We start from the raw sequence: 55149 nt of genomic DNA, 5'->3' as shown, positions 1-55149 counted from the left end.
TAAGGCGCCGCGACCGCTGCAATGGCTCGGCGTACTCCTGGTGCTGGGGTTGTTAAGTATGCCGTTTCTGGCGCTGCTGCCGCAGTCGCATCCGCTGGCGGTCTCGAGCTGGCTGTTGACCCTCACCGGAAAAATCCTCTGCTATGCCATCGTGGCGGTGGCGCTGGACCTGGTCTGGGGCTACGCCGGGATGCTGTCGCTGGGCCACGGAATTTTCTTCGCCCTCGGCGGCTATGCGATGGGGATGTATCTGATGCGCCAGGCGGCGGGGGACGGCCTGCCGGCGTTTATGTCTTTTCTGTCATGGGATGCGCTGCCGTGGTTCTGGTGGGGGACGCAACATTTTGCCTGGGCGATGCTGCTGGTGGTGCTGGTGCCGGGGCTGCTGGCGCTGGTGTTCGGCTGGTTTGCCTTTCGCTCGAAAATCAAAGGGGTCTATTTCTCCATCATGACCCAGGCATTGACCTATGCCGGGATGCTGCTCTTCTTCCGTAACGAAACCGGCTTTGGCGGTAACAACGGTTTTACCGGATTCACCACGCTGCTCGGCTTTTCCATCACCGCCACCAGCACCCGCGCGGCGCTGTTTATGGCGACGGTGCTGCTGCTGTTGCTGACGTTATGGATCGGCTATCTGCTGGCGAAGAGTAAATTTGGCCGTATTTTAACCGCGGTGCGCGACGCGGAGAACCGTCTGATGTTCTGCGGTTACGACCCGCGCGGGTTCAAGCTGCTGGTGTGGACGCTGTCGGCGGTGCTGTGCGGGCTGGCGGGGGCGCTGTACGTCCCGCAGGTCGGGATCATCAACCCCAGCGAGATGTCGCCGACTAACTCGATCGAAGCGGCAATCTGGGTGGCGCTCGGCGGTCGCGGCACCTTAATCGGCCCGGTGCTGGGCGCCGGTCTGGTCAACGGCGCGAAGAGCCTGTTTACCGTCGCCATGCCGGAGTACTGGCAACTGTTCCTCGGGCTGATTTTTATCATCGTCACGCTATTTTTACCGCGCGGGGTGATCGGCCTGCTGCGCAAAGGAGACCGCTGATGCAACCGGATGAAGGTTTGTTTACCCGCCAGCAGCCGACGGACCGCTTTCGCGAGCAGACCGACCCGGTGCTGCAACTGGAGAAGATCAACGTTAATTTCGACGGTTTTCAGGCGCTGACGGACCTCTCGCTGGAGATTGGCGTTGGCGAACTGCGGTGCGTGATCGGGCCGAACGGCGCCGGGAAAACCACCCTGATGGATGTGATCACCGGCAAAACTCGCCCGCAGAGCGGCCGGGCGTTGTACGACCAGTCGATAGATTTAATCGCGCTGGACCCCATCGCCATCTCCCGCCAGGGGATCGGGCGTAAATTTCAGAAGCCGACGGTGTTTGAAGCGCTCAGCGTGGCGGAAAACCTCGAACTGGCGCTGAAAGGCGATAAATCGGTCTGGGCCAGCCTGCGGGCGCGGCTGAACGGCGAGCAGGAGGATCGCATCAGCGAAATCCTGCGCCTGCTGCGGCTGGATGCCGAACGCGCCCGGCCGGCGGGGCTGCTTTCGCACGGGCAAAAGCAGTTTCTCGAGATCGGCATGCTGCTGGTGCAGGAGCCGCATCTGCTGCTGCTGGACGAACCTGCCGCCGGGATGACCGATGCCGAAACCGAGTACACCGCCGAGCTGTTTCGTACCCTTGCCGGACAGCACTCCCTGATGGTGGTGGAACACGATATGGGCTTTGTTGAAACCATCGCCGACCGGGTGACGGTGCTGCATCAGGGGCAGGTGCTGGCGGAGGGTTCGCTGCGCGAGGTGCAGGCCAACGAGCAGGTGATTGAAGTTTATCTCGGGCGTTAAGGAGCGCGGATGCTACAGGTTAATGAGTTACATCAATATTATGGCGGCAGCCATATTCTGCGCGGGGTGAACTTTGCGGCTCGGCAGGGGGAAATTACCTGCCTGCTGGGGCGCAACGGAGTGGGGAAAACCACTTTACTGAAGTGCCTGATGGGGCTGCTGCCGGCGCGCAGCGGCGAGGTCATCTGGCAGGATAAACCGATCACCCAGCGTAAACCCCACCAGCGCGTCCAGGCCGGGATCGCCTACGTCCCGCAAGGGCGTGAGATCTTTCCCCGTCTGACGGTGGAAGAGAACCTGCTGATGGGCCTGTCGCGTTTTCCGGCCAAAGAGGCCAGCCAGGTACCGGAGGAGATTTACCAGCTATTTCCGGTACTGAAAACTATGAAGCAGCGCCGCGGCGGCGATCTCTCCGGCGGCCAGCAGCAGCAGCTGGCTATTGGCCGCGCGCTGGCCAGCCGCCCGCAGTTGCTGATTCTTGATGAGCCCACGGAAGGTATTCAGCCCTCGGTGATCAAAGAGATTGGCGAGGTGATTCGTCAGCTGGCGAACCGTGGCGATATGGCGATTCTGCTGGTCGAGCAGTTCTACGATTTTGCCGCCGAGCTGGCGGACCGCTATCTGGTGATGTCGCGCGGGGCGATTATTCAGCAGGGAAAGGGCGCGGATATGGAAGCGGAAGGGGTGCGCGGCATGGTGACAATCTAAAACGCCGGAAAGCTACGGGCTTTGCCGCTTGCGGCACAGCCCGTGTGCCGCTGAGATGCCTCATGATGAACCGGTATCTGTTCGCCATTTATTCTGTAATAAGAGCAAAGTCCAGAATATTTCATTTTCCGTCGTGCAATCTGCTTATCTATCTGCTTTCTCTAAGATGACTCCGCTGATGACGGCGCTGTTTTTGCGCCACCGTTACCTCGCGCGCCTCCGGAATAAACCAGGTTTCTATCCTGTCTTTTAGTTCTCTTATATTATTTTACCCTGCCTGATATCGTTCTTTCGGTTAATTAAAGAAGGCGGGTGGGCAGTTATTGTGAGTTATTTTAGGAATTTTCAGTGTTTTAATGATTTGTTGTTTATATGTGTGCTGGGTATCGATATTCGCCATATATTGTAAGAGATAAACCACTTCGCTGTTGTGAGAAAAGATAGTTAAGCTGCGAATTTAACAGCGAAACCAGCGCTAAATACTGAATGTTGATTTTTATCGAATAAAATGGTTGTTGAGTTGTTTATTTATTATGAAAGCACGCGGTGAGAATAATACTTCGCTGTGGCAACGTTACGCTGAAAAGCACTGCCACGAATGCCTGATTTATAAACGATTAGTACTCCTTTTATCTTCTTTTCTTGTCATTAATGATCGGTCATAACGATCGTTAATTGTTAAGTGATAGTTTTTGGCTATTAACTAAGATGAAATCGATCGATTATAAATATTAGCTGCCGACAGAATTATCAGGCTATTCTTCTGTCGCCCGGAGAATATCAATGAGCGAAAGATTAATTCTTTCTGTGAATATATTTTGGGCGACATATAAATTTAAATATTGAATGATGGTTAAATAAGGAAACTGGTAATGCTAAATCGTGTTTATGACAAGTATCTGGCTGCTTATACCTGTGTCGCTGGATGCATTCATGATTTCAAACGTAATGAAAAAGGCGTCACCGCCGTTGAGTACGCGATTGTCATCGCTGGCGTGGCCGCCGTTGTCGCCACTATCTTCGGTGCGGATGGAACCGTAGAAAAATTGTTGGATGGGATTTTTGATAATATCGAAACTAAGGTTAATAGCTCTATGCAACTTGGCGGTGGCGGTACCCCTGCGCCATAAGTCTTTGCACGCTCATTAATGGTTTTAATACGGGCATAGCAGGACGCGATGTCCGTATTTGTGAATTCCGGATACATGGTTACTGTCAACGCAAAGTGGAAAACAATGAATATGAAAAGAGGCGGTCTGCTGGTTTATGTGGTGATGATCGTTGTCGGTATTCTGGGGCTGTTTTTCTATTTTAACCAATCCCACCCGGCGGCCCTTCCGCAGGCCAGCCAGCCAGAAAAAAAACCGCAGCAGACCATCAGCGTGGCGGTGGCCGCCCGAGATTTAGACGCCAGCACGGTATTACGGGCCGGGGACTTTCAGATTAAAACTGTCACGGTTGAGGTCGGTAGTAGCGACGTCCAGTTTAATCTCGTCGGTAAAAGCCTCGATAACTGGGCGTTAAAAAGCGCGGTGTCGGCGAATTCATGGATTTTGCCGGGGTTACTGGCGGAACCGGGCAGCAATGAATACCTGACCCTGTTTTTACAGCCGGGAAATATTCTCTACACCTTCGAGCTGAATAAATCAGACAACTATTTATTAAACAACGTCAAGGCCGGGCAGGGCGTGGATATTTATCTCTCCTATCGCCGGATATACCCCAAACATGAAGATACCCTGGAAGTGGGCGCCGACCAGTCCCGGGAAAAAAATCAGCTTTATAACCGTCTGAAACCGCTGATGGGCAATAAGCGGGTGCTGGCGATTCGCCCGGCCAAAACGGTGGTCAATAACGGCGTCAGCGTGGTGGAAAAGGGTAGCCAGCTGGTCGTGGAGTTGCAGGACCGCGAGGTCAAGATGCTGAAAGGGCTGGGTGGCGAGCTGGCGAATGTTCTCCTGTTCCCGGCGGCAACCTCCCCGGAGGGGAAATCGACCATTGCGCTCCCATCGCTGGAGGCGACATGGCCGGTCAGTGACGATGTGATTTTTAATCTACCTCCCGTTCCTGCAAAGCTCGCCAGCGAAATTAACGAGCTGCGAGGTTAAACCGTCGCCTGACCTCGGGCGGCTTATATGCACCATGGAACCCCGGATACAGGGATATTTTAAAACATGACTCAACGTTTGTTCTGCATTAAAAGGCTGTTTGTGCTGCTGGTGTTTTGCGCGTTTTCCCTGGGGGTGAAGGCTGAGGTGGTCAATCTCAAACCCGGGCAATCGAAAACGCTGCGCTTTGGCAGCGCCGTTAATACGGTGTTTGTGTCAGACCCGACCGTTGCCGATTACAAAATCGTCAACGATAAAAATATCGTGCTGTATGCCCGCAAGCTGGGCAGCACCGAACTGGTGGTCTATGGCGCGCAGGCGAAAATCCTGATGAATCTCAGCGTGGATGTTGACCCTTTTCTGAGCGACATTCGCCAGCGCGTGGCGCGTGAATACCCCGGCAATACGGTGGAGGTGAAACGCTTCCAGAATGCCGATAAAGCCACGTGGATCCTGAGCGGCACGGTGCCCGATGAAGAGACCCGCGACGGGGTCTATCAGCTGGTCGGCAGCCTGGTGGGATCCGGAGATGGCGGCGGGAAAAGCAACGGCGGCAGCGACAGCAGTGAAAACACCCGTTTTGCGGTCGCCAAAGTCTATGACAACGTGATTAACCGCTTACAACTCCCGTCCTCGAACCAGGTCAACGTCAAGCTGACCGTGGTGGAGGTCAGCAAAGAGTTTACCGATAACCTGGGCATCGAGTGGAGCAGCCTGACGCTGGACAGCATTATCAGCAGCGGCAGCAGCGTGAACAGCCCCGGGATGTTCAATTTGCTCGGCTTCCGCCGCGGTTTTGACGCCGGAAATATCAGCACCCTGATTAACGCCGTCAAAAATGACGCTATCGCCCGGGTGCTGGCGCAGCCGAACCTCACCGTGCTTTCCGGAGAGTCCGCCAGCTTCCTGGTGGGCGGCGAAATTCCGATTATGGTGAAAGATCAGGACTCGGTCACCGTGCAGTATAAAGAGTACGGTATTCGCCTGAATATCACCGCTAAGGTCGAAAAACGGCAGAAGATACGCCTGTATGTCTCCAATGAGTTAAGCAGCGTCACCGGCTCATACGCCTATAACGACTATCAGATCCCCACCATGCGCACCCGACGTTCCAGCTCAACCATCGAGCTGGCGGATGGCGACAGCTTCGTCATCGGCGGCTTATTAAGCGAGGCGGATAAAGAGTCGCTCACCAAAGTGCCGTTTATCGGCGATATCCCGGTTCTGGGGGCGCTGGCCCGCAGCTCGATGACCGAAAGAAGCAAAAGCGAACTGGTGGTCTTCGCCACGGTGAATCTGGTGAAGCCGCAGCCAGAAGCGGCGGCCCGCAAGATGTCGTTGCCGTCCTTTCACCGCAGCTCGGTGGAAAAACTGTTCTTCAACGTCGGTGTCGACCAGAAAATGCGCGAAGAGCGTTTAAATAGTGATGCCGGACGCTTTCTGGAACAGGGCGGCTTTGCCCGCTAACCGCCTCGCGTCATTAAAATATTCTGGAGTGAAAGATGAAGTTGTTTTCGGATGCCAAAAAGAAAAGCGAGCCAGAAGTCGCGCATAAAGCGAAAAAGGGGGCCGGGCAGTCAATTATGGTCATCTCCCCCGATAAAGAGATGCTCTCTGATATTAGCAGTTTGTTATTAATCAATAACTTTAATAACATTATTAGCCACCCGTTGGATTTTTTTGCGCTGCAGGACGACAGCATTTTACGCGGCGCCGCGACGGTGATTATTGATATCGGCAACTGCAATGACGTCACGCTGATATGTGAAACGGCTACGCTGCTGATTCCTGCCAGCGCACGTCAGGTCTTTTTAGGCCACAACGATTCCATCGCTTTCGCTCAGGCGCTGATGAGCGCCGGCGTCTGCTACCTGCATATCCAGTCCCAGCTGGCGCAGCTGGCCGGGCAGCTTCAGCAGCCTGACAGCGTGCTGGCGCCGCGTAGCATGATGAAAATCAGCCTGCTGGGCTGTAAAGGCGGCGCGGGCACCACTACCGTAGCCTGGCAGCTGTTTCAGGCCATCGGTATGCAGACATCGATCCCGTCTCTGCTGGTGCAGGGCGCCAGCGGCAGCCGGGATCTTGATTTAATGACCTCCCGCACGTTGCCCAGAGACGGGGCGATCACGGCGATGGGGCCCCATCAATCCGCGCGAATTGAACCGCTGGATGCTGCCTGGACCTATGAGGATAGTCACTTTAATCCTTTCAATCTGGTGATGTTCGATCACGGCGTCTACGCCCAACCCTATGAGCATCTTGAGACGGTCTTTACGCACTCCAGCACCTTGATTCTGGTGGTCAACCGCGATCTAAGCGCGCTGCGGGTGGCGAAGTATCTGCTGGATGAGAAACAGCGCGTTGACCTGTCGCGCGGCGGCAAAGAGCTGCGGGTCTTCATCTGTCTCAATGAGAATCACCCCGCGCACGGCGATGAGCTGCACAATGACGATATTGAGCAGTATCTGGGGTGCCCGCTGGCGGTGATCAATCCGTGGAACGTTAAGAAAAACCAGCCGCTGTCGGCCACCCCGCTCTGGCGTTTTGCCGCGCAGAGCCTGCTGGGTAAAGCCGAAGCTGAGGCGGCAAAGAGGAGGTTATTTTCATCGTTATTCACATTACGTCCCGACCGTAAATCATAGCGGATGGCGGACTTCGCCGCACGGCGGGGACATAACTTTTAAGGATAACGAAAGCGATGGATACGGAGAGCTTTGAATCACTGCTCTATTTTCGCGAGCAGGTGCTGAAGAGCGTCGATTTAGAACGGGTTGACGCGCTGCGTCACGACCGCGAGGCGTTGTTTCGTGAAATCAGTGAGGTGATTACGCGGCAGGTAAATAGCAGCGGCAGGTATTTATCCACCCGCGCCAGCCACGATCTGTGTGAGCTGGTTACCGATGAGATCACCGGCTACGGCCCGCTGCGGGAATTAATGGAAGACGACACCATCAGCGATATTTTGGTTAATGGTCCGGATCGCATTTTTGTCGAGCGCTTCGGCAAACTTGAACAGGTTGATAAACATTTTCTCAATAACGATCAGCTCACCGATATCGCCCGGCGGCTGGTGTCCAGAGTGGGGCGTCGGGTGGATGATTCCCAGCCGCTGGTGGACGCAAGGATGCCGGACGGCAGCCGTCTGAACGTGGTGATTGCGCCGGTGGCGCTGGACGGCGCGTCGATCTCCATTCGTAAGTTTGGCAAGGGAAAGAAATCGCTGGCGGACCTGGTGGAGTACGGCAGCATGAACGAAATGATGGCTAATTTTTTGGTCATCGCCAGCCGCTGCCGGGTCAACATTATCGTCTCCGGGGGGACGGGGTCGGGGAAGACCACGCTGCTTAACGCGATGTCGCAATACATCAATGAAGACGAACGGGTGCTAACCCTGGAGGATGCCGCGGAGCTGCGTTTGCAGCAGCCGCACGTGGTTCGTCTTGAGACGCGGATGGCCGGTTCAGAAAACCAGGGCGTGGTGAATATGCGCCATCTGGTGGTGAACGCGCTGCGTATGCGCCCGGACCGGATCATCGTCGGCGAATGCCGCGGCGAGGAGGCGTTTGAGATGCTGCAGGCCATGAACACCGGTCACGACGGTTCAATGTCCACCCTGCACGCCAACTCGCCGCGCGACGCGCTGGCGCGTCTGGAAAGCATGATCATGATGTCCAGCGCCTCGCTGCCGCTGGCGGCTATACGCCGCAATATCGCCTCGGCGGTCAACATCATCGTCCAGGTATCGCGCCTGCCGGATGGTTCGCGCAAGGTTATCAATATCGCCGAGGTGATGGGCATGGAAGGGGACAATATTATCCTGCAGGACATCTTCAGCTTCGGCGCCGAAGCGGATCGCAACGAGTACGGGAAGATTCAGGGAACGTTCACCTGTTTTGGGCTGCTGCAGCGTTCGGCGGTTTACCGCCAGGCGCTGGTGCATGGCCTGCTTGAACCTTTAAAACAACTGTTCGGGAACCGGATGCCATGATGATGATCATTTTTAGCTTTCTGCTGCTGGCAGGGGTTATCCAGCTGGGGCTGTGGTATCGCCAGCAGAAGCGCATGCAGCGTTTGCAGCAGGCAGATGCTGCCCGCAATCGGGTGGAGATGACGAGGCGACTGCTGCGTCACCCGCTGGGCGGCTGGTTATCGCGCGTTATGGGCGATATGTGTCTTCATTTGCTGGGCAAACAGCGCAGTATCGCCTTGCGCCACGGGCTGATTCTGCTGCTGGTCCAGGCCGCCAGCCTGTACGTTAACCAGAATTACCTGAACCTGAGTCCGGTCATTATCCATCCGGCATGCTTTGCGCTGACCCTGTATGGTCTGTATCTCAACAGCAAGAAAAAAATGCGCCTGCAATTTGATGCTCAGTTTTCGGAGGCGTTGAATATTATTAACAGCTCCATCCGCGCCGGCAACTCCGTTATTCAGGGGATAGAGCAGTGCGGGCAAAAGATTGACGGCGCGCTCGGCGATGAATTCCGACAGATAGCGCAGCGTCTGGAAATTGGTGAAGATGCGGAAAACGTTTTTATGGCCTCGTGGCGGCGCCTGCCGTTTAGTGAATACTACTTTTTCATCATTACCGTACAGCTGAACATGAAAGGCGGGGGGCAGGTCAAAGAGGTGATGTCGCGTCTTGGTTCGCTGATCTCGAACGCCCGGGTGCTGGAGAAGAAAAAGTATGCCATGACGTCGGAAGTCCGCATGTCGATTAAGATCCTGACGGCTATTCCCATTTTTTTCTTTTTCTTCCTGAAATATCAGTCGCCGGCTAATTTCGACATTTTACTGCACCACCCGACGGGCCAGCTGATGCTCTATTACGCCATTTGCAGCATTCTGCTGGGTCTGCTGATTGTCTGGATGATGATGAATAAAATATAGGTGGCATATGTTTTATATTATTGCGCTGACGCTGCTGGTTTTGGGCGCCGGAGGGTTAACGCGGGTCTGGCTGTTGAAACGGCGCCGGGAGCGTCTTTATCACCTGCTGGAGCAGAGTAGCCAGCAGTACGCTTTTACCCCGCAGGATAATACGACGCCGGTTGAGCGGATAATGAGGAAAACCAGTCGGCTGGTCTCCTGGACCGCGATGCTGGATAAAAATATTGTCGCTAAAACGTTAACCGTCGTCGGCGCGACGCTACTGCTGGTGTTAATTGATACGTCCGGGATATATATATTTTCCCGCGAGGTTCTATTTCTCTGCATTTTAGCCTGTGTGGTGGTGGTTATTTTGTTACCGAATCTGGTAAAGGAAATGACTATTAAAAAGCATATGAAAAGGATTTCTGACGACCTGCCGTTTGTTATCGATATGCTGGCGGTTTGCGTACAGTCCGGAATGACCATTGAAAAAGCCTTACGCTATATCGCCGATAATACCTATGCCATTAATCCCAATATCGCCACCCTGTTCGACAGGGCGATGCTCAAAACGGAGGTGAACGGTATTAACGCCGCCCTCGAGCAGCTCTATGAGGAGGTGCCGGGGACCGAAGTCAGAATGCTGTGCTCGACCTTACAGCAGAGTATTAAATACGGCTCTTCGATATATCAGGTACTGATCGATCTCTCTAAAGAGATGCGCGAGCTGCAGCTGCTGAATACGGAGGAGAAGGTGGCCAGCCTGTCGGCAAAAATGACGTTGCCGATGATCGCTTTCATCATGTTTCCACTGTTGGTCATCGTTGCGGGACCGGGGTTTATAGGGATGGTGTCAATGTGGTCAAATTAATCTATCGTGCGGCGTTTCTGGCGCTCTTTGTGCTGAGCGGCTGCCAGAATCAAACCGGCAGCGGCGAACTGAATGATAGTCAGCGTGAATATATTCTCAGTAAGGTCAATAACTATAACGGCTTGATCAAGCTCTACCGTGAAAAGCTCAGCCGCAAGGAAGATCAGGATACCCGTTACCGGCTGGCGGAATACTATTATCTGGCGGAAGATTTCGACTCTTCCCGCCAGTATCTGCAGCCGCTCATCGCTAACAATCCTGATGAGCGGGCGTTATTGCTGGCAAGTAAAAATCTAATGGAGCTCGGGAGTTATAGCGAAGCGCAGGCGGTGGTCTCCCGTGTGATCGGGCAGAACCCTAAAAGCGGTGAAGCCTGGAATATGCAGGGTATCCTGTTGGCGCAGGATGGCGATTTTACCGGCGCCGCCCGGGCGTTTAATCAAGCGCGGCAGCGCTTTGTTGATGACGATATCGTGATTAACAATCTGGCGATGCTGGCCATCATGCAAAACGATTACGCCACTGCCCGAGATTATCTTTTTTCTCTCTATGGCAGGGGGCATGCGAGCCAGAAAGTTCTGCATAACCTCGTCTACGTGCTGGTGAAGCTCCAGGATTTCAATGCTGCCGAAAGTATCCTGCAGCAGGAAAAGATGGCCGACCGTAGCGAAGGGCTGATGGAAGCCCTGGCGAAAGTGAATCCGCGTCCGCAGGTGCGGTCCGCTGCGCCCTCGGCTCCGGCTCCGCTGTCGATAGCGAAAAGCGCTGCGCTGCCGATGAAGACTGCCGCGCAGGCCGGCGTAGCGCTGCCGTTGGTGCGCACGACTGTCGCCCAAGCTACGCCGGTCCCCGCTGAGGATGAGATCGCCCGGCTGCTGGATAATCAGCCGACGGCGAAGCCGGCAGGGCTGCCGGAAAAGGCCTCCCTGTCGTTAACCCGCGGTCTGAAAGACGTTTCTGCGGTTCGCTCCGGGCGTCATCCCGGCTATTTCCGCATGACCCTGGAGTCGCGGCAGGCGATTAATTTCCGCGAGCTGCCCAGCGCGGATAAAAATAAGCGTATTTTTGAATTACACAATGTCAGACTGGGGCCCGCGTTGCTGCGGGCGGCTAATGATATTCCCAGAGAATACCCTAACATCAGCAAATTGACGTTTTATCAGAATCAGACGGATGCTGTTTTAATCGAGTTTGAATTCACCCATTCGCTGGCAAAAACGAAAGTATTCCGCCTGGCCGCCAACAGGGTCCCCGGGGAACGACTGATATTTGATATTTATTATGGCTGAACCGCGTAGCCTGTTTTTATACGGAAATCATTATTATGAAAATTTATGAATACCAGAATCTGCTGGTGCAGGTACCGGCGGGCGTTTCGCATCTGATGATTGGCGCGGACGGCGTGCTGCGCGGCTACCGCACCAGGCCGGATACGTCGCTATCCCGGCCGTGGGAGAGCGGTGAAAGTATTATTCCGGCCGTGCTTAACTGGGAGAAATCACTCTCTGAGATTGCCGCGCTGCGGGAATATTCGCCGATTATTATCCATGAGTTTGCGCCGCCCGGTACCGAACGTTTCCGCGCCGGCGATAAATATACGCTGCATGCGGCCATCAATGAAGAACTCTGTTTAACCTCAGAGGTTCATGCGGTGGTCAGCTGCTATACGCCGGGCATGAAGCCGTGGTGCCAGATATTAAAACTGAAAGTCGAAGGGCTCTCTATCGACAATATCTTACTGGCAAATGTTAAAGAAGTTCTTCATGACCTGAAAGTCACAGATTAATCATAACGGGATAAAACCACAGGAGAAAATAATGGCTGAAATGGAAAAGTTGCTGGATGGGCTGGTCAACCTCGATGGCGCGCTGGGTGCCGCGCTGGTGGATGCGCGTAATGGCATGCTGTTGCACGGCGTGGGTTCCGCCGGTCTGGATATCGAAATTGCCGCGGCGGCCATTACCGATGTCCTGCGCGCCAATATCAAGATGCTGAAGTTAATGGCCAGCGGGGATGAGGTGGAAGACATCCTGATTACGCTGGGCAAGCAGTATCACATACTGCGGCCGGTGAAGGCGGTGGACGGCGTGTTCGTTTATACCATTCTCGATCGCCGCAATGGCAATCTGGCGCTGGCCAGACGCAAAGTGACGGATGTCGAAGAGGCGATCGTCATTTTATAAGTCGCTCCGCCTGCGCCAAGCGGGCGGAGGAGATAAGGTTCGGGATGATGAAAGACTATAAGGTGATCCTGGTAGGGCGCAGCGGTTCGGGTAAGACCACGGCTATCCGCAGCGTCAGTGAAATCAACGTCGTGTCAACGGACGTGCGGGCAACCGACCGCATCGTCACGGCGAAAGAAACCACCACCGTGGGGTTTGACTACGGCGAGCTGACTATTCCCGGAGGGCAAAACCGGATGCGGCTTTATGGCGCCCCGGGGCAGGAACGCTTCACGTTTATGCGCGAGATCCTCGAACGTGGCAGCGTGGGTATCCTGCTGCTGGCCGATAATCAGCGGCCCGCAGCGCTGGAAGAGACTCGCGGCTGGCTGCGGGCGCTGAAATCCGGCCCGCTGGCGGGGAATGCGACCGTGCTGCTGGGCATTGTGAAGTGTGATTTATCCCCTTTACCCGATATTGAACAATACCAGCGGCTGCTGCGGGAAGAGGGGCTGCGCTTTCCCGTCGCTACGCTGGATGCACGCAGCCCGGAAAGGGTCTTACTCCTGCTGAAGGTGCTGTTTTGCCAGCTTGAGCGTGCCAGAAATAATGAAGAGGTGTATTCCTGATGACAAGCATACTTCCTTTTGCCATTGAAGATGCCGGTACCCTGTCTACTGAACTCAGTCAGCGAATTCAGCAACTGCTGCTGGAGTTTGCCCAGGCCCATCCCATCATGGGGGAGCTGCTGGTGGCGACCGCCGATGGTTACGAAGTCGCGGCGGTTCTCAAAGAAGAGGATCCCGGGCGGCTACATAAAATCGCGGCGATGACCAGCTCTCTGCTGGGGGTTGGCGTCGCCATGCTGAATGAAATTGACGCCGGGGAGCAGAAGGCCATTACCATCGAGGGTGCGCGAGACAATATTCTGCTCTGGCAGCTTGCCACGCAGCATTTTCCCTTGTGTCTGACCGTCGTGGCCTCCGCGCAGGAGCCCCTCGGGCAGCTTTTCTGGCTGCTGCGTCAGCTGGCGGCGGGCATTGCTGACATTTGCCAGACGCAGCCAGATCGCCAGCCGCCACAGGAATATTATTATGAGTGATCCGTTAACGATGTCCCTGGCCGTCAGATTATGTTGTGCGGATATGAGCTGTGGGTTTATTTCCGTTGCGCCGGTGCTGGGTAACCGGGAGGAGTTAATTCAGCTGCGCCTGATCTGGTATCACCAATGGCTGTTTCCTCTGAGTCGCCATTTGCAGCAAGAGACGCAAATCCCCGACGATATTTTTGCCCATCGGCTGATGCAGGCGGTGGAATTAACGGCCGCGGATATTCTCAGCGATGCAATTGCGTTGGCTCCGGTACTTTACGATCGCGACAGCCGAATTATGGACAGCGTAACCCATTATTTTTCCTGGCTACCGGCGTGCGCCGTGTCGGGCTCTGACACTAATGAACTGACGGCACCAGATAAGCGCTCAGCGGAATAAAACGTTTCTCTGTTAAATAGCGTGAGGTGAGCGAGGGATTATCGTGGATATCGTATGGCTATTGACCGCCGGAATCAGCGGAGTGCTTATCTATATCTGCTATATGGATATACGCTGGCGTCGGATACCTAACCGGGCCACGCTGCTGATACTGCTGCTCTCATGTCTCGCAGGATTTGCTCATATGCCTTATCCGGCGTTCATTCTCCCCGGCATACTGCTGGCGCTGGGGTTTATCGCCGCGACGGCGAATCTGGTAGGCGCCGGCGATATTAAGCTGGTCTGTGCGCTGGCGGTGGCGTTGTCAGCCTCGGAGACCGGGGATTTTTTACTGCTGACCGCCGTCGCCGGCATTCCGCTCTCGGTTGCCAGCCTGCTGTACTTTTATTTCTTCGCCCGCGACAAACGCGCGACGGTGCCATATGCGCTGGCCATCAGCTGCGGCTACTGGCTCCAGGTATGGGTATAACGATTGGTGAATGTATGTCAAAGAAGACGAAAAGCAACCTGCGCCATTATTTATGCGGTGAGCAGGGCATTGCCGCGATGGAATTTTCGATGGTGTTTATTCCGTTTATTGTTTCGATCCTTTTTATTGCCGAGATGTGTCGGGTGGTCTTTATCTCCTCGGCGCTGGATCTGATTATCGCCGAGTCGGGGCACATTGCCGCGATTACCCGGGCGCCGGAAAACTATCAGCACTATTTTAATGATGAAATCAATAAACGGATGGCGGACTGGCCGCTGATTTCACGCGATGTCCATGTCGAGCTGTCGGTGGCCTGGTGTGACAATATTTCCGCGGTGATTCACCATACCTGCACCACAGCGGATGCGAGCCATAAGCCGTTAGCCTTTTATCAGCTGACCACCGACTATCAGCCGCTGTTTTTTTTCTTTCCTGTCCAAAGCGTCATTCGTGAATTGAGCCGCAAAATTTTACTGGTGCAGGAATTTCAGCGCGAGACGGAAAATGATGAGTAAAACGATGGGCGATATACAACGCTATCTGCGCGGCGATCGTGGATCCGTCGCGATCGAGGCCGGTCTGTACTTCGTGGTTTTTTTTCTGCTGTGCGCGCTGCTGGTGGATTTCAGCGCCGTCTTTCTGAATAAAAGCTACCTGCAGCGGGTAACCCATTCGCTGGCCAGCGTTGTGCGCGAACGGAGCGCCTTCTACGGTGAAAAAGAGGAGCTAAGCCAGCAGGATGTCAGCGACCTTTACGATCTGGCCGGCGTTTTACTGGAGGAGAGCCGCCTGGCCGGTAGCCCCTATCAGCTGGTGGTGGAGGCCGTCTTTTTTCAACCCAGCGGCAGCAAGGCGCAAAAAAACGTATTGAATACCCAGTCTTTCACCCGCGGAACCGGGAGCTGTCGCAGCAGGCTGGCGATAACCGGTACGCAAATTGCGGCGCTGTCGCCGTGGGATGCGAAAGGGCGCTGGCTACCGGTTTATCAGGTGACGATATGCGTCCCGGGGGGCGAGAGCTGGTTTAAACGCGCGTTGAACCGCGCCGGAATTCAGATCGGCGATATCTCTATCAGCAATGCGGTTATCCCGCGTTAATACCGTTCCTTATGGACGAGGTGAAAATTATGCGAAGCCTGTTTTTACGCTTTATCGTACGTCCTTTACGCCAGGAGTACGGCGCGATAACCGTGATGTTTGCCATTATGTTCCCGCTGCTGATGATGTTTTATTCCGTCGCCTGGGACGGCGCGAATTTACAAAGCAGCCGCGCCAGGCTGGCGGATGGTCTGAATCAGGGCGTGCTGGCGGTGGCCATGGCCGATAACCGCAATACCACCGCGGCGGATAAAGCGGAGAATATTACCCTGTTGCATAATTACCTTAGCTACTATGTGCCAGACGCGACGATCGCCAAAAACGATCTGCTCGTAACAGTGGCGGTGAATTACAGCAAGACGGAAACGAGTAAACTGGATTCCGTGGATTATACCGCCAGCGGTAAGATCAGCGTTAGCCCGATGATCGGCGCTCAGGAAGAGGTGGGTTTTGACTCCGCGGTGGATATCCGCGCCGACGGCGGGGCGGGTGTGGTCAGGCGCACAATCGAAGAGATAAAATACCCGACGGACTACGCGCTGGTACTGGATTTTTCAGGGTCGATGTTAAGTTCGTCATCAGAGCCCGGCCTGACCAGGATCGAGCTGTTACGTAAAGTCGTCACGGAATTTATTGGCGAGGTTTTAAATGATGACGCGGTGACGAATACCGTAGGGATTATTCCCTTTACTGCAGGGGTATCCGTTATTCTTCCTGGTGAGAATATCGCCGGAGGAAAGAGGTTTGGTTGTTCTTATGTAGGGAAATTTCTTCCGAAATATTCAAAAATAGACCTCGATTTTTGGTATAATAAAATGAGATTTACAACCACAATAGATACTCCCACGGAATTAATGCAATCATATTATTATGATTCATTACTCTACGCCTGGTATCAAAATGTCGTTTCTCCGGCGACCGGATATACTATAAACAACATGGTTAGTAGAGGCTGGTGCGTTCAAAACGATCAGTTCGGTAGTGGTGTTGGAAAAGCCAAACATAGTTGTGATGCTGATCCCCGATCTAATCTTTTTAATCATTATTCTGAATTTAAGGAAAACCGCGCAACGGCGCATGAGCTTATGTATTATGCGTATTCACAACGGACAATCTTCAATACTGTAACGACGGATTTTGACGGTTTAGTTGCGGACGGTTATATGTTTTCAGAAGAATCTGTAAAAACTTTTGAATATGTCGTTAATATCATTAATAATCGGCCGTTTCTTTATGATTGTTATTCGACGTTTGGTAGTATTAGTGCCAGTGCAGCCAGCGATATTCTGAAGAGTAAGACGGCGAAGCCAGCCTCTTATCTTATTGAGTTAACCAGCGATCGCCAGATAATCGATAAATTCAGGGAGATGAATGTCACTGATGGCACAACCTATGTCACTTCAGGACTACTGCGCGCGCTTCCCGTTATCGCCAAAGGAAATAACCCAAGGAAAGCAATCATTGTCATATCAGATGGTATTGATATTGATGGCGGCACTCTGACCCGAAAACTATTTGATCAATATGATTTGTGCAAACGCATCAGAGAAGGGCTGCTGCGCTATCCTGAGGGGACGTCTACGCAACTGGCGGATATATTCTTTATTTTCACCGTCAATAGCTCAGAAACGGCCACCGCTCTCGATCTGTGGCGCAACCACTGCGCGGGCGATAACGTGTTTCTCGCCACTAACTACCAGGACATTATTAACGTCCTGACGGGAATCGCTAAGAAATCCTCGGTGAAATTTATCAATAAAAACGAGCCGGAATAACCACCGGGCAGACAGGGAGGTCAGAATGTTGGATTTGGCTGTTTTGGCCGATCGGTGCGCGCCAGACGTCGCGCCCCAGGTACTGGAACGTTTAATGAAAGTGGAGTCGTCGTTTAATCCTTACGCCATTGGCGTAGTGGGCGGACGGCTGGCGCGCCAGCCCCGGCATAAGGAAGAGGCTATCGCTACCGCACAATACCTCGCACAGGCGGGCTGGAATTTTTCGCTGGGGCTGGGCCAGGTGAATCGCCATAACCTCGATAAATACGGACTGGATTATGAAACCGTCTTCGATCCCTGCCATAACGCTCGCGCCGCTGCCGCTATTTTTAATGCATGTCTGCGGCGCGCATCGGTAAAGTTTTCCCCGCAGCAGGCACAGCTGGCGGCCTTTTCCTGTTACTACAGCGGTAACTTCCGGCGGGGATTTCTCCCCGAAGGTCAGGCGCAGACCAGCTACGTTGAGCGGATCATGGCGGTAAAACCGACGCTTACGGCAGGTGGCGCGGTACCGATTGCGGTCATTGCGGACGGTAAACCTCGCCCAACGGCGAAAACCCCCGCGGTTAAAGAAAACCGACAAACGTCTTCCGGGGCGAAGCTATCCCAGGTCGCTGGCGCTTCATCACCCCGGGGCGTGAAAGCTTTGCGGGGCGACTAGCTGCGACACGCCCGCGGCGGGCTACGCGCTACCAGACGGCTGAAACCGTAGCCCCGCTAAGCGTTAGCGCGAGCGGGGGACGGCGACAGGGCAAAACAACTATTTGCGCAATAGCCGCTGCAGCCGCGTCTGGCGCCAGCTGCGGATAACGTTGCCAAAAACAAACAGGCGCAGACCTCTTACCAGCAACAAGGTTCCCCAGATCGCGGCTACCCACGCAGACCAGTAATAGCCCGGGTCGGTGAACCGGTTAAGGAGCGCCAGCAGCAGGCAAATCACCACCGCGGTCGCCAGCGAGCGGAAAAAGCGGCTTTCCTGCTGCACGCGCGCTTTCGCCTCTTCGATGCGCAGATCGAGGGACTCTTCATGACCCGCCGGCGAATCGCCGGTAATATCGGCAACGTTAACGTTAAAAACGGCGGCGAGGGCGCTGAGGGTTTCCAGCCCCGGGCGGTCGCCGTTCTCAATGCGTTGAATGGTGCGTACGCTGACGCCGGCCATCTCGGCTAACTGTTCCTGGGACCAGGCGTGCTGCAGACGTAATTGTTTAACCTGAGTGCTGCTGTTCATCTTGTCTATCTCCGGGTGAAAACCTGAGATGGAGTGTGGCGTACGCCGCCGGCGGGCGCCACGATCCGTACCCGACAGCGACCCGACATTAACCTGACAGCCGCATGCCGCCTGGGCTTGCGCGTTGACGGCGCAACAATCTATTCAGAAATAACATGCCCTCAGACGCTTGTATAGGGATGCCAGGGGTTAGAGTGTGCGCCGTACCCCTGCCAAGAATAATGATCTATCCGGCGGCCGTTTTTTTCGGTACTTTGATTTTGTTCACAAAAATTCGCATAACTACAGAGGCAGGGTATGACACGTAAAGACGGGCTGCTGGCGCTGCTGGTGGTCGTGGTATGGGGGCTTAATTTTGTGGTGATTAAGCTCGGGCTTCATAATATGCCGCCGCTGATGCTGGCGGGGCTGCGTTTTTTACTGGTGGCCTTTCCGGCGCTGCTGTTTGTCGCCCGGCCTAAAATACCGCTGCGTCTGCTGCTCGGCTATGGCCTGACCATCAGTTTTGGTCAGTTTGCCTTTCTGTTCTGCGCCATCAGTCTTGGCATGCCGGCTGGACTGGCCTCGCTGGTGCTCCAGGCGCAGGCGTTCTTCACCATTATTCTCGGCGTTTTTGCCTTCGGCGAACGTTTACAGGGAAAACAGCTGGCGGGGATCGCGCTGGCTATTTTTGGCGTGCTGGTTCTGGTGGAGGCCAGCCTCGGCGGCCAGCACGTGCCGGTGGTTGGCTTTATGCTGACTCTGGCGGCGGCGCTCAGCTGGGCCTGCGGTAATATCTTTAATAAGAAGATCATGTCCCACCAACAGCAGCCGCAGATCATGTCGCTGGTGGTCTGGAGCGCGTTAATTCCCGTGCTGCCGTTTATGCTCGCGTCGTGGCTGATTGACGGCCCGCAGGCGATGGCGGAAAGCCTGCTGCATATTGATACGTTGACCGTGTTTTCGTTGCTGTATCTGGCGTTCATCGCCACCATTGTCGGCTACGGGATCTGGGGAGCGCTGCTCGGACGCTATGAAACCTGGCGGGTGGCGCCGCTGTCGTTACTGGTGCCGGTCGTCGGGATGGCGAGCGCGGCGCTGCTACTCGGCGAAACGCTAAACGGCCTGCAGCTGCTGGGGGCGGTGCTGATTATGGCCGGGCTGTATATCAACGTTTTCGGTCTGCGGATACGGCGGCCAGGGGCGGTAGTGAGATAAAAAAAGCCCCGTAAACGGGGCTAAATGCTCGGGTAGTGCAGTTAATTGTAATACGGTACGCCTAATTCATCCGATTTGTCGCTACCGGCAGCCATATGATTGAAATCAAATGGAGAATCATTATGTTCGGAAGGCATAATCATCGCATCGCGGTGGTTGTGACGAACCGGCGTGGTGGTTTGCTCCGCATAGCTCTGGCTGGAAGCCAGTGCGGCCAGAACAATGGCAGCGGCAGCGAATAGTTTCATGATTTCCTCAATACGTCTTTTTGCAGGCGGTTAACAACAGTTGTTCAGTGGCATCAGGTAGCGGGATTCACCCGGCATATTGGTCATGCGATATTTATGCGGCGGAACGTCAAAATAGTTTTTAAAGGTTCGCGTCAGCGTTTGTTGCGATTCAAACCCGTAGCGCTCGGCGAGGTACAAAATCGGCTCATCGCTCTGCTTGAGTTTTTGCGCGATTTCCGTCAGCTTGCGGCTGCGGATGTACTGGCCTAAAGAGTGACCGGTCTCTTTTTTAAACATTCTTTGCAGGTGCCATTTGGAGTAACCAGAACGCTCGGACACTTTTTCCAGTGACAGGGGCGATTCCAGGTTATCTTCAATCCACGACAAAATACTATGGATAGTGATGGCGTCATTATTGCGTCTGGACATCATCTTACCTCTTCTTATTACGGCAGAACTTTCTTGAGTAGATGCTCAAGGGTGACCACTTCATCCGCCGACAGATTTTTTGTTAATTCCTGGTGCAATTTCTGACCCACAACCTGATGACACTGCTCACAAAGCGCCGCGCCGTCCGGTGTTAATTGCACCAGTACGCCGCGTTTGTCATTGGGGTTGGGTAACCGTTCAATCCAGCCTTTACAGACCAGCCGGTCAAGCATGCGCGTCATTGCGCCTGGATCGACCGAAAGCACGGTTTTCAGCTCAACGGGGGTAATACATACTTCGCAACGAATGGAACAGAGCACCCGGAACTGGGTGGAAGTAATATCCATCGGTGAGAGGTACTCGTTGAGCAGGCGATCTTTTTTCTGGTTAACCATCTGGATCAAGCGACCAAGGGGGATCATTTCGTTAAACAGGTCACTTGTGCTTTTCACAATGGTTGCCCAGGCAATTATTTAATTGCTGAGGATATTATTGCCCAGGCAACAATAAGTCAACCTGATGGATGGAACGATCACACGATTTGCTAAAGCGCGTCTGCGCAGACCCGGCGAGGGACGTGGGGCGCGAATATCGGCGCTGGTACGAGGCGGGCAAGCAACGCTATACTCTGGGGGGGTAAAGTTTTTAATTATTTAATATTAACAGGGGCTTAATTAATCATGATGGAACTTTTTCAAGCGATAGGGCTGGGGCTGGTGGTCATTTTACCGTTGGCAAACCCGCTGACCACCGTCGCGTTGTTCCTTGGGCTGGCTGGCAACATGAACAACGCCGAGCGCAACCGACAATCGCTGATGGCCTCGGTATATGTCTTTATTATTCTGGCGGTGGCGTGGTATGCCGGCCAGGTGGTGATGAATACCTTTGGGATCTCAATCCCCGGTCTGCGTATCGCCGGCGGGCTGATCGTGGCCTTTATTGGTTTCCGGATGCTGTTCCCGCAGCAGAAAGCGCATGACTCGATGGAAGCCAAAATGAAATCGGAAGAGCTGCAGGACGAACCCACGGCCAATATCGCCTTCGTTCCGCTGGCGATGCCGAGTACCGCCGGGCCGGGGACTATCGCGATGATCATCAGTACGGCGTCGACGGTGAAGCACGGCGTTGATTTTCCCGGCTGGGTGGTGCTGGCGGCGCCGCCGATGACTTTTGCGCTGGTTGCGCTGATTCTGTGGGCCTGCCTGCGCAGCTCCGGGGCGATTATGCGCCTGGTCGGTAAGGGCGGTATCGAGGCGATTTCCCGTCTGATGGGCTTCCTGCTGGTTTGTATGGGCGTACAGTTTATTATCAACGGGGTGCTGGAAATTATCACCACCTACCACGTCTGATACCGCCCGCGAGGGGGTAAAAAAAAGCCTGCCGTGAGGACTCCGGCAGGCTTTTTTATCCGCGATTGACGCACGCAGTCAGGAGTGATGCGGCTGATGATCGTCCAGCGATACCGGCCAGCGGCGGAAGATCATCACCGCCCACACCAGCGCCACCAGCGCCGGGATGGCGCCGACGTAGCCGATCGAGGCCATAGAGAGATGAGTGCTGACCTGGCTGCCGACTAACGCGCCGGCGCCAATCCCGATGTTAAAGATCCCCGAGAACAGCGACATCGCCACATCGGTGGCATCCGGCGCCAGCGCCAGGACCTTAACCTGCATCCCCAGGCCGATAATCATAATGGCGACGCCCCAGAAGATGCTCAGCAGCAGCAGATGGTTGGGGTTGTGCGATGCCGGCAGCAGCAGCAACAGGCTCGCCAGCAGCAGGCCAATGGCGATGCTAATCAGCCCGGAAGCGTGCTGGTTACCCAGCTTACCGAACAAAATGCTGCCGATGATCCCCGCGCCGCCCAGCACCAGCAGCAGCACGGTGGCAAAATTACCGCTCATGCCGGCGACCGTCTGGACAAACGGCTCGATGTAGCTGTAGGCGGTGTAGTGTGCGGTCACCACGATGACGGTCAACAGATAGATGCTCAGCAGGGCCGGACGGCGAAACAGCAGCGGCAAACTTTTTAACGAACCCGAATGTTCGCTCGGCAGTTTTGGCAGCAGTTTGTACAGGCACACCAGGGTCACCAGCGCCCCCAGGCCAATCGCCAGGAAGGTGGTCCGCCAGCCGAAATACTGGCCGACAATACGCCCAATCGGAATACCAAAGACCATCGCCAGCGCGGTACCGGTGGCAATCAGACTCAGCGCCTGCGCGCGTTTGCCCGGTGGCGCCATACGGATAGCCAGCGCCGAGGTAATAGACCAGAACACCGCGTGAGCGAAGGCGATACCGATACGGCTAATCACCAGCACGTTAAAGTTCCAGGCAAAGAACGACAGCACGTGGCTGGCAATAAACAGGATGAACAGGCCGATCAGCAGGCGACGGCGCTCCATCTGGCTGGTCAGCAGCATAAACGGCAGCGACATCAGCGCGACCACCCACGCGTAGATAGTCAGCATCATGCCGACCTGGGCCGTTTCCATGTCGAAGCTGTCGGCGATATCGGACAGCAGGCCGACCGGGGCGAATTCGGTGGTATTAAAAATAAAAGCAGCGATCGCAAGCGTGACAACCCGAAGCCACGCGACCTTGCGTGAAACCGTGTTTGTAATCATAGATTCTGAGCTGGCTACTAAAGAGGAAGAAGAGGTAGCGATCTTAAAACGATTACTGATGAAAATACAATCGTTTTGTGATCTGGATCTCATATTGCCGTTCGCGCCGGTTCATAAGCTAAAGGATTAATTTTTATATAGATCGTGTGCATGCCACGCTTTTATGGCATGTTGAAGATAAGGAAAAAAGGAAGGGCCCTATTATGCAGGATATTGATTTTTACCTGGTGGATGCGTTTAGCGACCGCAATTTTGGCGGCAATGCCGCCGCGGTGTGTCCGCTCACCGAATGGTTGCCGGATGAAACGCTGCTTAAAATGGCGCAGCAGCACAACCAGTCCGAAACCGCCTTTTTCGTGCGCACCGATGAGGGGTTTGAACTGCGCTGGTTCACGACCCTGGACGAAATTAACCTCTGCGGCCACGCCACGCTTGCCGCGGCGCACGTGATTTTTGAGTATCTCGATCATCCTTCTGCCACTATCGTTTTCAGCACCCGCTTTGTCGGGGAGCTGAAGGTGACGCGTAACGGCGACTGGCTGACGCTGGATTTCCCGGCGTGGTCCACTGACCCGGTCAGCGCTCCGCCGGCAGAGCTGCTGGCCGGGCTCGGGCTAAGCGAGGCGCTGGAGGTGCGCGCAGGGCGGGACTATCTGGTGATCCTCAACGATCGCCAGCAGGTGCAAGCGGTCCGCCCGGATATGCAACAGCTGCAGCGCCTCGGCAAAATGATTTGCGTCAGCGCGGCGGACGATGAGTATGACTTCGTCAGCCGTTTCTTCTGCCCGGGTGAGGCGGTGGCCGAAGATCCGGTGACCGGCTCGGCGCACAGCATGTTGATTCCCTACTGGGGCGCCAAACTGGGTAAAACCATCATGCAGGCGCGGCAGGTGTCGGCGCGGGGGGGGCGATCTGCGCTGTCAGTGGTTGGGTGAGCGGGTGCTGATTGGTGGCCAGGCGACAACTTATATGATTGGCACCATCACGCTACGTTGAGGTAAAGCGGCGAAAGCGATTCCCATGTAGCGGCTCCCGACCTTCAGCGAACGGTCTTTTGCCGGTAACCTGGCGGCGCTGTGCGCTGTGAACTGCCGGGCGGTGACCTGGCTGCAGGGGAAAGTCTTTCTACGCTGAACGTGTTCCCGCCCGCTAAACACCGCTGGCGGGGAAAACGGCCCGCTTAGCGGCCGAAAGCGCGGACGCTAAGCCGCGATCTTATCCGAGGCGGGCGATATTGGCCTTAATCACCGCCACCGAATGGCGGAATTTCTCGCTTTCCTCCGGCGCTAATTGCAGTTCGATAATTTGCTGCACGCCGTTTTGCGCCAGCACGGCCGGGACGCCGACCGCCGCGCCTTGGACGCCGTACTCACCGTCGAGAATGCAGGAGATGGCGAGAGCGCGATGGCTGCCGGTAAAGATATTGCGGCAAATTTCAGCGATGGTTCCGGCGACGCCATATTCGGTGCAGCCTTTACCGGCGTAGATCTCAAACCCGAGCTTGCGCACCCGGTCGGCGATTTGCTGACGGTCCAGCGCCTTACCGGTATGTTTTTGGTAAACCTCGGCAATCGGTGAGCCGTACACCGACGAGTGGGACCACACCGGAAACTGGGTATCGCCGTGTTCACCGAGAATGAAAGCATCGATACTCTGGGCGCCAATATCCAGCGCCTGCGCCAGCACCCGGCGCAGGCGGGTGGTATCCAGCCAGACGCCGGTACCGATCACCTGGCCGCGCGGCAAGCCGGAAAGCTGCCACACCTGCCAGGTAATAATATCGCAGGGGTTGGTGGCAATCAGGAAGATACCGTTGAAACCGTTGGCCATCATCTGCGGGACGATGCTGTTAACGATTTTCGCCGTACGGGTCAGCTCGTCCAGCCGGCTCTCTCCCTCTTTCAGCGCGCCGCCGGAGACGGTGATCACCGCGATATCCACGTCCGCGCAGTCGCTGGCCTCCAGCACTGAAATGGCCATCATTCCCGGCATATAGGCGGCGGCGTCGCTCAGGTCCTGAGCATGCGCCTGGGCCCGCGTTGCATCGAGATCGACGAGGATCAGCTCTTCGCAGATATTCTGGTTTAATAAGGCATAGGCCGCCGAAGTGCCGACGTTGCCTGCACCGATGATCATCACCTTGCGCGCTTTGTTATTCATAGTCCTTTCCCGCTATCAACCGTCATGGCATAAAATTACTGCGGTTCAATCGCTTAGCGCAAGAGGATGCGGCGGGTATAAGTTAATGCTATGAGAAACGGCCGGATACGCTGCGCTACAGTGGGCGAAAAAAGGAGCTCGCCTATGTACACCATCGCCCCGACATCACTCACCGATCCGCATCTGACGGCGCTGATTGCCCAACTGGATGCTTACCAGCAATCTCTTTATCCCGCCGGGAGTAACCACCTGATCGACCTCAGCCAGCTGGCGGCCGAATCGGTGATTGCGCTGCTGATCAGCGATGAGCAGCAGCGGGCCGTCGGCTGCGGAGCGATTGTGCTGGGTGAAGAGGGGTACGGTGAAATGAAGCGGGTGTTCATCGATCCCACGCATCGTGGGCAGAGGCTTGGTGAGCAGCTGCTGCAGGCGCTGGAAAGCGCAGCCCTGCGCCGGGACTGTCATACGCTGCGCCTGGAGACCGGGATCCATCAGCATGCGGCGATCGGCCTGTATACCCGCAGCGGGTATCAGACCCGCTCTGCCTTTGCGCCTTACCAGCCCGACCCGCTGAGCGTGTTTATGGAGAAACTGCTCGTTGCCGATCTTCGTTCAGCTGTTCTATAAACGCCTCCAGCTGACGGGTTTTCGCCCCGCGCCGCCATACCAGCCAGGTGGTTAGCCAGCGCCACTCTTCGGCCAGCGGCCACGCGGAAACCTGCTGGTGGCCGGGCATGCTCTCCAGCATGCTGCGGGGGATCAGCGCCAGCCCGGCGCCGGCAATCACGCAGGCCAGCATACCGTGGTAGGACTCCATTTCATGGATCCGTCCCGGCGTTGCGCGATCGGCATGGAACCAGCTCTCAAAATGGCGGCGGTAGGAGCAGTTGGCGCGAAATGCATAGACATTGCTGCCGTTGACTTCGCTGGCGCGGGTTATCCGCGGGTGGCCGAATGGCGCAACGATCATCATCTCTTCCGGAAACACCGGTAACCCTTCAAGCCCGGGATGCACCAGCGGCCCGTCAACAAACGCCGCGCTCAGCGTCCCCTCAAGGACCCCGTCAATCATCGTGCCGGAGGGGCCGGTAGAAAGCGCCAGATGAATTTTCGGGTAACGCTGGTTATACAGCGCTAGCGTCGAGGGGATACGTACCGCGGCGGTGCTTTCCAGCGAACCCAGCGAAAACAGACCCTGCGGCTCATCACCGGCCACCACCATCCGCGCCTCATCGACCAGCGCGAGGATCTGCTGGCTATAGCGCAAGAAACTATGGCCCGCGGGCGACAGGCGCAGGCGTTGGTTCTCGCGAATAAACAGCTCGACGCCGAGATCGGCCTCCAGCTGGCGAATCCGCGTCGTCAGGTTTGACGGAACGCGGTGCACCTTTTGCGCGGCCTGGGTAATGCTGCCGGTGCTGGCGACGGCGTTAAACATTTCAAGCTGGGTCAGATCCATGGTTTTCTTCTTTTGTGAATAGGTTGCTTAATATTATTCATTTTCAATGAATGGAAGGGTAAGCCAGAATGAGGTTAATTCGCAATCAACAGAGAGAGCAAAACGATGAATTTATCTGCAACTCACGCGGTTTCCGTCAACCCGGCCACGGGAGAAAAGGTGTCGTCTCTGCCGTGGGCTAGCGAACAACAGGTCGATGCGGCGATTGCCCTTGCTGAACAAGGCTACCGCCAGTGGCGCGCGGTGAGCGTCGCCGCACGCGCTGACGCCTTACGCCAGGTCGGGTGTGCGCTACGCGCCCGTGCGGAAGAGATGGCGCAAATGATCAGCCTTGAAATGGGGAAACCGATCGCTCAGGCGCGCGGTGAAGTCAGCAAATCGGCCAATCTCTGTGACTGGTATGCCGAACACGGTCCGGCCATGCTGGCGAGCGAAGCCACCCTGGTAGAAAACAACAATGCGGTAATTGAGTATCGTCCGCTGGGGCCGATCCTCGCCATTATGCCGTGGAATTTCCCGCTGTGGCAGGTGCTGCGCGGCGCGGTGCCGATTCTGCTGGCGGGGAACAGCTACCTGCTGAAACATGCGCCAAACGTGCTGGGGTGCGCGGCGCTGATTGGCGAGATCTTCGCTCAGGCCGGGCTGCCAGCCGGCGTGTTCGGCTGGGTGAATGCCAGCAACGACGGCGTCTCGCAGACGATTAACGATCCGCGTATTGCCGCGGTGACAGTCACCGGCAGCGTGCGCGCCGGTAAGGCGATTGGCGCGCAGGCCGGGGCCGCGCTGAAAAAATGCGTCCTTGAGCTGGGCGGGTCCGATCCGTTTATCGTTCTTAACGACGCCGATCTTGATGAAGCGGTGAAAGCGGCGGTTATCGGCCGCTATCAGAATACCGGGCAGGTTTGCGCGGCAGCGAAGCGTTTTATCGTCGAGGCCGGGATTGCCGATGCCTTCAGCACCCGGTTTGTCGCCGCGGTTGAAGCGCTGAAGATGGGCGACCCGCGCGATGAGGTCAACTACCTCGGGCCGATGGCGCGCTTCGATCTGCGTGATGAGCTGCATCAGCAGGTGACGGCGACGCTGGCGGAAGGGGCGACTCTGCTGCTCGGAGCGGAGAAAATCGCCGGGGCGGGAAACTACTATGCGCCAACGGTGCTGGGCAACGTCACGCCGGAGATGACCGGATTCCGCCAGGAGCTGTTTGGCCCGGTGGCGACCATTACCGTAGCCCGCGATGCGTCCCACGCCCTGGCGCTGGCTAACGACAGCGAATTCGGCCTGTCGGCGACCGTGTTTACCACCGATGTCGATGAAGCGGAGCGTTTCTCGCGCGAACTCGAGTGCGGTGGCGTGTTTATCAACGGTTATAGCGCCAGCGACGCGCGCGTCGCCTTCGGCGGGGTGAAGAAGAGCGGCTTTGGTCGTGAACTGTCACACTTTGGCCTGCATGAATTCTGTAACGTGCAGACCGTATGGAAAGACCGCCGCTAACTGACGTAGCGCCTGACGACCGTCGCCGCGCTCTGCTATACTCGCAGCCCGAATTTGACTGAGCAAGGATCCGGGTGTGGCGACGGTCATCAATAATACGATGCTGGAGACGATTCTGGCAGACATCAGGCCGCTGATTGGGCGCGGTAAAGTGGCGGATTATATTCCGGCGCTGGCCGGCGTTAGCGGCAATAAACTTGGCGTGGCGATTTGTACGGTAGAGGGGCAGCACTATTGCGCCGGCGACGCCCACGAACGCTTCTCTATTCAATCTATCTCTAAAGTGCTCAGTCTGGTGGTGGCGATGAACCACTATCAGGAAGATGAGATCTGGCAGCGTGTAGGGAAAGATCCCTCCGGACAGCCGTTTAACTCCTTATTGCAGCTGGAAATCGAGCAGGGTAAACCGCGAAATCCGTTTATTAACGCCGGGGCGCTGGTCGTTTGCGACATGTTGCAAAGTCGACTGAGCGCACCGAGGCAGAGAATGCTGGAGATTGTCCGCCGGCTGAGCGGCGTCCCCGATATCGCTTACGATCCGCTGGTGGCGCGTTCGGAGTTTGAGCATTCGGCCCGCAATGCCGCCATCGCCTGGCTGATGAAATCGTTCGGCAACTTTGATAATGACGTGGCGACGGTGCTGCAAAACTATTTCCACTACTGTTCGCTGGAGATGAACTGCGTCGAGCTGGCGCGGACCTTTCTGTTTCTCGCCGACCGCGGGGTCGCTGCGCATCTCGCTAAGCCGGTGATCGCGCCAATGCAGTCGCGGCAGGTCAACGCCCTGATGATGACCAGCGGGATGTACCAGAACGCTGGCGAGTTTGCCTGGCGCGTCGGGCTGCCGGCCAAATCCGGCGTTGGCGGGGGGATCGTCGCGATCGTGCCACAGGAAATGGCCATCGCCGTGTGGAGCCCGGAGTTGGATGAGGCGGGTAACTCGCTGGCGGGAACGGCGGTGCTGGAAAAACTCACCCAGCGGTTGGGGAGGTCGGTGTTCTGATGGTGCCGATGGACAGTTTATTTGCCCGCCTGCAGCGCTCGACCTTTCGTTCCCGTTTCCACCTTGGGACCAAAGAGCGGCAGTACTGTATGGAGAAAGGGCCAGAGATCATTGACCAGCATGCGGCCGATTTTATTGCCCGTCGGCTGGCGCCGGCACAGATTGCCAACGATGGCAAACAGACCCCGATGCGCGGGCATCCGGTGTTTATCGCTCAGCATGCCACCGCCACCTGCTGCCGCGGCTGTCTGGCGAAGTGGCACGCGATTGCGCCAGGGCGCGAGCTGAGCGCCGAAGAGCAGGAGTATGTGGTGCAGGTGATCCACCGCTGGCTGGTCGCGCAGATGAATTCACCGCCTCGTCATTAATGCGCAATTATCAGGCATGGGGATGCCTGATAATTATTCTCATGCTATGATAATCCGCTAACTAATTATTAACATAATAATTGCCTGAAACAATTAGACGGATAATTACTGAATGTCTTCACTGTCGATTCGGTTATTCACGCTGTTTCGTGAGGAACACCCCGTGCGTGATGCACTGGTGTTATTCACCTTAACTTTACTGCTCCATTTCTTCGGCGCCATGCTGCGTCTGGTGCAGGAGCTGTCATTCTTCTGGCCGCTTAACGCCGTGATGGCCGGGATTTTCGCCCGCTATGTCTGGCTTAATCGCAGTTATTTTTATGCCACCTGTTTTGCCGCGATGCTGGTCTATGACGGCTTAACGTCGCGCTGGGGAATGGGCTTCGCCTCGCTGCTGATCAACTTCTCGAATATCGTCTTCATCGTGACTTTGGCGCAGCTGGTGCTGTGGGATAAGCGGCGCACGGATTCGATGCCGGGGCCGATCAATGCGCTGAATTTATTCTGCTACTGCCTGCTGGCGGCGTTGCTGTGCGCTGCCGTGGGGGCGCTGGGCTCGGTGGACGTTGAACGGGCGACCTTTATTCCGCAGCTGGCGGACTGGTTTAGCGAGCAGTTCTCCACCGCCGTGCTGATCCTGCCGTTTATATTAACGCTGACCATTCCCTCGGCGCTTTGCGGCTTTCGTCTCAGCCAGCTTCTGCCGGTTATCGCCCTGGTGCTGTCGATTATTCTTGGGGTGGCCGTTGGCGGGGCCGGGAGTATCACCTTTCCGCTACCGGCGCTTATCTGGTGCGCGATTCGTTATCCGCTGCCGCTGACCTGTCTGCTGACCTTTATGACCGGGATCAGCGAAATTCTGCTGGTGGCAAACTCGCTGATACATCTCTCGCCCGATGCGCGAATGCAGCCATGGCAGCTGTTTTCAACGCGTCTCGGCATTGCCGCCATGTTGATTAGCCCGGTGATTGTCGCCTCCAGCGTCGAAGCGATTAATAATCTGGTGAAACAGCTGGCGCTGCGGGCCGATTTTGATTTCCAGACGCGGGTCTATTCGCGCTCCGGATTGAGCGAGGCGCTGAAACGCCAGCCGGTGTCGCCCGCGCAGCTGTTGACGGTGATGGTGCTGGATATCGACGGCTTTAAACGCGTTAACGATAGCTGGGGCCACGAGTGCGGGGATTGCGTATTGGCCCAGTTCGCGCAGCAGGTGCGGCTGTTGGCCGGCGAGCAGGGAATGGTGGCGCGTATCGGCGGAGAAGAGTTCGCTGTCGCTACCCTCAGCGCTACGCCGCAGGAAGGGCAGCAGCTGGCGGAGAAGATCCGTCAGGGCGTAGAGGCGCAAACCTTTATCTGGGGGCAACAGCAGATTAAGCTGACCGTCAGTATGGGACTGGAGTGTCGTCAGGTAGGGAGCGGACGGATCACCGAACTCTTTAATCAACTGCTGATGGCCGCCGACGATTATCTTATTAGCGCCAAACAGGCGGGGCGCAATCGTATTTGTACGCCGGCTCAGGACGGCGCGCGGTAATAAGAAAATACGATGGCTATTCTGCTTGTGTTAAATATAAGTTAAAAAGATAGTGATGTGGTCAATTTCAGGGAGCGACCCATGACCACATCCATTTCTCTGCGCACGCTGTCGCGTGACGATATTCTCGCAAACCTTTGCCAACTCAGCGATATTCTGACCAGCTGCGTCAACGGCGGCGCGTCGGTCAGCTTTATGCAGCCATTTTCCCCCGGGACGGCGACTGCCTTCTGGCAGCGAACGGCCGCGAGCGTGGCCGCCGGAGAGCGCCTGGTGCTGGTCGCGGAAAATGAGCAGCAGATTGTCGGTACCGTCCAGCTGGTTATCGATCAGCCGGAAAATCAACCGCATCGTGCTGACGTGGCCAAACTTTTGGTTCACCAAAATGCCCGGCGTCAGGGGCTGGCCAATGCCCTGATGAGCTACCTGGAACAGATTGCCCGCGAACAGGGCAAGTCGGTTCTGGTGCTGGACACGGCTACCGGCAGCGGCGCGGAGCGCTTCTATGTCCAGTGCGGCTGGGAGAAAGCCGGAGAAATCCCGCGCTACGCCCTCATGCCGGACGGCACGATGACCGCCACCTCACTGTTCTATAAGTTCCTGCAGTAACCGCAGCAGGTTTGATCAAAACACGGTTTTACTCTTAGAAAAGCTGATAAGTTATTACACCAATTAATCAGGTTGTATGACGACTCTAAGAGGGAACCTATTGTGAACACATTAAATCGTCGTGATTTTCCCGGCGCGCAGTACCCTGAACGTATCATTCAGTTTGGTGAAGGCAACTTTCTTCGGGCGTTTGTCGACTGGCAGCTTGATCTGCTGAATGAGCATACCGACCTGAACGCCGGCGTGGTGATTGTTCGTCCGATTGACAGCGCCTTCCCGCCGTCTCTCAGCACTCAGGATGGGCTATATACCACCATTATTCGTGGCCTTAACGAGCAGGGCGAGGCGGTCAGCGACGCGCGTTTGATTCGCTCCGTTAACCGGGAAATCAGCGTTTATGCGGAGTACGACGAATTTCTGCGGCTGTCCCATAACCCGGACATCCGCTTTGTGTTTTCCAACACCACCGAAGCGGGTATCAGCTACCACGCGGGCGATCGTTTTGACGATGCGCCGGCGGTCAGCTACCCGGCAAAACTGACCCGTTTGTTGTATGAGCGCTACACGTTTTTCGGCGGCGCGCTGGATAAGGGCTGGCTGATTATTCCCTGTGAACTCATCGACTATAATGGCGAGGCGCTGCGCGAGCTGGTGCTGCGCTATGCGCACGAGTGGGCGCTACCGGCGGCGTTTATCCGCTGGCTGGGTGAGGCTAATGCCTTCTGTTCCACGCTGGTGGATCGGATTGTGACCGGTTATCCCCGGGATGAAGCCGGGGCAATCGAAGCCCGGCTGGGTTACAAAGATGCTTTCCTCGCCACCGCTGAGCATTTCTATCTGTTCGTTATTCAGGGGCCGAAATCGCTGGCCGCTGAACTTCGGCTGGATAAATTACCGCTCAACGTCCTGATTGTTGACGATATTAAACCGTATAAAGAGCGCAAGGTCGCCATTCTTAACGGCGCGCATACGGCGCTGGTGCCGGTTGCCTTCCTGGCGGGGCTGGATACCGTGGGTGAAGCCATGAATGACGCGGAGATCTGTTCATTCGTGGAGAAGGCCATCTATCAAGAGATCATTCCGGTACTCGATCTCCCGCACGAGGAGCTGGAATCGTTTGCCCGGGCGGTGACCGGCCGTTTTCGCAATCCGTATATCAAACATCAACTGCTATCCATCGCGCTAAACGGCATGACCAAATACCGGACCCGTATTCTGCCGCAGCTGCTGGCAGGGCAGGAGAAAGGTGGTAAACTACCGCCACGCCTGACCTTTGCGCTGGCGGCGCTGATTGCGTTCTATCGCGCAGAGCGTGACGGGGAGAGCTATCCGGTGCAGGATGATGCCGAATGGATGACGCGTTATCAGGCGCTGTGGGCACAGCATCGTGACGGGCAGCTGAGCACCCGTGAACTGGTGACAGCGGTGCTGGCGGTTGAGTCCCATTGGGGACAGGACCTGACGCAGGTGGCTGGCCTTGTTGAACTGACAGCCCGCGATCTGCAAGCGATCCTGCAAAACGGGATGCGTGCCGCCGTTAAGCCGCTGTGTTGATTGAAATGTAACCCGGCCACTGCCGGGTTATTTATTACCTAATTATAGTTACAACATACATAAGCTTCACCCTACAATAGACCGCGCCGGTCTGCAACGCCAGCGCCAGGTCGTCTGCCAGAGGCAACGCGGCGACGACAGATAAAGACCAATAAGGGTAAATTATGTTCGCATCGCTTGAAGAAATTTTCTGACAGGAAAATAATGGTTTATCTCATGTATCACCATCGACAGAATGGCGAGATCGAAACCCGTGCCGGAGTTCCCTGCAGGATCCGGGGTAAAGAGAGGAAAATCAATGGTCATTGATATTCGTGATATCCATGCGCAGGACAAAGCGCAGTGGCTAACGCTGTGGCAAGGCTACACCTCTTTTTATGACTGCCCGCAGCCGGAAGATGTGACCGAATACACCTGGCAGCGTTTACTGGATAGCGCATCCCCGGTTTTCGCACGGGTGGCCGTTGCTGGGGAGCGGGTGGTGGGGTTTGCCATTTGTGTGCTCCATGAAGGAACGTGGGTCAAGACTCCCGTATGCTATCTGGAAGATCTGTTCGTCGACCCACAGATGCGCGGCCAGGGTATTGCCAGGCGACTGATGCAGGCGCTGCAGACGGAGGCGAAACAACAGGGATGGTCTCGTCTTTACTGGCATACGCGAGCGGGCAACCCGGCCCGGCGCTTATATGACGAATTTACCCCCGCGGATGACTACGTGCGTTATCGCGTGATGTTTTAAACCGTTCACGGCGGACGGTGTTGAGTAGTGCCAGACTATCCGCGGCAAACGACTCAGGAGAAGCAAAATGGAAAAACGTATCGAGACGGCCATTAACCTGATTATGTTTCTTTCGCTGCTGGCCACCGCGTGGGATCTTTCCCTCGTACACTCTCTTTCCTTGTAGAGCCGGTGCCGCAGGTCCCGCTGGCTTTTCGGCTCTCGCCAGCGGGGCGGGCAATCCCCGCATCTATGCGGGGATGACCTGTTTCGCGCGGCCGGAGATCAGGATGCGTAATCGGCAAGATACTCCTCAATCATCCCGGTAAAGTCTTCATTGGCGGTAAATCCTAGCTCGTGCGCATAGCGCGTATCGAAGTCACCAGGCCAGGAGTTAACAATTCGCTCAATGGTCGCGTCCGGGGCAAACTCGATATGTTTCCCGGCGTCGGGGCCAACAACCTGAGCCAGCGCCGTCACCATCTGTTCAACCGTGACCGACAAACCGGCAAGATTTATCACCCGACCTGCTGTGAAGCGCGAGTCTTCAATATCGTGCCCATGGATGAGCGCTTCAATTGCTTTTCGCGGCGAGAGTAGCCACAGGAGGGTATCCCGCGTAACCGGACAAATGGCATGCTCCCCGTTAATGGGTTCGCGAATGATCCCGCTGGCGAAGCTTGACGCCGCCTTGTTCGGCCGCCCCGGCCGCACAACGATGGTCGGCATCCTCAGGCTTCTGCCGTTGACCCAGCCGCGGCGGGTATAGTCGGCGAGGAGCAGGTCGCAGATCGCCTTTTGCGTACCGTACGAACTTTGCGGCATCCAGACCTCCCGGTCGCTGACCTTCGCGGGAAGGTTTCCACCAAATACCGCTACTGAGCTGGTCGTGACCAGCTTGACAGGACGGTTAAGCTGGCGAAGCTGCTCAAGCAGCTGGCGGAAGGCATCGACGTTGATTTGCATACCGGTGTCGAACTCCTGCTCAGCCTGACCCGAAACAATAGCGGCCAGGTGAAAAACGCTATCCACCGCGGCGGGCAGGACTGATTTTAACCTGCTGCTGTCGCTGATATCACCGGTCACAACTTCCAGACGGCTATCGTCGATGCCTTCCAGCGCGCACCTGTCAAAGGCGATGAGCCGGCCAATTTCCCGCTGGATGCCGTGATTATCTGCCAACGTTTCCCGCTGCAGGAGCGCTTTTACCAGCAGACTTCCCAGAAATCCCGCGGCGCCGGTGACAACAATAGTAAGCTTCTTATTCATATATTCATTCTCAATGTGATTAGTGGTTAACCATGCGGCCTGGTATACGAAATATCGCGGCGGCACCAATAAATAACGTTGCCGAAATTATTAACGTCCCGGTCAGCGTTGAGTGCGTCATATCGGTTAAAAGCCCCATCACCCAGGGGGCGACAAAGCCAGCAAGGTTACCGAATGAGTTGATAATCGCGATACCGACCGCCGCCGATGCGCCGCCAAGGAATGCCGTCGGCAGGCTCCAGAAAAGGGGGAGGGTACTCAGCCCACCGGCCGCGCCAATCGTCAGACCGATCATCGCGATGACTAAATCATGGCTGAACAGCGCGGCAATAATCATTCCGGTGCCGCTCATTATCGCAATGAGCGACAGGTGCCAGCGCCGTTCCCGGCGCTTATCCGCACTGCGGGAAACGATTATCATGGTAAAAATTGCCGCCGCGTACGGAATGGCCGTTAATAACCCCACTTTCAGCACATCACCTTCTCCCGCATTATGAATGAGCGTCGGCATCCAGAAACTGACGGTATAAAATCCTGCGATTAAACAAAAATAGATAAATGTTAATAGCCACACTTTGGGATTTGAAATAACGGCCCGCATCCCGCTGTGATCGGCGTTTTTAACGTTACCATCGGAATGGATCCTTGCTTCCAGAAGCGCTTTTTCATCGGCGGTTAACCATTTCGCCTGCGCTATACGGTCGGTCAGTAAGAAAATAACCAGAATACCAACCAGAAACGAAGGTACCCCTTCAATGATATAAAGCCATTTCCACCCGGCCAGTCCACCGTACTCGTGAAAATGTCCCATGATCCAACCCGATAACGGCGCGCCTAAAATTCCCGATAGCGGTACCGCGGTGGCAAAGAGGGCAAACATCCGTCCTCGGCGATAGCTTGGAAACCAGAAGGAGAGATATAAAATAACGCCGGGATAAAAACCGGATTCGGCGACACCTAAGAAAAAGCGGACGGTATAAAATTCAAAGGGTGTCGTTACGAATGCGGTGAGCGGTGCGATGAGCGCCCATGAAATCAACAGCCCGCCCAGAAGACGCCGAGCGCCAAAACGGTGGAGGATCATATTGCTGGGAACTTCAAAAAAGAAAAATCCCACAAAGAAGATGCCCGCGCCAATGCCGTATACCGTATCGGAGAAAGAAAGGTCGCTCGACATCTGTAGCTTAGCAATGCTGACGTTCACCCGATCAAGATAGGCGAGGATATAGCAGATCATTAATAACGGAAGCGTACGTCTGACGACTTTTCTCCAGATAAACTCCTCGTTTAATGAACGAGCAGGCGTCTCCAGACTCAGGGTTGAGTGATTGGACATAGTTCTATCTCCAGAATGATGAAGGAGTGATTTCCTCATCGGGGTATAATTAAAAAAGCTAATTTTTAGTTATTCAGCCACCGCTGCGCCCATGCTAAACCGGCTGATGTCGTGCCTCGCGGACTATATTCGGCGGCGACATAGCCCGTGTAATTTACTTTTTCCAGTATTGAGAAAATCCATGCGTAATCCACCTCGCCATCGATGGGTTCATGGCGCTCCGGCACCGAGGCAATTTGCACGTGGCCGATATATTCTTTCAATTCTTTAATTAAATGAGTGAGGTTACCATCGACCTGCTGGGCGTGAAAAACATCGAACTGCAGGCGAACGTTATTCATTCCTGTGCGTCTGAGATATTCCACGGCTTGATATTGGCTGGAGAATAAATAACCTGGACGGGTGGCCGGTGCCAGGCCTTCAAGCAGAATGGTTATTCCGCTCTCTTGCGCGTTCTCTGCCGCATACCTGACGTTGTCAATAAACGTATTATCGCATTGCGATTTATCCAGACCGTGGGTGACGCCGGCCATGACGTGGACCGCCGGGCAGTTGAGATGTCTGGCATAGCTCAGGGCCAAATCAATGGCTTTGCGCGCCTCTTTTTCCCGACCTGGCAGGGCGGACAAGCCCCATTCCCCGCGTGAGATATCACCCGCAGGCGTGTTAATGCCCACCAGTTGCAGATGATTTTTGTTCAGTTCAGCGGCAATCATTTCCGCCGGGTATTCATACGGAAACCAGACTTCAACGGCCGAAAATCCGGCCCTGGCGGCCAGAGTAAACCGCTCGGGCAAGGGGCATTCGGTAAAGAGCATGGATAAATTTGCGGCGAGTTTCATCATGACATTCCTCTTAAAACGGCAATTTGTTCATCATCCAGATAGTTCACCGCGCTGTTCCGCAAGGTGAAAAATAAGCGCGCAGAGGCCTCCATTTCTTCGAGATTATCTGCGGCATCGCGAAGTGAAGAGCCCGTGACCACCGGGCCATGGTTGGCCAGTAAAAACGCCTTATGTTTCATTGCGCGATGGGCAAGCCAGTGGCCAATTTCCGGATCGCCCGGACGAAAATAGGGCGCTAACGGCACCTCGCCGACCCGCATGACGACGTAGGGCGTACACGCCGGCAGCGTATTTCCCGGATCGACGCCCTGCAGACAGGAAATCGCGGTGAGGTAGTGGCAATGGAGATGAACGACCGCGCGACACTGTGGGTTATTGCGGTAAAGCATCAAATGGAATCCGACTTCTTTCGAGGGCTTATCGCCGGACAGCAGCACGCCATCCATGTTCACATGCGATAACGTTTCAGGGCTGAGGTCCCCCAGACAGGAACCGGTCGGGGTGGCCAGAATGGTTCCGTCATCCAGCAACACGGAAAGATTTCCCGCCGACCCGGTGGCATAGCCGCGCTGAAAAAAAGAGCGGGCGATAGCGACCATCTGGTCGCGCAGTAAAGATTCTGTCATAACGTAGCCTCTGGCTGCTGGGCGCGGGAAAAAAATGCAGGATCGCCAAAATTGCCTGATTTCAGTAACAAATAGAGCTGACGGTCATCGGCTTTGATCCACGGCACGCCAGGAGAGACGGCCTTACCGATATGAAAACAACGAATATGGAGTGACTCCGTCACGGCGCCGGAGGTTTCGCCCCCCGCCACGATAAAGTAGGTGACACCCGCTTCAGCAAGACGCCGGGCCAGCATCGCGAACAGCTTTTCGATCATTACGCGGCTGGTTTCCGCGCCGTATTGCCTCTGGATCTCTTGCAACGCCCCGACCGACGTAGTGGCATAAATCAGGGGGGCCAGGGATGTTGGCGGCAGGGCCTGCCGCCAGGCGATAATCGTCGCAACGTAGTCGGCCAAATCCGCTTCTTTTTCCAGTAATCCCGCAACGTCAATGGCCATCGACGGGCCTGTTTTTACGTAATGTGCTACCTGCTGCTGGGTTTGCTCGGAGCACGATCCTGAAAGAATCACGGTATTGGCAGCATCGGGGACGACCGTAAAAGGAGGCGAATGGATAGCCGTATCCTCAGACCAGGCTTTAGCCAGTCCCGCCGCCAGACCCGATCCGCCGGTCACGAATTTCATTTCCCGCAGGGCGCGCCCCTGCAGGTCAAGATGCGCATCGGTGAGGGCATCAAGAACGACGTAGCGATAACCCGCGGCGGAGAGTTCCGCAATGCGTCGGGTCAGCCGCGCGGGCCCTTCCTCGAGCAGCTGCGCGCTGATAAGCGCACATTTCCCCTCGGCTTGCCGCTCCATCAGACGACGCAGATCGCTATCCTGCATCGGGTTGACCGGATGATTGCGCATGCCAGACTCTTGCAGCAGGCGATCCCCGACGAACAAATGTCCTTGATATACCGTCCGACCGTTTACCGGCAGCGCCGGTGAAATCACCGTCACGGCGCAATTTAATGCCGCCAGCAGGGCATCCGTCACGGGCCCGATATTACCTTGTGCGGTACTATCGAAGGTGGAACAGTACTTGAAGTAAAAGCGGTCGCAACGCTGGCGCTGTAACCATTGCAGGGCGTTAAGCGACAGGCTAACGGCTTCTTCCGCCGGGGCAGCGCGTGATTTTAGGCTAATAACCAATGCTTTTGCCTCACCGGCATAGTCTTCGTCGGGAACGCCGCTGAAGAGGCGGGTCTCGATCCCGTTATTCGCCAGAAAACTGGCGATATCCGTTGCGCCGGTAAAGTCATCGGCAATGATGCCTGCTTTCATAAACAATCCTCGATATGGGCTATGAGTGTTAATTTTCGATATTTTGTGGTGTTAAATGTTAATATCCTTGAATGGAAGGGGAAAAAAAGAGAGTTAAATCACATAAAATAACATTAATTACCTAATATTCACATTCCCGACGCTACCAGGCGGATGGACAGGACAAAGCGGTGTGATAAAATGTGAAAAAGTGAGCAGTTAGTTGATGCCAGGAGAGAAAGATGCTGCCTCTGGAAAGACAAGAAAAAATACTCGGGATAATTAAGGATAAAGGCGTTGTCAGCGTCGGGGAGCTGGTTGATGCGCTGGGCGTATCGCACATGACCATCCGCCGGGATATTCAGCGGCTGGAGCAGCTCAATGCCTTAGCCAGCGTCTCCGGCGGCGTTGCGTTGCCGCAAAGAACACGGCTGCTGAATGAACCTTCTCATCGGGATAAGACCCTGATGTTTCCTCAGGAAAAAGAAGCGATTGGCCTGGCCGCCATGAGCCACATTCCGCAGAACAGCACGATCTACCTCGATGCCGGCACCACGACGCTGGCGCTCGCCCGAAAATTAGTCGACCGCAAGGATTTGCTGATCGTAACTAATGACTTTGCGATCGCCAATCTGATGATTGAGCAGGGTCAGGGGGAGCTGATTCATACCGGCGGCAGGCTTTGTCGTGAAAATCAGTCCACCGTCGGGCATTTGACCGCCGTCATGCTGGAAAATCTGTTTATCGACGTTGCGTTTATTTCCGCCTCATCGTGGAATCTGCGTGGACTATCTACGCCGAATGAAGATAAAGCCATTGTTAAACAGTCAGTTGCAAGGGTTAGTGAGAAATGTATTTTGCTCAGTGATTCATCGAAATATGGCAAAATGGCCAATTTTCTCGTACTGCCTCTAAGCGAGCTCGACCTTATTATCAGCGACGTTGGGCTAAGCGGCGCTGTCGCGCAGCTTGCCGACCTGAAGGTGGCGGTTGAGCTAGCCCCGTAGGCCGGCGCTTCCCCGGCACTGAACACCGGGGAATCAACGCGGTTCACCGCGGCAGGCGACGTGCGACAATAAACAGGCGTGGAAACAGAAGCAGCACCTTTCCGTTACACTGTAACGGATAGTGTTGCTGTAATAGCGCCAGATAGCGTTCCAGAAAGGCCTCCCGCTGCGTATCATCAAGCGCTTGCAGGAACGGGCGGAGCCCGGTGGATTGCAGCCAGTCGATAATGGCCTGATGCGAGGCTAAAGGGTGGTAATAGGTGGTACGCCAGATATCAACCTCACAGCCGCTGCGGGTCAGGATATCGTAATATTCCTGCACGCCGGGCAGCGGATGACGCCCGCTTTCCGGGTAGCCCTGCTCCTGCGCAACCTGGCGCATCAACGTATGCGACGGCTCCTGCCAGTTATCCGGCATCTGTACCGCCAGCACCCCGCTGTCCGTCAGCAGGCTGACGAGGTGCGGGAACAGCGTTTGATGGTCCGTCAGCCATTGCAGCGAGGCATTGGCATAGATCAGATCGGCCGGGCGCTCGGGCTGATACGCCCGGATATCGGCGGCGACGAAGCGGCAGGACGGTAATGTGCGCGCAGCGTCCTCCAGCATGGCCGGGGAGTTATCGACGCCAACGATCGTCGCCTCCGGCCAGGCCTGGTGCAGGAGAGCGGTGCTGTTGCCAGGCCCACAGCCCAGATCGATGGCCAGCTTTACCGGGTGATGCGCGATTCGGGCGACTAATTCAGCGGCGGGGCGCGTACGTTCTGCGCCAAACTGCAGATATAACGAGGGATTCCAGTCTGCCATAGATGACTCCGGATGAAATAAACTCGTTCATCAGCATAGATGGCAATGCCGGCAGGTAAAATGTTTTTTGTCTGGTCCGGCTATTTTTTTGCTCTCTTTTCGTGACAACGTCACGTATACAGCGCGGTGCGGGGCGCAAAATCGGCTGATGGTGGCGGAGCCGGGCAATCCGCCTTCCCTGGCCGCTTAGTCGCTGTTTTTGAGGGCTTCGGCGCGGCTGGCCGTGGCGTAGACGAAATCAAGCATTGGCTCCAGATCGGTATCATATCCGGCCTGAATAATTTTACCGCGCAGCCATTCAATTTCGCTGGTGATATCCGGGTGGAAAATATTGTTATCCTGGGCGCGGCGTAGCCATTTCAGCAGAAAGTTATTCTTTCCTCTGATGCCGCCTGCTTTTTCGGATTTTCCATGTATTTTCAGCGCGACTAAAATGCAGTAGTAGAAATGAACGCGCTGATTAAAACTTTGATGCATTTGTCTATTTCCCGCCAGACTCAGGAACTCACCGGCCAGGCCGGTGACTCGGATTGGGCGACGTGACGGGCCTGGATCTTTTGTCATCCGATCTCTGTTATTTCACCCGTCCTGCCAGTACGTCTGTTACCAGACGTAACAAGGATGTTGGCATGGATGCCGAATCACAGTCAATTATTGATTAGTTTTTTACCGCTTTCCGGCACCCCGTGGCTACCGGAAAGCACGCTTTAGCCATGAGGTAAACTGGCGCGTTGTTGCAGGTAAACACGCAAAATCAAGATAAATGCCGCAACGACAACCGCAGCCGCCAGCAGATAAAGGGTGTCCAGATCGTAATAACCGGCGACCCAGCCGGCAACGGGGCCGGTTAGTCCAAGGGCTAAATCAAGAAACGCCGAATAGGTACCGAGCGCGGTACCCTGATTTTGTTCTTCAACCTGCCTGACCGCTTCAACGCCCAGCGCCGGGAACACCAGCGAAAAACCGGCCCCGGTCAAAAACGCGCCGAGACCGGCAACCCAGGCGGAAGGGGCCAGCCAGATAATCACCAGCCCCAGGCACTCCACGGCGAAGCACACCAAAGAGACAGCGATGCCGCCATAGCGGGTAATCACGTTGCCTAACACCAGACGAATGCAGATAAAACCGACGCTGAACAGCGAGAGCGTGAATGCCGCGCCCTGCCAGCCGTGCGCGGAAAAGTAGAGGGTAATAAACGTCGCGATGACCCCAAATCCTACGGTACCCAGCGCGAGACCGAGACCGTACGGCCAGATCTTACGCACCACCGCATGAAACGGGGCTCTGACCCCGGCGACCACGCTGACATCCTGACGCGTGCGGGCAAAGAGCAGGCCGATGGCGGCGACCGCCACCACCACGGCGGCAAAACCGCTAATGCCAAAATAACTATTCAGCAGGACCCCCAGCGGGGCGCCGACCGCCATGGCGACGTAGGTTGCGACCCCGTTCCATGAGATCACCCGCGAGGTATGGATGGCGCCGACGGTCTTAATCCCCCACAGGGTGGCTCCGGTAGCGGTAAAGCTTTCGCCGACGCCGAGAAAAATACGTCCGATCAGCAACGCGCTAATCGCCAGCAGCGGCACAGACTGCAGGAGGACGGCGACAAGGGTAAACAGACCGCTCAGCAGACAGCAGACGATCCCGAGGCTGACGACCTTTTTCGGCCCCCAGATATCCGTATAGCGCCCCGCGTGCGGGCGGCTGACCAACGTCGAGATATACTGCAGGCTGATGACGACGCCGGCAATAAACGTACTGTATCCCAGCTGATAATGGATATAGCCGGGTAAAACGGCCAGCGGCAGGCCGATGGACAGATAGCAGATACAGGTAAAAACGACGATCGAAATAATGCGCAGATTAAGCTGAGTATGGCTGACTGAAGTGCTCATAACGTCATGGTATTTAAAACGAAGGAGCGATCAGCATACCGCAGACCCGGCCGTATGGACGAGTCCAGGATGCATTTTCTCGCCGTTTTAGCCAAACCCACCAAAATTAGCGTCAGGGTAAGACGAATCTGTGTACGTCAGCCTGTGGTGCGGTGCGGCCTATCTATGCTGGCGGGGTATCCAGCTCCTGTTTCGCCCGCGCCGGGCCTTTGACTCCCGGCCTGCCACGACACGGGCAACCGGCGGCTGGGATGTCAAAGGGCTGTTCGGTGTCGCCGCCAGCCCTCCCGGGGGGCTGAGAGCCGCTGAGATATCCGCCCGTCGCCGCCATATTTCGTTCCCTGACGAAGCATCTTCGTCCGGCTGCGCTTAGCTTTCTCGTCAGAGGGCAGACCCGCAGCGCGCGATCGGCGTCGCTTGCTTGTCTGTCGATTCCTGATAATAATAAAAAGAGAATTAAATATATAAATTATTCTCTTTTTGAGATTTTAAGGCGAGGTACTGAGTGAAGGCAACCGAACACCGGCCAGAACGGCGGGCTTTTTTGCTGGCGTTAGCTGGCTCAGTCGTGCTGATTATTGGCATGGGATATGGCCGTTTTGCCTATACCGGCATTCTCCCGCTGATGCTCAATGAACAGGTGCTATCCCTGCACCAGGGCAACCTGGCGGCGTCGGTCAACTACGCGGGCTACCTGCTGGGGGCACTCCTGCTGGCGAAAGCCAGGCCGGCCGACAGTACGCGCTTAAATCTTATTTCGGTATTGTTAACGCTGCTATGCCTGGCGCTACTGGCCTGGGTAACTTCGCCGCTGGCGATCGTCATGGTCCGTGGTATCGCCGGGATGCTCAGCGCCGTAACGCTGATTGCCGCCTCGCTGTGGCTGCTCCAGCACATGAAACACCATCATGGCGCGCCGGTGCTCTATTCCGGGGTGGGGATGGGGATATTTCTCTCCGCTGAGGTTATCTCCCTCGCTAAGGCCTGGGCGCTGACCAGCCCGCAAATCTGGCTCCTGTGCGCCTGCAGCGGCGCGGTTCTGTTTTTAGGCGTGCTGCGCCTGCTGTTGACGCCGGCGCAGGAAGCCATCGTCTGGCCGTCGCAGGCGCAAACGCCCCCTGCGGCCGAGGAAGGCCGCCCCGGCGATGCCTGGCGTCTGTTAATGGTGTACGGCTTCTCCGGGTTTGGTTACATCATTACGGCGACCTACCTGCCGCTGTTTTTATCGGCTTCGCTGGCGCATATCGACCCGGTACAAATCTGGGCGCTTTTTGGCCTCGCGGCGGTGCCATCGTGCTTTATCTGGCACAAACTGGTAGCCAGATTCGGCTACCGTCGGGCCTTTACCGCTAACCTGGTGGTACAGGCGATCGGCGTGATCCTTCCGGCATGGAGCCACTCCTTACTCTTTTGTTTACTGAGCGCCATTCTGGTCGGTTTTACCTTTATGGGCACCGTCACCATTGCGCTCCCGGCAGCGAGGAGGCTCAATCATCTGGTGAAATTCAATATGATCGCCGCGATGACCGCCATTTACGGCATTGGACAAATCATCGGGCCGCTGGTCGCCGGGACGCTGTATAACCTCACGGGGTCATTTAATTCTTCGCTGGCGGCCGCCGCGCTGGCGCTGCTGTTGGCTGCCGGGCTGGTGAGGCTCAGAACAGGGCGCTAAAGCGGGCCAGCCGATGACAGATTCGAGGCCGTCGCCAGCAGCTGACGCAGTTCACTGAGCGCCGGTGATGTATATCCCCGTCGCCAGATCAGCTGCGTCAACGCCTGGCCGATCGGTCGGGTGTGGCTATTTTCCGGCAGGGTCATAATGTCAATGACGCTTTGCGGCAGGATACCGGCATAGCCGCCGGAAGCGATGCAGGCGACCATCGCGTGGTACGAGCCGACATCCTGGACGTCAATCGGCTGGTTGGCAAAAAACGCCTCCCCCCGCGCCCGGTAGGTACAGCCGATGGGAAAAGCCGCGAGCCTGCAGGCGGGCCGATCTGCGGGGGTCACCAGCATCAGCTGTTCGGCAAAAACGCCGAGGTATTCGATATCCGTGGGGCAGGCGGGCTCGCCAGCGACAACCGGCAGGCACACCAGCGCGCAATCGAGGGCGGCGTTCTGAACGCGTTCGGTTAACTGCTGCGTGGGCAGGGTTTGCAATGTCAGCGCCACCGCCGGGCACGCTTCGCGAAACTGCGCCAGCAGCGGAATAAGCCGACTGGCCGCGGTGGCCTCCATCGCCCCCAGCCGCAGGTTGCCGCCGGGCGTCGTCGGGTGCAGCGCCTGTCTGGCCTCTTCGCCGAGGCTCAGAATGCGGGTTGCATAGTCGAGGAACTGCCTGCCGGCAGCGGAGAGCACCATTTTTTTATTGCCGCGGACGAAGAGCTCGACGTCGAGTTCTTCTTCCAGCTGCTGGATGCGGGTGGTGATGTTGGATTGCGCCCGGCCCAGCGCCTTCGCCGCCCGGGTGATACTTTGCTCCTGCGCCACCCTTTGAAAGATCAGCAATGTGGTGTGGTTCATATTTTTTCTTCTACATATGGGAATAATATTGATCTTAACATCTCAAAAAGAGATGTTAAGCCCTGGGTATCACAAATTTAAGCAGGTTTTGCATGACCCGTAGCCTTACGCAGCGACTCGACATCGCTTATCCCATTATCCAGGCGCCGATGGCCGGCGTCGCCACCCCCGCACTGGCAGCGGCAGTGAGCAATGCCGGGGCCTTAGGCTCGCTGGGGTTAGGGGCGTCATCGGTGGCTCAGGCGGAAACGTTGATCGACAACACCCGTCGTCTGACGGCGCAGCCCTTCAACGTCAACCTGTTTTGCCATGCGCCGGCGCAGAGGGACTCCGACCGCGAAGCGCAGTGGATAGCCGCGCTGCGTCCGCTTTTCGCCCGTTTTGGCCGCGAGCCGCCGGAAGAGCTCGCGGAAATCTATCCGCCTTTTTCCGCCAATCCGCAGATGGCAGACCTGCTGCTTGACCTGAAGCCAGCGGTGGTCAGTTTTCATTTCGGCGTGGCCGATAAGACCTTTATTCGTCGTCTGCGCGAGCGGGGGGTGGTAACGATGGCCAGCGCCACCTGCGTGACTGAGGCGCAGCAGATAGCCGCGCAGGGGATCGATATCATCATCGCGCAAGGTTATGAGGCCGGCGGCCATCGCGGGATCTTCGATCCGCAGGCCGACGATCGGCAGATGAGTACCGCAACCCTGGTTCAGGCGCTGCAGCGCGTCGTGTCGCTGCCGGTTGTTGCCGCGGGCGGCATTATGGATGGCGCAGGGATTAGTCGCGTCATGCGGTGCGGCGCGGCGGGGGCACAGCTGGGGACAGCGTTCCTGCTCTGCCCGGAATCGGCTACCGATGCCGGATATCGTCAGGCGCTGACCTGCGCTCGCGATCCGCAAACCGTGATGACCGCGGCGATTTCCGGCCGCCCGGCGCGCTGCGTCGATAATGCCTTCTGCGAGATCGGGCGACGCAACCCCGCCTGTCGGCCTCCGGACTATCCGGTGGCGTATGATATCGGTAAAGCGCTGGCCGCGGCGGCAAAAGCGCAGGGGGATTATCGTTTTGGCGCCCACTGGGCAGGACAGGGCGTCGGCGCGGTCCGTGAGCTTCCCGCGGCGGAACTGATACAAAGATTCGTCGATGAATGCGGGTTTTAAACGGCAGAAGACCGACGGGATGTCGCCATGCCGCCGGTCCTCAGGGATTAACGCCGGTGGGCCAGTCGCCGTACCAGCCGGTCGCCGATCATCTGTACGCCTTGCACCAGCGCCACCAGGATCAGCACCGTGCCGACCATGACTTCGTTGTTAAAGCGCTGATAGCCGTAGCGAATCGCCAGGTCGCCCAGACCGCCGCCGCCGATAACCCCCGCCATCGAGGAAAAGCCAATCAGCATGACGATGGTCAGGGTAACGCCGGCCAGCAGCGTCGGTAGCGCCTCCGGCAGCAGGGATTTAAAGATCACATGCCAGATATTGCCGCCCATCGAGAGGATCGCTTCAATACGCCCGTAATCCACTTCGTCGAGCGCATTTTCCGTTAGCCGGGCGAAAAAAGGGAAGGCGCCGATGGTGATCGGCACTACCGCTGCGGTACTGCCGAGCGTCGTGCCGATGATCAAACGGGTAAACGGGATCAGGGCAATAAGCAGGACAATAAACGGCAGCGAGCGGCCAAAGTTAATCACGCCCCCCAGCAGGGCGTTGAGTTTCGGCATCGGCGCCAGGCCGTTTTTGCGGGAAATAAACAGCACCACGCCGGTCGGTAGCCCCAGCAACACGGTAAATAACGCCGCCAGGCCAACCATATACATCGTGTCCAGCGTGCCACCTGCCAACAGCGGCCAAAGATCGTCCCAGCTCATGCGACTGTACATAATGGCCTCCGGTGAAAACCGTGACGGGCGAGAAAATCACGTTCCGTTTGCGGATCGTGCAGCAGCGACTGGCGCAGCCTGGACCACGGCGCCACCAGCAGATCGGCGATTCTTCCGCTTTCAACGATTTCGCCATTCTCCAGCAGCGCGGCGTGGTCACACAGGGTTTTGACCACCTCGAGCTCATGGGTGATCAACACAATCGTCAGGTTCAGACGCTGGTTAATATCGGCGAGCAGCGCCAGCACCGAGGCGGTGGTCTCGGGGTCCAGCGCGCTGGTTGCTTCGTCGCACAGCAGCACCTCCGGTTTTGCCGCCAGCGCCCGGGCAATGCCGACGCGCTGCTTTTGCCCGCCGGAAAGCTGGGAGGGGAACGCCTGCGCTTTATCGCCAAGCCCCACCAGTTCGAGCAGCTCCGCCACCCGCTGCCGACGCGCGCTTTTTGCCACTCCGGCAATCTCCAGCGGCACCGCAACGTTGTCGGCGACGCTGCGCGCATGCAGCAGGTTAAAATGCTGAAAGATCATCCCGGTACGCAGCCGGTAGTCGCGCAGCGCGGATTTATCCATCCGGGTAATATCATTCCCGTTCACAATAATGCGGCCCGCCGTGGGCCGCTCCAGTAAATTCAGACAGCGTATCAGCGTACTTTTTCCCGCGCCGCTGCGCCCAAGGATGCCGTAAATGGCGCCTTTCGGCACATGCAGGGAGACATCGTTCAGCGCCGGTCGGCCCGTTCCGGCATAGGTTTTACTCAGCCCGATCACCTCAATCATGACTGCGGGGCAACCGGTATCACCGAGCCGTTATAGTGCTGACGAATAAAATCCGCCACCTGCGGCGAGGTCAGGTCTTTCGCCAGCTGCTTGATTCGCGGATCGTCGGCCAGCGACGGGTTGGTGACCAGAATATTGGCGTACGGGTTGTTGCTGGCGCTCTCCAGGCCGAGGGCATCTTTTGCCGGCGTTAAGCCCGCTTCCAGCGCATAGTTGCCGTTGATCACCGCCAGGTCGACATCATCGAGCGAGCGCGGGATCTGCGGTGACTCAATTTCGAGAATCTTCAGATGTTTCGGGTTTTCCACGATATCTTTGGGCGTCGCCAGGGTGGTGGCCGGGTCGGTGAATTTAGCATCCAGCTTGATCAGCCCCTGGCTTTGCAACAGAAACAGCGCGCGGCTCAGGTTGGTGGTGTTATTCGGCACCGCGACGGTGGCGTTTTCCGGCAGCGAGGCAAAGTCCTTGTGCTTACGCGAATAGATGCCCAGCGGTTCGATATGCACCGTCGCGGCAACGGTAAAGGTTTTGCCCAGCGCCTTCTCTTGATCTTTCAGATAGGGAACATGCTGGAAATAGTTGGCGTCAACGTCGCCGTTGGCCAGCAGCTCATTGGCGTTGACCCCGCTGGTCAGTTCCACCACTTTCAGATCGAGGCCCGGATCGATTTTTTTGATGTAATTGAGGATTTCCGCATGGGGAACCGGGTCAGCGGCAACGCGTAATGCGGCAGCCTGCGCGGACGTCCATGCCAGAGAAAGAGACAGTGCGACCCCTGCCAGTTTAAAAGCGGCATTTTTCATGATGTTTTCCTTTATTTTTATGGTTAAACGGTCGGTTGTTCAGCGCGTTCGCGAAACAGGTCCTGGTAGTAACGTTCGGCGACATCCGGGTGCGAGCGTAAACGGCCTTTCAGGTAATTCCAGCCCACTTCACGCAGCAGCGGATTTTGCGGGTCGCTATCCGGCCCGAGCGCTTCTCGCGCGAGGTCAGGCGGCAGGGTGTAGACCGGCACGGTGGCATCGAGCTGCGCCCCGAGGAAAAAGGCAATAGAGAGTCGCTCTTGATTCGCCGGCGGGGAGATCACGCGGTGTACCGTGGCCCGCAGGTAACCGTTGGTCGCCAGCTCAAGCAGCTCGCCAATATTGACCACAAAGCTGCCGGCCAGCGGGGTGGCGTCGATCCAGCGATCCGGGGCCACTTCAACCTGCAGCCCTTTTTGCTCATCCTGGAGCAAGAAGCTGAGAAAGCCGGAGTCTTTATGCGCGCCGACGCCCTGGCTGCTCTGCGTCTCCTGCTGACCGGGGTAGCGGATCAGTTTGATATGCTCATTGGGTTTATTGCCATACAGGTTATCAAAGGCGTCCCGGGGCAGCTGCAGCGCTTCGGCAAAGGCGCGTAATAAGGTGATGCCGACCTGCGTCATGGCGCGCTGCCAGCTCAGCAGAGTGGGCTTCAGCGCGGGCAATGCTTCCGGCCATAAGTTGGGTCCCTGCAGACGCTGCCAGCGCGGCGCGTCGTCGTCCAGCAGCAGGGCCGGGCGCTCGGCGCCGATATCGAACTGTTCGCGCCAGTCGGGTTGCCCGCGGGTCAGCTCCGATGCGGCCCGGTTGTAGCCGCGAAAATGTGGAGAGTGGATCATCGCCACCGGCTGTTTTTGCTGCTCAGAAAGGGCAAAAAAGCGGCGGGATTGCAGCTGGACAGCATCTTGTAATGCGTCGTCGACACCGTGATTAATCAGATAGAAGAAGCCGATGTCCCGGGCGGCATGGCGCAGGTCGGCGAGGAAGGCGGCTTTCTCAGCGGGATCTGCGTAGCGGGCTAGATCGAGAATAGGCAAAGTGGTTGCGTTCATTGTGTTCTCCGAAGACGGCGTTCAGGTGATATCGTTGATTCAGGTTCAGGGTTCGGGGACAACAACAGCGCATGGTGATTTCCTCAGTCAGGTGGTTAAACCCAGCTTGCCTGAATGGAAAATTCTCAACCAATAACGTTCTTTTATAATTTATGACCGCGGCAGGTTCTGTGCTTTTGCGATTTTCGGATATAGACGAGCAGGGCAAGGGGGGGGGGGCAGGTTATGGCTTAACCTGGGGCAAACGCGAAGTCCGGGCAAAATAAATGGCAAAACACAGGGATGGATAAATAGAAATTAAAATCATTCTCATCTAAGCTATTGTCGCCCGACGATGTGCCGGGTGGTCCGCAACGGTAGCCGCGGGCGGTGACGACCGCAGCCGACATAGCTCCTGACATGGCCTCTGCGGCTTAATACTTACAAGGAGTTGTCAGATGGATAAAAAAATAGTGCTGGCGCTAGCCGTGACCTTTAGTACACCGGCGTTGGCTGAGACGGATTATGATAAAGCGGTGAACGCCTACCTCGAATATATCTGTGATTACAATACCAAATCCTTAATTAAAGAGGGCTCGAAAACTCCGTATAAAGAGTTGATTATCGCCTGTAAAAAAGGGGCGGATGATATCAGGAAATTTATCACCGACTGGCCAGATTTCGGCACTAATGAAGGCATCATCACCTTTCAGCGTACCGTCGCCCCCTATGCCCACGAAGGCACCGCGGAAAGCGCTTATAAAGATCAGATTTATCAATACGGCGCGGGCTCCTGGGGCATTGGCTATATCCAGAGTCCGGCAGCCAAAGCCAATACCATCAGGCAATGGAAACAAGGAAAGTTTAAGGTCAAATAACAGACCCGCAGCGCCCGCAGCGGATTATTTTTCAACCACAGGGATGATAAATGAATACCAGTAGCAACATAAACGGATGGTTATATTTCCCGGCTCTCGGCCTGATCATTGCCTGCATCACCGGCACCTTCAACCTGTTCGCTATTGCCAGGTTATTTTTATTCAAACTCCTCAATGGCGAGCCCATTTCAATTCCGCTTGCCGGCTATCTCTTAACCGGGGGCGTTATTTACCTCGGGCTGCTCTATTTCGCGACATTTTGCTTTTTCAGCCACAAGAAAGCCGCGAAGAGGGCCATGATCGCGTACTACTGCTGGAGTTTTCTGCTTAATGGCAGCCTTATCCTGTTTTCCTGGTTTTATCTCGGGATGGCGGCTGAGATCAAAGAGATCGGATTGCTGCTTTCAATCTGCGTCGGCCTTTTCATCTGGGTGCCTTATTTCCTGTTCTCTAAAAGGATTGCGCGGGTGTTTTACAAGGAGTAGCCCGACGTTCGTCTTTAGTCTTGCGCCGGGCCGGGCGAGTCAGTATGGTGTGCGAAATTTCTCAGGTATTTCAGGATTCAACATGGCAATGCAGCCTTCAAAAGATCCTCTTCATGGCGTCACCCTTGAGGCGTTGCTCAACGCCCTGGTGGCGAAGTATGGCTGGGCCGGGCTGGCGAAACGGATCAAGATTAACTGTTTTAAGAGCGACCCGAGCATTAAGTCGAGCCTCAAGTTTCTGCGCCGTACGCCATGGGCGCGCAAGGAAGTCGAAGCCCTGTATGTCGACTCCCTTGATGACGACGCGGCCAGCGGGTCGCAGACTGAGGCCGATAGCCCATGGGCAAACTGGCGCAATAAGCAACAGTAGCGTGAATGCTCTCAGGGATCGCGCGCCAGGACTGCGGTGGACTACAGCACCGTTTCGCCGCGGGGTATATCGCGTAGCGAGCCTGGCGCCTTGCCGGTGATACGTTTAAAGGCCCGGCTGAAGGCGGCCAGTGAGCTGTAACCCAGTCTGAACGCCACCTTCTCCAGGCTCTGCCCCTCGTCAGAAATATACTGAACCGCCAGCCGCATGCGCAGCTCCGTCAGATAACGCGCGGGCGTGGTGCCGGTGGCGGAAAGAAAGCGCTCGGCGAAGACGGAACGCGATGTCCCGGCCTCGCGGGCCAGCTCTTCGACTTTCCAGTTCACTCCGGGCTGTTGATGCATGGCGTAAATCGCCCTGGCAAGTTTCGGATCGCGTAGCACCTGTACCCAGCCCGTCGCGTTGCCGCAGCCGCACTCCACCCAACCGCGGACAATCAGCGCCGCCACCACATCGGCGAGTCGCGCCAGAATCCCGGCATAGCCTGCCTGGCGGGTGAGGGATTCACGCTCCATCGCCAGCAGCAGAGGGTGAATTTCCGGCCAGGTTTTCAGCAGGCGACTCACCAGCATCACTTCCGGCATCGCCTGGACCAGCGGCTGCAGGCCCCCCAGTTCAAAATCCATGCAGCCGCTGAAAATCACGGCATTGTCCTGGGCGCTCTCCGCGCCGTCATTCTTGACGCAGCGCACCGTGTTACATACCGGTTCGCTGGGAAGTTGCATCACGTTGATAACCTGCGCGCGGTCGTCTGACAGCAGCGCGTGGCTCTCGCCGTTGGGAATAAACAGCGCGTCGCCACTTTCCAGATTCAGCTGCTGGCCGCTGGCCATCCGCAGCAGCACCGGCCCACGACTGATGAAGTGGAATTGCGCCTTGCCGGGAACATAGCTGAACTCCACCCCGAACGGGCGGACGGTTTCAATGCGGCGGTAGTTGACTCCCGACAGGCGCATGCCGCGCAGGAGTTCACTGGTAAGGTCGAGAGTCTGGCGGGTCATAAACGTAATCCCGGACGAATAATCAATAATTGCAGAGTATGCATCATAGATCGTCCGAACGGAAATCCCTAAGCTGACGAAATGTTAATTATTGTGGAGAGATGTATATGAGTTCTTGCATAGCAGCCGAAGAGGGTCTGGCGAATGCAAAACCCGCGTGGCGAGCCGTTTATGCGCTGGCGTTGGGCGTATTCGGCCTTATTGTTGCAGAGTTTCTTCCCGCCAGCCTGTTAACACCGATGGCCGCCAGTTTGCACGTGAGCGAAGGCATGGCGGGGCAGGCGGTAACCGCCACGGCCCTGGTGGCGCTGGTCACCGGGTTGCTGATTACCCCTGCCACCAAAAATATCGACCGTCGTTGGGTGCTGATGTTTTTTTCCCTGCTGCAGATTATCTCCAGCCTGATGGTGGCATTCGCCACCTCCCTGGAATTTCTGTTGCTGGGGCGCCTGCTGCTGGGGATTGCGATCGGCGGATTCTGGTCGATGTCCACCGCCACCGCCATGCGTCTGGTTCCTCCCGCCCTGGTACCGAAAGCGCTGGCGGTGATCTTCTCCGCCGTGTCTATTGCGACGGTAGTTGCCGCGCCGCTGGGTAGCTATACCGGCGCCCTGATCGGCTGGCGTAACGTCTTTATTCTCTGTACGGTGCCAAGCTTTATCGCGCTGCTGTGGCAATTGTGGGTCCTGCCGTCAATGCGCCCGGAAAGCGTAGGCAGTTTTGCCACCTTGTTTAAAGTCCTGCGCCGTCCCGGCATGGTGGGGGGAATGCTGGCCACCATCTTGATTTTCAGCGGCCATTTTGCCTTTTTCACCTATCTGCGTCCGTTCCTTGAGACCGTGGCACAGGCCAGCGTCGAAGGGGTCTCGTTGATTCTGCTGGGCTTCGGGGTGGCGAACTTTGTCGGGACCTCTATCGCCGGATATCTGCTGAGCAGAAGCCTGCGTTTGACTCTGGCGCTGGTTCCTTTTGCCATGAGCGTGCTGGCGTTGATGATGGTCACCTTCGGCCATATCGCGATGCTGGACGGCCTGTTGGTGGCGATGTGGGGCTTTGCCTTCGGCCTGGTGCCGGTCGGCTGGTCAACGTGGCTGGCGACAACGGTGCCGGATGAAGCCGAAAGCGCGGGCGGACTGCTGGTTGCGTCCATTCAGCTGGCCATCAGCGCCGGCGCGGCCGGCGGCGGGGCGGTGTTCGATCTTAACGGCGCCAGCGGAGTTTTTACCGGCAGCGGCCTGCTTCTGCTGAGCGCAATGATTATTGTCTTCACCAGCGTGCGGGTAAAATCCACGGTCAGCGAAGAGTGAACGATGCGCCTGCGGGCGCATTTTTTATCGCCTGCCGGGCGCGCTCCAGCAGGCGATACTCTCCCTCGTCACGTTCTCTCCTTATAGGTCTCTGCTGATTCGCCAGTATAGCGGATCTCACTTTCTCTCTGCACATACGCACATACCCGGAACATGGCCGCGCACATCGGGGGGGCAAGGCGCGCCACGCAGTCAATGTCTTCGCAGCATGCTTTCATATAACCCACTGATAAATAAATGATATAAATCATGGCACGCTTAATGCTTAGCAGTATAAGTATTGGCGCAGACAGGGGAAATACAGTGGCGAAAAACAGATTAAGCGACAGCAGACCGGGGAGCGTGATGGCCGCGGGGACTCTTCACCAGGGGCAATTAACGGATGACAGGAGCTGCCGATGACCGTTCTCAGAGAACCTTTAGTTGTTCCGAAATGGGGTAAATGGACACAGCTTTCACTCGGCCTGATCTGTATGGCCTCGATTTCCAGTCCGCAATATGTCTGGACGCTGCTGACCCGACCGTTGACCGAGAAGCTGGGGGTGGGGTTAGCAGAATTGCAGGTGACTTTCTCGCTATTAATTATCCTGCAGACTTTCTTTTCCCCGTTCCAGGGGAAACTGGTTGAGAAATTTGGCCCGCGGTTGCTGATCTCCATCGGTACGGTGATGGCGGGACTTAGCTGGGTGCTGTCTGCGCAGGTCACTGGCCTGGCGGCGCTGTATCTGGTTTACGGCTGTCTGGGCGGGCTGGGGACCGGGATCGTCTACATCGGCGTGGTTGGGTTGATGGTGAAATGGTTTCCGCAGCACCGGGGCTTTGCCGCAGGTGCCGTCGCCGCGGGATATGGCATGGGGGCGATTATGACCACCTTTCCCATTTCGCTGTCGCTGGGCAGCTACGGTCTCGAACGGACCATGACCGTCTTCGGCATTATTTTTGCCGCCGTCGGTTTGCTGGCGAGCCAGGGGCTGAGACTTCCTCCCGCCCGGGGAACGCTGCCCGCCAGTCACCGCGTGGCGCAAAGCAGCCACCAGTTCACCTCCCGCGAAATGCTGCGCCAGCCGCTG

60 protein-coding genes and 1 pseudogene (2 of these 61 cut by a window edge) are annotated in these 55149 nt (G+C 56.3%); 40 read left to right on the top strand and 21 right to left on the bottom strand.

Annotated elements, in window-relative coordinates:
- From urtC to EDF73_RS21595, 21 genes are all read left to right on the top strand, one after another.
- Positions 1-1042, top strand: partial view of an urea ABC transporter permease subunit UrtC gene (gene urtC / locus EDF73_RS21695; RefSeq protein ID WP_132731115.1) — the 3' portion only. The gene continues 32 nt to the left of window position 1, outside the view; the window shows 1042 of its 1074 coding nt (coding positions 33-1074); the start codon falls outside the window, past its left edge; it ends in the stop codon at positions 1040-1042.
- Positions 1042-1839, top strand: coding sequence for an urea ABC transporter ATP-binding protein UrtD (gene urtD / locus EDF73_RS21690; protein ID WP_132731114.1), 798 nt, complete (start codon positions 1042-1044; stop codon positions 1837-1839). Before urtC ends, urtD begins: the two co-directional genes overlap by 1 nt.
- Positions 1840-1848: 9 nt before the next feature.
- Positions 1849-2547, top strand: coding sequence for an urea ABC transporter ATP-binding subunit UrtE (gene urtE, locus EDF73_RS21685; protein WP_132468062.1), 699 nt, complete (start codon positions 1849-1851; stop codon positions 2545-2547).
- 872 nt (positions 2548-3419) lie between these two features.
- Entirely contained in the window at positions 3420-3677 is a 258-nt protein-coding gene (locus tag EDF73_RS21680; protein WP_050460892.1) for a Flp family type IVb pilin, read from the top strand.
- Between the two features lie 105 nt (positions 3678-3782).
- Positions 3783-4655 (top strand): hypothetical protein, encoded by an 873-nt coding sequence (locus EDF73_RS21675; protein ID WP_032687570.1) that lies wholly within the window; start codon positions 3783-3785, stop codon positions 4653-4655.
- A 66-nt stretch (positions 4656-4721) separates the two neighbouring features.
- The gene (locus EDF73_RS21670) at positions 4722-6122 is read left to right on the top strand and encodes a pilus assembly protein N-terminal domain-containing protein (RefSeq protein WP_132731113.1); all 1401 of its coding nucleotides are present in this window, start codon (positions 4722-4724) and stop codon (positions 6120-6122) included.
- A 35-nt stretch (positions 6123-6157) separates the two neighbouring features.
- Positions 6158-7297 carry a hypothetical protein gene (locus EDF73_RS21665; RefSeq protein ID WP_132731112.1) on the top strand — a complete coding sequence of 380 codons (1140 nt, stop codon included), beginning with the start codon at positions 6158-6160 and terminating at the stop codon, positions 7295-7297.
- Between the two features lie 56 nt (positions 7298-7353).
- Positions 7354-8643, top strand: a complete 1290-nt coding sequence (locus tag EDF73_RS21660) for a CpaF family protein (protein WP_132731111.1) — start codon at positions 7354-7356, stop codon at positions 8641-8643.
- Positions 8640-9545, top strand: a complete 906-nt coding sequence (locus EDF73_RS21655; RefSeq protein WP_132731110.1) for a type II secretion system F family protein — start codon at positions 8640-8642, stop codon at positions 9543-9545. The genes EDF73_RS21660 and EDF73_RS21655 overlap by 4 nt, the downstream gene beginning before the upstream one ends.
- 7 nt (positions 9546-9552) lie before the next feature.
- Positions 9553-10398 carry a type II secretion system F family protein gene (locus tag EDF73_RS21650; protein WP_132731109.1) on the top strand — a complete coding sequence of 282 codons (846 nt, stop codon included), beginning with the start codon at positions 9553-9555 and terminating at the stop codon, positions 10396-10398.
- Positions 10386-11687 (top strand): tetratricopeptide repeat protein, encoded by a 1302-nt coding sequence (locus tag EDF73_RS21645; protein ID WP_132731108.1) that lies wholly within the window; start codon positions 10386-10388, stop codon positions 11685-11687. The genes EDF73_RS21650 and EDF73_RS21645 overlap by 13 nt, the downstream gene beginning before the upstream one ends.
- A 35-nt stretch (positions 11688-11722) precedes the next feature.
- Positions 11723-12184 (top strand): hypothetical protein, encoded by a 462-nt coding sequence (locus tag EDF73_RS21640; RefSeq protein ID WP_132731107.1) that lies wholly within the window; start codon positions 11723-11725, stop codon positions 12182-12184.
- A gap of 31 nt (positions 12185-12215) precedes the next feature.
- Positions 12216-12581, top strand: a complete 366-nt coding sequence (locus EDF73_RS21635; RefSeq protein ID WP_132731106.1) for a roadblock/LC7 domain-containing protein — start codon at positions 12216-12218, stop codon at positions 12579-12581.
- A gap of 44 nt (positions 12582-12625) precedes the next feature.
- Positions 12626-13189, top strand: a complete 564-nt coding sequence (locus tag EDF73_RS21630) for an ATP-binding protein (protein WP_243655245.1) — start codon at positions 12626-12628, stop codon at positions 13187-13189.
- Positions 13189-13662: a roadblock/LC7 domain-containing protein gene (locus tag EDF73_RS21625; RefSeq protein ID WP_132731105.1), complete on the top strand. Its 474-nt coding sequence runs from the start codon at positions 13189-13191 to the stop codon at positions 13660-13662. The genes EDF73_RS21630 and EDF73_RS21625 overlap by 1 nt, the downstream gene beginning before the upstream one ends.
- A complete protein-coding gene (locus EDF73_RS21620) occupies positions 13655-14050 on the top strand; it encodes a hypothetical protein (protein WP_132731104.1) in 396 nt (131 codons plus the stop codon). Before EDF73_RS21625 ends, EDF73_RS21620 begins: the two co-directional genes overlap by 8 nt.
- Positions 14051-14093: 43 nt before the next feature.
- Complete coding sequence (locus EDF73_RS21615) at positions 14094-14519, top strand: prepilin peptidase (RefSeq protein ID WP_132731103.1); 426 nt, start codon at positions 14094-14096, stop codon at positions 14517-14519.
- A gap of 14 nt (positions 14520-14533) precedes the next feature.
- Positions 14534-15034, top strand: coding sequence for a pilus assembly protein (locus tag EDF73_RS21610; RefSeq protein ID WP_132731102.1), 501 nt, complete (start codon positions 14534-14536; stop codon positions 15032-15034).
- Positions 15035-15038: 4 nt separating this feature from the next.
- Positions 15039-15617: a tight adherence pilus pseudopilin TadF gene (tadF, locus tag EDF73_RS21605; protein ID WP_165905766.1), complete on the top strand. Its 579-nt coding sequence runs from the start codon at positions 15039-15041 to the stop codon at positions 15615-15617.
- 29 nt (positions 15618-15646) lie between these two features.
- The gene (locus EDF73_RS21600) at positions 15647-17392 is read left to right on the top strand and encodes a hypothetical protein (RefSeq protein WP_132731100.1); all 1746 of its coding nucleotides are present in this window, start codon (positions 15647-15649) and stop codon (positions 17390-17392) included.
- Positions 17393-17417: 25 nt separating this feature from the next.
- Positions 17418-18053: a lytic transglycosylase domain-containing protein gene (locus EDF73_RS21595; RefSeq protein WP_132731099.1), complete on the top strand. Its 636-nt coding sequence runs from the start codon at positions 17418-17420 to the stop codon at positions 18051-18053.
- 99 nt (positions 18054-18152) lie between these two features.
- Here the strand turns inward: EDF73_RS21595 and EDF73_RS21590 are convergent, their stop codons facing one another.
- Positions 18153-18623 (bottom strand): helix-turn-helix domain-containing protein, encoded by a 471-nt coding sequence (locus EDF73_RS21590; RefSeq protein ID WP_132731098.1) that lies wholly within the window; start codon positions 18621-18623, stop codon positions 18153-18155.
- Between the two features lie 297 nt (positions 18624-18920).
- On the opposite strand from EDF73_RS21590, the gene eamA reads away from it, so the two are divergent.
- Complete coding sequence (eamA, locus tag EDF73_RS21585) at positions 18921-19820, top strand: O-acetylserine/cysteine exporter (protein ID WP_132731097.1); 900 nt, start codon at positions 18921-18923, stop codon at positions 19818-19820.
- A gap of 41 nt (positions 19821-19861) precedes the next feature.
- On the opposite strand, the gene marB is transcribed toward eamA, so the two are convergent.
- Genes marB through marR form a run of 3 tightly spaced genes read right to left on the bottom strand, consistent with a single transcriptional unit; the run spans position 19862 to position 20931 of the window.
- The gene (gene marB, locus EDF73_RS21580) at positions 19862-20068 is read right to left on the bottom strand and encodes a multiple antibiotic resistance protein MarB (protein ID WP_132731096.1); all 207 of its coding nucleotides are present in this window, start codon (positions 20066-20068) and stop codon (positions 19862-19864) included.
- A 30-nt stretch (positions 20069-20098) separates the two neighbouring features.
- Entirely contained in the window at positions 20099-20479 is a 381-nt protein-coding gene (gene marA / locus EDF73_RS21575) for an MDR efflux pump AcrAB transcriptional activator MarA (protein WP_132731187.1), read from the bottom strand.
- A gap of 17 nt (positions 20480-20496) precedes the next feature.
- Positions 20497-20931, bottom strand: a complete 435-nt coding sequence (gene marR / locus EDF73_RS21570) for a multiple antibiotic resistance transcriptional regulator MarR (RefSeq protein ID WP_132731095.1) — start codon at positions 20929-20931, stop codon at positions 20497-20499.
- A 228-nt stretch (positions 20932-21159) separates the two neighbouring features.
- Between marR and EDF73_RS21565 the strand changes: the two genes are divergently transcribed.
- Positions 21160-21828 carry a MarC family NAAT transporter gene (locus EDF73_RS21565; protein ID WP_132731094.1) on the top strand — a complete coding sequence of 223 codons (669 nt, stop codon included), beginning with the start codon at positions 21160-21162 and terminating at the stop codon, positions 21826-21828.
- 78 nt (positions 21829-21906) lie between these two features.
- On the opposite strand, the gene EDF73_RS21560 is transcribed toward EDF73_RS21565, so the two are convergent.
- Positions 21907-23106 (bottom strand): sugar transporter, encoded by a 1200-nt coding sequence (locus tag EDF73_RS21560; RefSeq protein WP_132731093.1) that lies wholly within the window; start codon positions 23104-23106, stop codon positions 21907-21909.
- 203 nt (positions 23107-23309) lie between these two features.
- On the opposite strand from EDF73_RS21560, the pseudogene EDF73_RS21555 reads away from it, so the two are divergent.
- Positions 23310-24102 (top strand): annotated as a pseudogene (locus EDF73_RS21555) (PhzF family phenazine biosynthesis protein).
- 219 nt (positions 24103-24321) lie between these two features.
- On the opposite strand, the gene EDF73_RS21550 reads toward EDF73_RS21555, so the two are convergent.
- Entirely contained in the window at positions 24322-25266 is a 945-nt protein-coding gene (locus EDF73_RS21550; protein ID WP_132731092.1) for an L-lactate dehydrogenase, read from the bottom strand.
- A 144-nt stretch (positions 25267-25410) separates the two neighbouring features.
- Here EDF73_RS21550 and EDF73_RS21545 point away from each other — a divergent pair, with 144 nt between their 5' ends.
- Positions 25411-25893 carry a GNAT family N-acetyltransferase gene (locus EDF73_RS21545; protein WP_132731091.1) on the top strand — a complete coding sequence of 161 codons (483 nt, stop codon included), beginning with the start codon at positions 25411-25413 and terminating at the stop codon, positions 25891-25893.
- On the opposite strand, the gene EDF73_RS21540 is transcribed toward EDF73_RS21545, so the two are convergent.
- Positions 25847-26725, bottom strand: a complete 879-nt coding sequence (locus EDF73_RS21540) for a LysR family transcriptional regulator (RefSeq protein ID WP_132731090.1) — start codon at positions 26723-26725, stop codon at positions 25847-25849. The two genes, EDF73_RS21545 and EDF73_RS21540, sit on opposite strands and share 47 nt — an antisense overlap.
- Before the next feature lie 105 nt (positions 26726-26830).
- Here EDF73_RS21540 and sad point away from each other — a divergent pair, with 105 nt between their 5' ends.
- The 7 genes from sad to EDF73_RS21505 all read left to right on the top strand — a co-directional run bounded on the left by sad (position 26831) and on the right by EDF73_RS21505 (position 34023).
- A complete protein-coding gene (gene sad, locus EDF73_RS21535) occupies positions 26831-28216 on the top strand; it encodes a succinate-semialdehyde dehydrogenase (RefSeq protein WP_132731089.1) in 1386 nt (461 codons plus the stop codon).
- Positions 28217-28292: 76 nt separating this feature from the next.
- Entirely contained in the window at positions 28293-29219 is a 927-nt protein-coding gene (gene glsB / locus EDF73_RS21530; RefSeq protein ID WP_132731088.1) for a glutaminase B, read from the top strand.
- Positions 29219-29587, top strand: a complete 369-nt coding sequence (locus tag EDF73_RS21525; RefSeq protein ID WP_132731087.1) for a DUF4186 domain-containing protein — start codon at positions 29219-29221, stop codon at positions 29585-29587. The genes glsB and EDF73_RS21525 overlap by 1 nt, the downstream gene beginning before the upstream one ends.
- A 112-nt stretch (positions 29588-29699) precedes the next feature.
- Positions 29700-31121: a GGDEF domain-containing protein gene (locus EDF73_RS21520; protein WP_165905765.1), complete on the top strand. Its 1422-nt coding sequence runs from the start codon at positions 29700-29702 to the stop codon at positions 31119-31121.
- An 81-nt stretch (positions 31122-31202) separates the two neighbouring features.
- Positions 31203-31730 (top strand): GNAT family N-acetyltransferase, encoded by a 528-nt coding sequence (locus EDF73_RS21515; RefSeq protein WP_132731085.1) that lies wholly within the window; start codon positions 31203-31205, stop codon positions 31728-31730.
- A gap of 102 nt (positions 31731-31832) precedes the next feature.
- Positions 31833-33284, top strand: a complete 1452-nt coding sequence (locus tag EDF73_RS21510) for a tagaturonate reductase (protein ID WP_132731084.1) — start codon at positions 31833-31835, stop codon at positions 33282-33284.
- A 298-nt stretch (positions 33285-33582) separates the two neighbouring features.
- Positions 33583-34023, top strand: coding sequence for a GNAT family N-acetyltransferase (locus EDF73_RS21505; protein ID WP_132731083.1), 441 nt, complete (start codon positions 33583-33585; stop codon positions 34021-34023).
- Between the two features lie 264 nt (positions 34024-34287).
- Here the strand turns inward: EDF73_RS21505 and denD are convergent, their stop codons facing one another.
- From denD to otnK, 5 genes are all read right to left on the bottom strand, one after another.
- A complete protein-coding gene (gene denD, locus EDF73_RS21495; RefSeq protein WP_132731081.1) occupies positions 34288-35271 on the bottom strand; it encodes a D-erythronate dehydrogenase in 984 nt (327 codons plus the stop codon).
- A 19-nt stretch (positions 35272-35290) separates the two neighbouring features.
- Positions 35291-36607: an MFS transporter gene (locus EDF73_RS21490; RefSeq protein WP_165905771.1), complete on the bottom strand. Its 1317-nt coding sequence runs from the start codon at positions 36605-36607 to the stop codon at positions 35291-35293.
- Positions 36608-36672: 65 nt separating this feature from the next.
- Complete coding sequence (otnI, locus tag EDF73_RS21485) at positions 36673-37452, bottom strand: 2-oxo-tetronate isomerase (protein WP_132731080.1); 780 nt, start codon at positions 37450-37452, stop codon at positions 36673-36675.
- Positions 37449-38078: an aldolase gene (locus tag EDF73_RS21480; protein ID WP_132731079.1), complete on the bottom strand. Its 630-nt coding sequence runs from the start codon at positions 38076-38078 to the stop codon at positions 37449-37451. The genes otnI and EDF73_RS21480 overlap by 4 nt, the downstream gene beginning before the upstream one ends.
- Positions 38075-39346 (bottom strand): 3-oxo-tetronate kinase, encoded by a 1272-nt coding sequence (gene otnK, locus EDF73_RS21475; RefSeq protein ID WP_132731078.1) that lies wholly within the window; start codon positions 39344-39346, stop codon positions 38075-38077. The genes EDF73_RS21480 and otnK overlap by 4 nt, the downstream gene beginning before the upstream one ends.
- Positions 39347-39567: 221 nt before the next feature.
- Here otnK and EDF73_RS21470 point away from each other — a divergent pair, with 221 nt between their 5' ends.
- Positions 39568-40332 (top strand): DeoR/GlpR family DNA-binding transcription regulator, encoded by a 765-nt coding sequence (locus EDF73_RS21470; protein ID WP_132731077.1) that lies wholly within the window; start codon positions 39568-39570, stop codon positions 40330-40332.
- Between the two features lie 43 nt (positions 40333-40375).
- Here EDF73_RS21470 and tam read toward each other — a convergent pair whose 3' ends face one another.
- From tam to EDF73_RS21455, 3 genes are all read right to left on the bottom strand, one after another.
- Positions 40376-41137, bottom strand: coding sequence for a trans-aconitate 2-methyltransferase (gene tam / locus EDF73_RS21465; RefSeq protein WP_132731076.1), 762 nt, complete (start codon positions 41135-41137; stop codon positions 40376-40378).
- A 186-nt stretch (positions 41138-41323) separates the two neighbouring features.
- Positions 41324-41614 carry a hypothetical protein gene (locus EDF73_RS21460; RefSeq protein ID WP_132731075.1) on the bottom strand — a complete coding sequence of 97 codons (291 nt, stop codon included), beginning with the start codon at positions 41612-41614 and terminating at the stop codon, positions 41324-41326.
- Between the two features lie 230 nt (positions 41615-41844).
- Entirely contained in the window at positions 41845-43035 is a 1191-nt protein-coding gene (locus tag EDF73_RS21455) for an MFS transporter (RefSeq protein WP_132731074.1), read from the bottom strand.
- Positions 43036-43618: 583 nt separating this feature from the next.
- Between EDF73_RS21455 and EDF73_RS21450 the strand changes: the two genes are divergently transcribed.
- Positions 43619-44710, top strand: a complete 1092-nt coding sequence (locus EDF73_RS21450) for a YbfB/YjiJ family MFS transporter (protein ID WP_132731185.1) — start codon at positions 43619-43621, stop codon at positions 44708-44710.
- On the opposite strand, the gene EDF73_RS21445 is transcribed toward EDF73_RS21450, so the two are convergent.
- Positions 44707-45561, bottom strand: coding sequence for a LysR family transcriptional regulator (locus tag EDF73_RS21445; RefSeq protein WP_132731073.1), 855 nt, complete (start codon positions 45559-45561; stop codon positions 44707-44709). The two genes, EDF73_RS21450 and EDF73_RS21445, sit on opposite strands and share 4 nt — an antisense overlap.
- A 92-nt stretch (positions 45562-45653) precedes the next feature.
- Here EDF73_RS21445 and EDF73_RS21440 point away from each other — a divergent pair, with 92 nt between their 5' ends.
- The gene (locus EDF73_RS21440) at positions 45654-46709 is read left to right on the top strand and encodes a nitronate monooxygenase (RefSeq protein ID WP_132731072.1); all 1056 of its coding nucleotides are present in this window, start codon (positions 45654-45656) and stop codon (positions 46707-46709) included.
- Between the two features lie 47 nt (positions 46710-46756).
- On the opposite strand, the gene EDF73_RS21435 is transcribed toward EDF73_RS21440, so the two are convergent.
- The 4 genes from EDF73_RS21435 to EDF73_RS21420 are packed head-to-tail and all read right to left on the bottom strand — an operon-like array spanning position 46757 to position 50059.
- Complete coding sequence (locus EDF73_RS21435) at positions 46757-47416, bottom strand: methionine ABC transporter permease (RefSeq protein ID WP_165905770.1); 660 nt, start codon at positions 47414-47416, stop codon at positions 46757-46759.
- A complete protein-coding gene (locus EDF73_RS21430; protein ID WP_132731070.1) occupies positions 47413-48204 on the bottom strand; it encodes an ATP-binding cassette domain-containing protein in 792 nt (263 codons plus the stop codon). Before EDF73_RS21430 ends, EDF73_RS21435 begins: the two co-directional genes overlap by 4 nt.
- Complete coding sequence (locus EDF73_RS21425; protein WP_132731069.1) at positions 48201-49007, bottom strand: MetQ/NlpA family ABC transporter substrate-binding protein; 807 nt, start codon at positions 49005-49007, stop codon at positions 48201-48203. Before EDF73_RS21425 ends, EDF73_RS21430 begins: the two co-directional genes overlap by 4 nt.
- 23 nt (positions 49008-49030) lie before the next feature.
- Positions 49031-50059, bottom strand: coding sequence for an isopenicillin N synthase family oxygenase (locus tag EDF73_RS21420; protein WP_132731068.1), 1029 nt, complete (start codon positions 50057-50059; stop codon positions 49031-49033).
- 437 nt (positions 50060-50496) lie between these two features.
- Between EDF73_RS21420 and EDF73_RS21415 the strand changes: the two genes are divergently transcribed.
- The 3 genes from EDF73_RS21415 to EDF73_RS21405 all read left to right on the top strand — a co-directional run bounded on the left by EDF73_RS21415 (position 50497) and on the right by EDF73_RS21405 (position 51771).
- Positions 50497-50916, top strand: a complete 420-nt coding sequence (locus EDF73_RS21415) for a hypothetical protein (protein ID WP_132731067.1) — start codon at positions 50497-50499, stop codon at positions 50914-50916.
- A 50-nt stretch (positions 50917-50966) separates the two neighbouring features.
- Positions 50967-51401 carry a DUF2569 family protein gene (locus tag EDF73_RS21410; RefSeq protein ID WP_132731066.1) on the top strand — a complete coding sequence of 145 codons (435 nt, stop codon included), beginning with the start codon at positions 50967-50969 and terminating at the stop codon, positions 51399-51401.
- An 88-nt stretch (positions 51402-51489) separates the two neighbouring features.
- Positions 51490-51771, top strand: a complete 282-nt coding sequence (locus EDF73_RS21405) for a VF530 family protein (RefSeq protein ID WP_132731184.1) — start codon at positions 51490-51492, stop codon at positions 51769-51771.
- 41 nt (positions 51772-51812) lie between these two features.
- On the opposite strand, the gene EDF73_RS21400 is transcribed toward EDF73_RS21405, so the two are convergent.
- Positions 51813-52772: an AraC family transcriptional regulator gene (locus EDF73_RS21400; RefSeq protein WP_132731065.1), complete on the bottom strand. Its 960-nt coding sequence runs from the start codon at positions 52770-52772 to the stop codon at positions 51813-51815.
- Positions 52773-52879: 107 nt separating this feature from the next.
- Here EDF73_RS21400 and EDF73_RS21395 point away from each other — a divergent pair, with 107 nt between their 5' ends.
- Both EDF73_RS21395 and oxlT read left to right on the top strand, forming a co-directional pair.
- Positions 52880-54079 carry an MFS transporter gene (locus EDF73_RS21395; protein ID WP_132731064.1) on the top strand — a complete coding sequence of 400 codons (1200 nt, stop codon included), beginning with the start codon at positions 52880-52882 and terminating at the stop codon, positions 54077-54079.
- A 398-nt stretch (positions 54080-54477) separates the two neighbouring features.
- Positions 54478-55149 carry the 5' portion of an oxalate/formate MFS antiporter gene (gene oxlT / locus EDF73_RS21390; protein WP_132731063.1) on the top strand. 603 nt of this gene lie beyond the right edge of the window, so only the first 672 of its 1275 coding nucleotides appear in the window; the start codon lies at positions 54478-54480; its stop codon lies beyond the right edge, outside the window.

Source organism: Klebsiella sp. BIGb0138, assembly GCF_004342285.1.
Taxonomy (GTDB): domain Bacteria; phylum Pseudomonadota; class Gammaproteobacteria; order Enterobacterales; family Enterobacteriaceae; genus Klebsiella.
Note: the sequence above shows the minus strand (reverse complement) of the source record. Positions and strands in the feature narration are given on the sequence as shown.

Bases quoted from the DNA above. Each gene is read 5' to 3' on its own strand.
- EDF73_RS21455 (WP_132731074.1), bottom strand. From the start codon at position 43,035: ATGAGCACTTCAGTCAGCCATACTCAGCTTAATCTGCGCATTATTTCG.
- EDF73_RS21410 (WP_132731066.1), top strand. From the start codon at position 50,967: ATGAATACCAGTAGCAACATAAACGGATGGTTATATTTCCCGGCTCTC.
- EDF73_RS21660 (WP_132731111.1), top strand. From the start codon at position 7,354: ATGGATACGGAGAGCTTTGAATCACTGCTCTATTTTCGCGAGCAGGTG.
- urtE (WP_132468062.1), top strand. From the start codon at position 1,849: ATGCTACAGGTTAATGAGTTACATCAATATTATGGCGGCAGCCATATT.
- EDF73_RS21620 (WP_132731104.1), top strand. From the start codon at position 13,655: ATGAGTGATCCGTTAACGATGTCCCTGGCCGTCAGATTATGTTGTGCG.
- tadF (WP_165905766.1), top strand. From the start codon at position 15,039: ATGGGCGATATACAACGCTATCTGCGCGGCGATCGTGGATCCGTCGCG.
- EDF73_RS21650 (WP_132731109.1), top strand. From the start codon at position 9,553: ATGTTTTATATTATTGCGCTGACGCTGCTGGTTTTGGGCGCCGGAGGG.
- EDF73_RS21670 (WP_132731113.1), top strand. From the start codon at position 4,722: ATGACTCAACGTTTGTTCTGCATTAAAAGGCTGTTTGTGCTGCTGGTG.
- EDF73_RS21635 (WP_132731106.1), top strand. From the start codon at position 12,216: ATGGCTGAAATGGAAAAGTTGCTGGATGGGCTGGTCAACCTCGATGGC.
- EDF73_RS21565 (WP_132731094.1), top strand. From the start codon at position 21,160: ATGATGGAACTTTTTCAAGCGATAGGGCTGGGGCTGGTGGTCATTTTA.
- EDF73_RS21470 (WP_132731077.1), top strand. From the start codon at position 39,568: ATGCTGCCTCTGGAAAGACAAGAAAAAATACTCGGGATAATTAAGGAT.
- EDF73_RS21610 (WP_132731102.1), top strand. From the start codon at position 14,534: ATGTCAAAGAAGACGAAAAGCAACCTGCGCCATTATTTATGCGGTGAG.
- EDF73_RS21630 (WP_243655245.1), top strand. From the start codon at position 12,626: ATGATGAAAGACTATAAGGTGATCCTGGTAGGGCGCAGCGGTTCGGGT.
- EDF73_RS21560 (WP_132731093.1), bottom strand. From the start codon at position 23,106: ATGATTACAAACACGGTTTCACGCAAGGTCGCGTGGCTTCGGGTTGTC.
- EDF73_RS21665 (WP_132731112.1), top strand. From the start codon at position 6,158: ATGAAGTTGTTTTCGGATGCCAAAAAGAAAAGCGAGCCAGAAGTCGCG.
- EDF73_RS21440 (WP_132731072.1), top strand. From the start codon at position 45,654: ATGACCCGTAGCCTTACGCAGCGACTCGACATCGCTTATCCCATTATC.
- EDF73_RS21515 (WP_132731085.1), top strand. From the start codon at position 31,203: ATGACCACATCCATTTCTCTGCGCACGCTGTCGCGTGACGATATTCTC.
- EDF73_RS21450 (WP_132731185.1), top strand. From the start codon at position 43,619: ATGGGATATGGCCGTTTTGCCTATACCGGCATTCTCCCGCTGATGCTC.
- EDF73_RS21445 (WP_132731073.1), bottom strand. From the start codon at position 45,561: ATGAACCACACCACATTGCTGATCTTTCAAAGGGTGGCGCAGGAGCAA.
- marB (WP_132731096.1), bottom strand. From the start codon at position 20,068: ATGAAACTATTCGCTGCCGCTGCCATTGTTCTGGCCGCACTGGCTTCC.
- sad (WP_132731089.1), top strand. From the start codon at position 26,831: ATGAATTTATCTGCAACTCACGCGGTTTCCGTCAACCCGGCCACGGGA.
- EDF73_RS21420 (WP_132731068.1), bottom strand. From the start codon at position 50,059: ATGAACGCAACCACTTTGCCTATTCTCGATCTAGCCCGCTACGCAGAT.
- EDF73_RS21675 (WP_032687570.1), top strand. From the start codon at position 3,783: ATGAATATGAAAAGAGGCGGTCTGCTGGTTTATGTGGTGATGATCGTT.
- EDF73_RS21625 (WP_132731105.1), top strand. From the start codon at position 13,189: ATGACAAGCATACTTCCTTTTGCCATTGAAGATGCCGGTACCCTGTCT.
- EDF73_RS21400 (WP_132731065.1), bottom strand. From the start codon at position 52,772: ATGACCCGCCAGACTCTCGACCTTACCAGTGAACTCCTGCGCGGCATG.
- EDF73_RS21435 (WP_165905770.1), bottom strand. From the start codon at position 47,416: ATGAGCTGGGACGATCTTTGGCCGCTGTTGGCAGGTGGCACGCTGGAC.
- EDF73_RS21425 (WP_132731069.1), bottom strand. From the start codon at position 49,007: ATGAAAAATGCCGCTTTTAAACTGGCAGGGGTCGCACTGTCTCTTTCT.
- EDF73_RS21430 (WP_132731070.1), bottom strand. From the start codon at position 48,204: ATGATTGAGGTGATCGGGCTGAGTAAAACCTATGCCGGAACGGGCCGA.
- EDF73_RS21540 (WP_132731090.1), bottom strand. From the start codon at position 26,725: ATGGATCTGACCCAGCTTGAAATGTTTAACGCCGTCGCCAGCACCGGC.
- EDF73_RS21680 (WP_050460892.1), top strand. From the start codon at position 3,420: ATGCTAAATCGTGTTTATGACAAGTATCTGGCTGCTTATACCTGTGTC.
- EDF73_RS21545 (WP_132731091.1), top strand. From the start codon at position 25,411: ATGTACACCATCGCCCCGACATCACTCACCGATCCGCATCTGACGGCG.
- EDF73_RS21395 (WP_132731064.1), top strand. From the start codon at position 52,880: ATGAGTTCTTGCATAGCAGCCGAAGAGGGTCTGGCGAATGCAAAACCC.
- otnK (WP_132731078.1), bottom strand. From the start codon at position 39,346: ATGAAAGCAGGCATCATTGCCGATGACTTTACCGGCGCAACGGATATC.
- EDF73_RS21550 (WP_132731092.1), bottom strand. From the start codon at position 25,266: ATGAATAACAAAGCGCGCAAGGTGATGATCATCGGTGCAGGCAACGTC.
- EDF73_RS21405 (WP_132731184.1), top strand. From the start codon at position 51,490: ATGCAGCCTTCAAAAGATCCTCTTCATGGCGTCACCCTTGAGGCGTTG.
- EDF73_RS21505 (WP_132731083.1), top strand. From the start codon at position 33,583: ATGGTCATTGATATTCGTGATATCCATGCGCAGGACAAAGCGCAGTGG.
- EDF73_RS21520 (WP_165905765.1), top strand. From the start codon at position 29,700: ATGTCTTCACTGTCGATTCGGTTATTCACGCTGTTTCGTGAGGAACAC.
- EDF73_RS21480 (WP_132731079.1), bottom strand. From the start codon at position 38,078: ATGACAGAATCTTTACTGCGCGACCAGATGGTCGCTATCGCCCGCTCT.
- EDF73_RS21590 (WP_132731098.1), bottom strand. From the start codon at position 18,623: ATGAACAGCAGCACTCAGGTTAAACAATTACGTCTGCAGCACGCCTGG.
- EDF73_RS21525 (WP_132731087.1), top strand. From the start codon at position 29,219: ATGGTGCCGATGGACAGTTTATTTGCCCGCCTGCAGCGCTCGACCTTT.
- EDF73_RS21490 (WP_165905771.1), bottom strand. From the start codon at position 36,607: ATGTCCAATCACTCAACCCTGAGTCTGGAGACGCCTGCTCGTTCATTA.
- EDF73_RS21415 (WP_132731067.1), top strand. From the start codon at position 50,497: ATGGATAAAAAAATAGTGCTGGCGCTAGCCGTGACCTTTAGTACACCG.
- urtD (WP_132731114.1), top strand. From the start codon at position 1,042: ATGCAACCGGATGAAGGTTTGTTTACCCGCCAGCAGCCGACGGACCGC.
- EDF73_RS21640 (WP_132731107.1), top strand. From the start codon at position 11,723: ATGAAAATTTATGAATACCAGAATCTGCTGGTGCAGGTACCGGCGGGC.
- EDF73_RS21600 (WP_132731100.1), top strand. From the start codon at position 15,647: ATGCGAAGCCTGTTTTTACGCTTTATCGTACGTCCTTTACGCCAGGAG.
- EDF73_RS21655 (WP_132731110.1), top strand. From the start codon at position 8,640: ATGATGATGATCATTTTTAGCTTTCTGCTGCTGGCAGGGGTTATCCAG.
- tam (WP_132731076.1), bottom strand. From the start codon at position 41,137: ATGGCAGACTGGAATCCCTCGTTATATCTGCAGTTTGGCGCAGAACGT.
- otnI (WP_132731080.1), bottom strand. From the start codon at position 37,452: ATGATGAAACTCGCCGCAAATTTATCCATGCTCTTTACCGAATGCCCC.
- eamA (WP_132731097.1), top strand. From the start codon at position 18,921: ATGACACGTAAAGACGGGCTGCTGGCGCTGCTGGTGGTCGTGGTATGG.
- denD (WP_132731081.1), bottom strand. From the start codon at position 35,271: ATGAATAAGAAGCTTACTATTGTTGTCACCGGCGCCGCGGGATTTCTG.
- EDF73_RS21460 (WP_132731075.1), bottom strand. From the start codon at position 41,614: ATGCATCAAAGTTTTAATCAGCGCGTTCATTTCTACTACTGCATTTTA.
- EDF73_RS21595 (WP_132731099.1), top strand. From the start codon at position 17,418: ATGTTGGATTTGGCTGTTTTGGCCGATCGGTGCGCGCCAGACGTCGCG.
- marA (WP_132731187.1), bottom strand. From the start codon at position 20,479: ATGTCCAGACGCAATAATGACGCCATCACTATCCATAGTATTTTGTCG.